The organism is Streptomyces sp. NPDC059895, assembly GCF_042731035.1.
Lineage (GTDB): Bacteria > Actinomycetota > Actinomycetes > Streptomycetales > Streptomycetaceae > Streptomyces.
Window position 1 is genome coordinate 1 of sequence record NZ_JBHWKO010000042.1, and the last position, 57,061, is coordinate 57,061.

The following is a 57,061-nucleotide window of genomic DNA, read 5'->3' on the forward strand; positions in this document are numbered from 1 at the left end:
GAGGAGTAGAGGAGGGTGCCGATGCCGTTGGGTTCGGTGGTGGGGTAGTTGTGGTTGCACCAGTGGAGGTAGTTGACGACTCCGCGGTGTTCGAGCTGGACGCCTTTGGGTTGTCCGGTGGAGCCGCTGGTGTAGATGACGTAGGCGAGGTTGTCGGGGGTGGCGAGGGGGGTGGGGTTGGTGTGGGGGTGGGTGTCGGGCCAGTGGGTGTCGGTGTGGAGTTGGGGGATGTGGTGGGGGAGGTGTTGGCCGATGTCGCGGGTGGTGATGACGAGGGGGGCGTTGGAGTCCTGGAGCATGTAGGTGAGGCGGTCGGTGGGGTAGTGGGGGTCGAGGGGGACGAAGGCGGCGCCGGCTTTGAGGATGGCGAGGATGGTGGTGATGAGGTCGGGGTGGTGGTCGAGGCAGACGGCGATGAGGGTGTCGGGGGTGATGCCTCGGTGGCGGAGGTGGTGGGCGAGTTGGTTGGCGCGTGTGTTGAGCTGGGTGTAGGTCCACTGCTGGGTGCCGTGGGTGAGGGCGATGGCGTGGGGGTGGGTGGCGGTGCGGTCCTCGATGAGTTGGTGGATGGTGGCGGTGTCGGGGTAGGGGCCGGTGCGGCCGTTCCAGTCGACGAGGATCTGCCGGCGCTCCCGCGGGGTGAGCATGTTCAGCTCGGAGAGACGGGCGTCGGGGGTGTCGGCGACGGAGGCGGCCAGGGTGCGGATGTGGCCCGCCATCCGCTCGATCGTCGACCGCTCGAAAAGATCCGTCCGATACTCCAGGACCGCCTTCAAGCCGTCGGCCGACTCCACGGCCGTCAGCGTCAGATCGAACTTGGCCAGCCCCCGCTCGACCTCCACCGGCTCGACGCCGTCCGTCCCCGCGAGCTCCCAGCCCTGGCCGTCCGCGCTGCCCGGGGCCTGGAGGACGAACATCGTCTGGAAGAGGGGATTGCGGGACAGGTCGCGGTCGGGGGCGAGTTCCTCGACGAGGCGTTCGAAGGGGAGGTCCTGGTGGTCGTAGGCGCCGAGGGCGGTGTCCTTGACGCGGGCGAGGAGTTCGGTGAAGGACGGGTCGCCGGACAGGTCGGTGCGCAGGACGAGAGTGTTGACGAAGAAGCCGATCAGGTCCTCGGTCTCGGCGCGGTTCCGGCCCGCGATCGGGGTCCCGACCGCGATGTCGTCCTGGCGGCAGTAGCGGGCCAGGACGATCTCGAAGAGGGACAGGAGCACCATGAACAGACTGGCCCCCTGCGTGCCGGCGGTCGCGCGCAGCCTCTCCGCCACCTCGGCCGGCACCGAGAAGGTGACCACGTCACCGTCGCCGCTCGGGGCGGCGGGGCGCTGGTGGTCGGTCGGCAGCTCCAGCGGCATGACGTGCGCGAGCCGGTCCCGCCAGTAGTCGAGCCGGCGGTCCAGCGCCGGCCCGGTCAGCTGCTCACGCTGCCAGACCGCGAAGTCCGCGTACTGCAACGGCAGTTCGGGCAGGACCGGGGGACGGCCGTCCAGGGCCGCCGCGTACAGTTCGCGTAGCTCACGGGCGAGAATCCCGGACGACCAGCCGTCGGAGACGATGTGGTGGAGCGTCACCAGCAGGAAGTGGTCGTCGTCCGCCATCCGCACCGCGTCGGCGCGCAGCAGCCGGCCCGTGCCCAGGTCGAACGGCCGTCGTGACTCGGTGCGCAGGATCTCCCGCGCCCGGGAGCCGGCGTTCTCCGTCCCCCGCAGGTCGTGCACCGTGACCTCGACCGGCCACGGGGAGCCGACGACCTGCCGCGGTGTGCCGTTCTCGTCCGCCCGGAACGCCGTCCGCAGGACCTCGTGCCGGGCCACCAGCGCCGAGAGGGCCGTGCCCAGCGCGGTGACGTCGAGGGCACCGCGCACGCGCAGGGCCGACGGCACCAGGTACTCGGGGCTGTCGGGGGTCAACTGGTCCAGGAACCACAGCCGCTGCTGTGCGAACGACAGCGGGAGGGGCACGGAGTCGTCCCTCGTGGCGCGTGCCATACGGCTCTCGTCCGCACGCTTTCGCATGCGGGACAGCAGCCGTGCCTCAACCGAATTCTCGCCCATGATGATTCTTCCTCTTCTCTGCACTTCGCGTGGGCACCGGGCCGCTGAATCAGGAAACCTGTTCTTCCCCGTCGAACAATTCGATGATCTGGCGCTTGATACCGACGACCGTCGGCGTCTGGAAGAGCTCGCGCAGACCGATACGGACTCCGGAAACCGTCTCGATCCGGTTCACGAGCTGAATGGCGAGGAGCGAATGCCCGCCGATGTCGAAGAAACCGTCGTGGATTCCGACCCGGTCGGCGCCGAGGACGTCCGCCATGATGCGGGCGATCTCCGCCTCGATCTCGTCGCGCGGAGCGACGCATTCCGTTCCGGCGTCCGCCTCGCCGTCGGGGGCCGGCAGTGCCGCGTGGTCGACCTTGCCGTTGCGGTTGAGGGGGAGCTCCGCCATGGCCACGAACGCGGAGGGCATCATCGCTCGCGGGAGCCGTTCGGCCGCCCACCCGCGCAGACCGGGCGCGTCCGCGGCCGTCCCGGGCGCGGGCACGAAGTACGCGACGAGCCGCTTGTCGCCGGGGGTGTCCTCGCGGACCACGACCGCGCACCCGCCGACCGTCCCGTGCCCCAGGAGCACCGACTCGACCTCCCCCAGCTCGACCCGGACGCCCCGCAGCTTGACCTGCCGGTCGACGCGGCCCAGCAGGTCGAGTTCGCCGTCCTGCGTGAACCGGCCGAGGTCACCCGTGCGGTACATGCGTCCACCGTTGAACGGGTCCGGCACGAACCGCTCCGCGGTCAGCTCGGGGCGGTGGTGGTAGCCGCGGCACACGCTGTCGCCGCCGAGGTACACCTCACCCAGGACTCCCGCCGGGACGGGACTCCGGTCCTGGTCGAGGACGTACACGGTCTGGTTCGCCAGGGGCCGGCCGGCGAGCACCGGACCGCCGGGGTCCGTGCGCGACGCGCGCCAGAACGTGGTGTCCACCGAGACCTCCGTCGCCCCGTACAGGTTGACCAGGTCGCCCGGGAAGCGGTCCAGGAAGCGGCTCACCAGCGTCGGCTGGAGGGGCTCACCGCTCGCGAAGGCGTACCGCAGGTGGGAGCAGTCCTCCGGCCGCACCCGGGACACGAACAGGTCCAGCAGGCTCGGTACGAAATGCAGCCCGACCACCCGGTGCGCGCGCATCAGACGTGACACCTCGGCCATGTCCAGCCGGTCGGACCCGGGCACCAGCACGACGGTCGCGCCCTGCCACAGCGGCCAGAAGATCTCGTACGCCGACACGTCGAACGACAGGGGCGTGGCCTGGAGGAATCCCTCGCCCGGCGCGAGCGGGAACGCGTACTGCATACCGGCGAGGTAGTTCACCACTCCGCGGTGCTCGGCACGCACCCCCTTGGGGCGGCCCGTCGACCCGCTGGTGTAGATGAGGTACGACAGGTCCTGTGGCCGGGCGACGGGCGCCGGGTCGGTGACCGGCAGCCGGTCCGGCAGGTCCGTGTCCCGGTCGACCGCCAGACAGGCCGGCCCCTCCGGGAGCAGTCCGGCGTGTGCCGTGTCGGTGACCACGAGCGGTGCGCCGGAGTCCGCCACCAGATAGGCCAGGCGGTCCGCCGGGTGCTCCGGGTCGAGCGGTACGTACGCGGCGCCCGCCTTGAGGATGCCCAGCAGCGTCCACACCATCGCGGGGGAGCGGTCCAGGCAGACGCCCACCGGTACGTCGGGTCCGATGCCGGGCATCTCGCGCAGCCGGTGGGCGAGCCGGTTGGCGCGCTCGTTGAGCCGGCGGTAGGTCAGGGCCTCCGGCCCGCAGACGACGGCGACCGCGTCCGGCGTGAGCGCGGCGCGCTCCTCGAACAGCCCGTGCAGCGTAGCCGTGTCGGGGACGGGCGCGGCGGTGTCGTTCCAGTCGGTGAGGATGCGGCGACGCTCCTCGTCGCCGAGCATCTCCAGCTCGGACAGGGCCGCCCCCGGGCGGTTCGTGGCCGCCGCCAGCAGGGTCTGGAAGTGCGTGACGAGACGACGGGCGGACGCCTCGGTGAACAGGTCGTCCGCGTACACGACCGCCCCGTCCAAGGTGCCGTCGTCGGCCTCCGCGAGGTACATCGACAGGTCGAACTTGGCGTCGCGGACGGGCGTCTCGACCGGCTCGGCGGTCAGCCCCGGAAGGTTCCAGGCGTCCGCGCCGGGGGTGTTCTGGAGCGCGAACAGGGTCTGGAAGAGGGGGTTGCGGGAGAGGTCGCGGTCGGGGGCGAGTTCCTCGACGAGGCGTTCGAAGGGGAGGTCCTGGTGGTCGTAGGCGCCGAGGGCGGTGTCCTTGACGCGGGCGAGGAGTTCGGTGAAGGACGGGTCGCCGGACAGGTCGGTGCGCAGGACCAGGGTGTTGACGAAGAAGCCGATCAGCTCCTCGGTCTCGGCACGGTTGCGGCCCGCGATGGGGGTGCCGACCGCGATGTCCCGCTGACCGCTGTGGCGGGCGAGGAGCAGCTGGAAGACGGCCAGCAACGTCATGAACAGGCTCGCGCCGCCGTCCGCCGAGACGGCCCTGGCGCGTTCCGCGACCTCGGCGGGCACCGAGAACCGCACGACCTCGCCCCTGCCGGCGCGCTGCGCGGGACGCGGGTGGTCGGTGGGCAGCTCCAACGGCTCCAGGCCCGCGAGCCGCTCGCGCCAGTGGGCCAGTTGGCGTTCCAGCGTCTCGCCGGACAGCCACTCCCGCTGCCACAGCGCGTAGTCGGCGTACTGCACCGGCAGCGGTGCGAGGGACGGCGCGAGAGCTGCTGGTGCGGGGGCCAGTGCGAGAGACGGCGCGAGAGCTGCTGGTGCGGGGGCCGGTGTGAGGGACGGCGTGAGAGCTGCTGGTGCGGGGGCCGGTGCGAGGGACGGCGTGAGCGCCGGTGCGGGGGCCGGTGCCGGTGCGAGAGCTGGTGCGAGGGCCGCTCCCCCCTCGGCGCCCGCGCCCAGCGCCGCCGTGTACAGCTGCGACAGCTCGCGGACCAGCACACCGACCGACCAGCCGTCGAAGGCGATGTGGTGCACGGTGACCGCCAGGACGGACTCGCCCTCGGCCGTCCGCACCAGCACGGCGCGCAGCGGCAGGTCCGCGGCGAGGTCCACCGGGCGCAGGGCGTCGTCACGCAGGACGTCGCCGAGGGCCTCCTCACGGTTCCGTCGGTCCGTGCGGCCGCGCAGGTCACGGACCAGCACCGTCACGGGCGCCGCGGCGTCGACCACCTGGAGCGGGCCGCCCTCCGCGTCCGTGGTGAAGCGGGTCCGCAGGATCTCGTGGCGCGCCACCAGAGCCGTGAACGCGGCGTTCAGGGCCGGCACATCCGGCTCGCCGCGCAGCCGCACGGCGAACGGCAGCAGGTATTCCGCCCGGCCGGGCTCCAACTGGTCCAGGAACCAGAGCCGTTGCTGCGCGAAACTCAGGGGCAGCGGGCGCCCGTCGCGCGGTACCGGCGTGATCCGGGAACCACCGGTGCCGTCCAGGTCCGCCACGGCGGCGGCGAGCAGCGCCGGGGTCGGCGCGCTGAACAGCGTCCGCACCGGGACGTCGACGCCGAGCCGTCGGCGCAGCCTCGACACGACCTGGGTGGCCAGCAGGGAGTGGCCCCCCAGCGCGAAGAAGTCGTCCTCCACACCGATCGTGTCGATGCCCAGCACCTCCGCCCAGACGTCGGCGACGATCCGCTCGGCGTCCGTGCGGGGCGCGACGAACGCCGTGCCCGGCTCGGGCCGGTCCGACGCGGGGGCGGGCAGCGCACGCCGGTCGGTCTTCCCGTTCGGCGTGAGCGGGATCCTCTCCAGCGCGACGAACGCGGCGGGCACCATGTAGTCCGGCAGGTCGCGCCGGAGATGGGCACGCAACGGCCCCGAGCCGACGGGCGTGTCCGCCACCACGTACGCCACCAGGCGCGGGAGGCCGGGGACGTCCTCGCGCAGGACGACGGTCGCGCCGGTCACCGACGGGTGGGTGAGCAGCGCGGTCTCGATCTCGCCCAGCTCGATGCGGTAGCCGCGCAGCTTGACCTGGTTGTCGGCGCGGCCCACGAATTCCAGCCGCCCGTCCGCGTGCCACTTGGCGAGGTCACCGGTGCGGTACACGCGCCGCGGTGTTCCGTCGACCGTGACGGTGGTGAACTTCTCGGCGGTCAGCTGCGCCCGGCCCAGATAGCCCCGGGCCAGTCCCGGGCAGCTGATCCACATCTCGCCCGGGACGCCCACCGGAACGGGGCGGCCGTCTTTGCCGACCACGAACACCCTGGCGTTGTCGACGGGACGGCCGATCGGCACGTAGTCCCCGGGGCCGGTGATCCGGGCGGTCGTGGCCTCCTGCGCGGCCTCCGACGGCCCGTAGCCGTTGACCAGCGGGACGGACGTGTGGCGGAACCACTCCCGCACCTGTTCCCGTTGCAGAGCCTCGCCGCCGAGCCGGACCAGCCGCAGTTCGGGACCGATGGTCTGCGGGCCGTCGAGCTCGGCGACGAGCGCGCCGAACGCCGACGGCGTCAGCCAGGCGACCGTCACCCCGCTGGTGCGCAGCGCCTGCGCCAGCCGGCCCGGGTCCCACGCCTCGTCCCGCAGCACCAGGGACGCACCCGAGGAGAGCGGCGCGAAGATCTGCCCCACGGAGGAGTCGAAGGCGATGGACGCGAACTGCAGGACCCGGTCCTCATGGGTGAACCCCAGCTGCCGCCGGGTCTCCCGCATGCGGGCGCGCAGCGCGCCGTGGGTGATCTGCACGCCCTTGGGACGGCCGGTCGAACCGCTGGTGTAGATCACGTAGGCCAGGTCGTCGGGACCGGGGCGCGGCGCCGGGCCCGTCGCCGGCGGCCCGGCGAGGGCTGCCGGCCAGTCGCCGTCCAGGAGCACCCGCGTGACGCCCGCGGGCAGCCGCCCGGAGTGCGCCCCCTGCGTGACGAGGAGCGGGGCGCCGCAGTCCTCGACCATGTAGGCGAGCCGGTCGGTGGGATACGCCGGGTCCAGCGGTACGTACGCGGCCCCCGACTTGAGGATGCCGAGCAGCGCGCACACCATGTCCGTGCCCCGGTCCAGGCAGACGGCGACCAGAGTTCCCGGCCCGGCGCCCAGGTCGCGCAGCCGGCCGGCTATCAGGCCGGCCCGCTCGTCCAGCTGCCCGTAGGTGAGGGTGTCCGGCCCGCACGTCACGGCGGGCGATCCGGGCCGCAGGGCGGCCTGCTCCTCGAACAGCCGGTGCACGGTGACGCCGTCCGGCGCGTCGGTGTCGGCGCCGTTCCACTCGGTGAGGATCCGCGCGCGCTCGCCGGGGGTCAGCATCTCCAGTGCCGACAGCCGGGCGCCGGGGGTTTCGGCCGCGGAGGCGAGCAGCGTCACGAAATGCCCGGCGAGCCGCACCATCGTGCTCTCGTCGAAGAGGTCGGTGGAGTACACGATCGTGCCGTCCAGGCCGCCGTCGGCCGCCTCGGTCGCGTAGAAGGTGAAATCGAACTTGGACTCCTGGGCCACCACGTCCAGTTGCCGCACGTCCAGGCCGGGCAGGTCCCAGGACCGGCTGTCCGGCGTGTTCTGGAGGACGAACATGGTCTGGAACAGCGGGTTGCGCGACAGGTCACGCTGCGGCGCCAGTTCCTCCACGATGCGCTCGAAGGGCAGATCCTGGTGGTCGTAGGCGCCCAGCGCGGTGTCCTTCACACGCGCCACCAGCTCGGTGAACGTCGGATCACCGGACAGGTCGGTGCGCAGGACGAGGGTGTTGACGAAGAAACCGACCATGTCCTCGATCTCGGCCCGGTTGCGGCCGGCGATCGGCGTGCCGACCGAGATGTCCTCCTGGCCGCTGTAGCGGGACAGCACGACCTGGAACACGGCCAGCAAGGTCATGAACAGGCTCGCGCCCGTCTCGTGCGCCGCCCTGCGGGCACCGTCGGCGACGTCGGCGGGGACCCCGAAGGTGATCATGCCGCCCTTCCCGCTGCGCCGCGCGGGACGCCTGCGGTCCGTGGGCAGCTCCAGGGGATCCGCCCCCGCCAGCCGCTCGCGCCAGTAGCCGAGCTGCTCGTCGAGGACGCCCCCGGTGAACCACTCGCGCTGCCATACCGCGAAGTCCGCGTACTGAAGGGCCGGTTGCGGCAGGTCCGCGTTCGCACCGGTGACGTGCGCCGTGTACAGCGCGGTCAGTTCGCGCGACAGGACCCCCGCCGACCAGCCGTCGAACGCGACATGATGCACCGTCAGCGACAGCAGGTACTCCTCGTCCGCCAGCCGGACCAGCAGCGCGCGCACCATCGGACCGGTGGCGAGGTCGACCGGGCGGAAGCCCTCGGTGTCCACGAGCGAGGTGGCCGCGGTCTCCCGCTCCGCCGCGTCCGTGACAGACCTGAGGTCGTGGACGGCGAGTGGAACCGGCCGCGCCTCGTCCACGACCTGCGAGGGGGCGCCGTCCTCGTCGGTGACGAACCGGGTGCGCAGCACCTCGTGACGGGCGACCAGTTCCGACAACGACGCCTCGAGGGCCGGCACGTCCAGCGGTCCGCGGATGCGCAGCCCCGTGGGGATCAGGTACTCGGCGCGCCCCGGCTCCAACTGGTCCAGGAACCACAGCCGGCGCTGCGCGAACGAGAGCGGCAGCGCGCGCCCGTCCCGGACGGCCGGCCGGATCCCCGTCTCCTCGTCCGGCTCGGCCGATACCGTCACCGGGCCGGTGAGCTCGCCGAGGTCCATGTCCGCCGACTCGAAGAGCCGACGGGCCCGCTGGAGCGCCTCCTCGGCGAGGAAGGACGCCACGGAGCGAACGGTCAGCGGCGCGGAAATCGCCCCGGCGTGGAATTCTGAACCGAATTCCTCCGCGACACGAAGCGCCATTTCCGTGGCCCGGGCCTGTGTGCCGCCCAGGTCGAAGAAGTCCTTCTCCGCCTCCGTCACCCGGGCGCCGAGCACCGATTCCCACAGCGCGGCGATACGGGCCTCCGCCGGCGACAGGCTCTCGTGCGCCGCTTTCCGGCCGGCGGCCGGGGCCACCATCGGATTCGTAGTCATGCGTCCACCAGTTCCTCGTCGTCTGCCCGTGTCGGAAAAGGCCTTCGGGTGCTCAGCCGATCTCGATGCTGGCAGGACGAACCGGACGAGAAAACTGGGTACTTCTGCCCGACGGGACGTGGACACTTGTGCCCGCCGGGACGTGGACACTTGTGCCCGACGGGAGGTGGATACGTGTGCCCTGACGGGACGTGGACACACGTGCCCGCCCGGACACGGACACGTGTGTCCTGACGGGACAATGGACACTCGTGCCCTGACGGGACAATGGACACTCGTGCCCTGACGGGACAATGGACACTCGTGCTCTGACGGGACATGGACACTTGTGCCGGCCGTGACGCGGGCACATCCGCTTCGGGCAGGCGCGAGGGCGGACCGCGGGGTGGGGCGGGGTAGGCCCGGGCGGCACCCCCGGGTGCACCGCCCCCCCCCGCCCCCCCCCTGGAGCGGGGTGGGGCGGGGAACCGCGGACCGCACCCCTCGCCCCCCCCCCCCACCCGGGCCCGCCCCGTCAGACGGCGGCCGGTACCGAGGGCTCGCCGGCCGAGCTCTGCGCGGGCACCTGCGGCGACTTCACCGCCGTACCGTCGGGGGACTCGCCCTCGGCCACCGTCCGCTTGCGCATGCCGGACCACTCGCGGCTCATGCCCGGCACCGCGATGGCGACGAGGTAGAGGCCGCCCACGATCCACAGCGCCGCGGACGTCCCGGTCGTCGTCACCAGGGCCGCACCCAGCAGCCCGCCGAACGGAATGCCCGCCCACGTGACGGCCTGCGCCAGCGTCTTGACCCGGCCCAGCAGCGGCGTCGGAATCAACTCGTACGTGACGGCGCCCACGATCGGGTTGACGAAGCCCGACCCGAGACCGCCCACGGCGAGCACCACGAGGACCACCCACAGCGGGGCACCCGACGCCATCACGGCGAAGCGCGGCACGCCGCCGAGGGTGAAGCCGATCAGGTAGACGGTGCGGCGCGGGAGCCGCTCGGCCACCCCCGCCGCCACGAGCGCGGCGACGATGGAGGTGGCCGCGAAGACGCTGACGGCCAGGCCGATGGCCTCCGGCCCGTTGCCCGTCTCCTTGGCCCACACCGGCAGCAGCACCGACATGAACGCCTGGTCGAGCAGGTTCGTCATCGCCAGCATCCCGACGATGGAACGCAGCAGCCGGGCGTCACGCAGGAACTCCGCGCCCTGCCGCAGGCGGGACAGATAGCCGTCGGCCTCCTCCACCGGTGTCTCGTGCGCCTCGGGCACCGGGTCGGTGAGGGTCGTGGACACCACCAGCGCGGACAGGGCGAACAGGGCGGCGGTGACCCACAGCGCGTACAGGCTGCCGAAGGCGGTGACGACCACGCCGGCCAGGGCGGGGCCGATGGTGGTCGCGGTGCGTTCCACCGCGGCCGACAGACCGGTGCCCCGTTCGATGGGGACGCGGGCCGCGCGGGTGGCCGCGGGGACGAACAGTCCCTTGGCGCCGTTGGCCGGACCGTCGGCGGCGCCTACGACCGCGAGCAGCGCCAGTAGCAGACCGAACGACAGGTTGCCGGTGAGGTAGAGCAGCGGCGCGATGACCATCGCCGCGGTGGAGGCCAGGTCTCCCGCCACGCTGATCCGCTTGGGGCCGAGCCGGTCGATGAGCGGACCCGCCAGCGCCTGGGCCACCACGTACGGCACGATCTGGCAGAAGGCCACCAGGCCGGTCTTGCCGACGCTGCCGGTGGTCGTCAGCACGAACCAGGGCAGGGCGATCGACAGCACCCGGTTCGCCGACAGGGCGGCGGCGTTGGCGGCGAGCATGCCGATCAGGCCGCGCAGGATCCGGGGCCCGGCGTCCGGGTCGCCGGGAGCGGGCGACTTGGCGTTGGTGTCCACGGCCGGGCCGGCGGTGGTCTGCTGGTGGGGGGAGGTCATCTTCTCACTCCGTGTCGGTGGGATGGGTGACGTGCCGGTCCTCGCTGGTGGGGAACATCTGGAACTGGAAGCTGACCCGGGCGGAGCCCTCGGGAATCGGCGAACCGCCGGGTACGGAGGCGGTGTTGCGCCGCCTGAGCAGTCCGTGGATCTCCGTCATGAGGTCCTTCGCCTCGGCGGGGGTGAGCGTGAGCGCGTAGTCGCCGAAGTCCTGCGCGTCGCGCCACTCGGCCGACAGCGCGGGCGTGGCGTCGATGGCCCCCGCCATGGCGTCGGCCCAGACCCGGCCCAGCGCCCGCAGGTACTCGACCCCGATCCCGTCGCCGCCCAGGGCGTCGTCGTCCGGAACGACGGTGTTGGCGTGAGCCGCCTGCCACCACCGCTCGCGGCGGCCTCCCCGTGACGGCGCCTCGACGATGAACCCGTACTCGGCGAGCTGGCGCAGGTGGTAGCTGGTGGCGCCGGTGTTCAGATCCAGCCGCCGGGCCAGGGTGGTCGCGGTGGCGGGGCCCTCCGTCCGCAGGGCCGTCAGGATCCGCACCCGCAGTGGATGGGCGATGCCGCGAAGGTTACGGGCCGTCAACTGCACCTGGGGGGACTGCGCTTCCGGTTGTTCCATGCCCTTCACGATAAGACAGCACAGACTTCTGTGCATAGAGATCTGTGCACAGAAGTCTGTGCAATCTGGCGGCAGTTGCTGACAGGCGCCTACGGTGCACATCCGCATCCGCATCCGCATCCGCGTGCCGGCCCGCGCCGCGACCGGATTGACCTCCCTCACGGAAGCGCTCGGACATCCCCTACGGCAGATCCTCGTCCACATCTAGCGCCGCATCGCGGATGCGCCACTCCGCCAGATAGCCACCTGTAGAATCTGAACGTGTTCAATGTCGTATGCGGGCGGGCCGGCGGAGCCTGGATACGGTCGGCCGCCTGGGCGTGTAAGGGAGGGGGGTGCGTGGGCAGAAAGGTCTGGCGGTCGGCTGCTTTCGCAGTGGTGGCGATGACGATGACGATGACCGTGTCCTGTGGGTGGGCGGCAGGGATCCATGCCGCAGAAGTCCCCGCGGATCAGGTGGAGGGGCGATGGGTCAACGAGGCGGGCACGTCCCTGACCTTCCGCGCGGATCACACCTTCACCAGCGTGCACTTCGACCACTATCCCGTCGCATCAGACTGCAGCGCCCCTTCGGCCCTGTCTTCCGGCCGCTGGGCCTTCTATGCCCCCGCGGAAACCGGCGGAAGCCGCACTCCTGACGAGACCGCCGCACGCGGCAGCACGCTGGCACTGACCTTCGCCACCGACGGCTGCACAGTGGACGCCTACCTCTTCGGGGACGAAGGCGACCCGGGAATGTGCCCGACCGATGACCCGGATGACGGCTGCCCTGCAACCGGATACCTGAACCGGACCAACCAGGCCAATAAGGCGCTCGGGGTCGGGTGATTCCTTCCAGGTCTTGGTGTGCTGGAAGGTGATGCCTGTCGCCGGAGAAGGCACCGTAAGGCTTCCCGGCCGATGCGGACGACGTGTCCGTGCACGCGGCTCAGGTGGGCGGCGAGTTCACGGATCGACCATCGGTGAAGGGCTGGCCGAGCTCGGTGGGATGGGTGGTGGCCGTCTGGACGGCGAAGTCCTCGTCGTCAGGGGTGAGCAGGCGGGGACGGCCTCCCGCCCACCGAGGGGCCAGGCAGGCCGGACCAACTGGTTGATCCGGTTCTGGTGTGTCACGCACGCATCGGCAGCCGGACGGCGGGCGGTAGGGGGACCGCGTCGGCGTCTGCCCGGAACGACTGGATGAACAGCGCCGCGAGTCGGCGTGTCGCCGCCGCTTGCGCCGTGGGTGAGCTCGCGCGGATGCCGTGACCCGCTTGCAGGGTGAGGACGATGTCCTCCAGGACGATGTCCGCCCGCAGCTCGCCGCTCTCCTTGGCACGTCGGATCAGCTCCAGCAGTCCGCGCACCGTCCGGTCGTGGTCGGCGGTGAACTCCGCGCTGCGGGCGAGCCGCGCGAGGATGGTCCGCACCCGCGGGTCGCCGCCGTGCGCTGTCACGAGTTTCTCGATCACCAGTGACAGCCCCTGCCACGGGTCCCTCGCCGCGAGACCTTCCTCGACGACCCTCGAGCACAGGGCCATGTCCTCGGCGAAGGCCGCCGTGAACAACGCCTCCTTGGTCGGGAAGCGCCGGTAGACGGTGGCGGCGCCGACCTGGGCGCGCCGGGCGATCTCCCGCACCGGCACGGAGAAGCCCTCGGCGGTGAAGGCCAGCCGGGCCGCCGCCAGGATGCGGTCACGGTTGTCGTCGGCGTCTGAACGCAACTGATTCACTCTGGTCGCCACCGCTCTCACTTTAGTGGGGTGGGAGAGGCGATCCGTTTACGTTCGAGCCATGAGAGCAGTTCAGTTTGCCGAGTACGGCCCGCCCAGCGTCCTGCGGATCGTCGAGGTACCGCAACCTCACGCGGGCCTGGGGGAGATCCGGATCGCCGTCCGCGCCTCGAGCGTGTCACCGGGAGAGGTGCGTATCCGGTCCGGGGCGATACGCGAGGTGTTGCCGACGGTCTTCCCGGCCCGGACCGGCTACGAAGCCGCAGGCGTGGTGGACGAGGTGGGTGAAGGCGTGTCCGGCGTCCACGTCGGGGACGAGGTGTTCGGCGCGGTCCCGAGCACCGACCGCGGTGCCAACGCCGACCATGTGGTCCTCACCGTGTGGGCGCGGAAGCCGGCCGCGTGGACGTGGGAGGAGGCGGCCGGCGCGACGGGCGCCGTGGAGACGTCCTTCCGCGTCCTGGACCGGCTTGCGGTGACCTCCGGGCACACCGTGCTGGTCCAGGGCGCGGCGGGCGGGACCGGCTCCGTCGCCGTCCAGCTCGCGGTCGTGCGCGGCGCCACTGTGATCGGCACCGCGAGCGAGCACAACCACGACTTCCTGCGTTCCCTCGGCGCGGAGCCGACGACCTACGGGCCGGGACTGGTGGAGCGGGTCCGCGCACTGGCCCCGTCCGGTGTGAACGCGGTGTTCGACTGCGCGGGCGGCGCGCTGCCCGACCTGGTCGCCATCGCCGGGGACCCAGCCCGCGTGGTGACGGTCGCCGACATCACCGCCGCCGCCCACGGCGTGCACATGTCGCACACATCGCCGAGTACGGCCCTGGGCCCTGCCGACCCGCCCGCGGTGCACGGCCTGGCGATCGCGGTCGAGCTGGCTGAACAGGGCCGGTTGCGGATCCCCGTTGCGGGGGCGTTTCCCCTCGCCGAGGTCGCAGCCGCCCACGCGCTGAGCGAAAGCCGCCACGCCCGCGGCAAGATCGTACTGCTGCACTGAACGTCCGTGCGGACCACCGCACCCATTGCGCGGTGCGGATCGGGGCGTCGATGCCGGCTTCGAGGAGGTGCGCGGTGAACGCGAAAGACGTGTATTGACCGGGTTCAACCAGTGGATGCAACACCGGCTTATGTGATCGATAGTAGATGGTCGTTGAGGGCTTCGGCGGGTGTCTTCCAACCGACCGTTTCGGTCTCGGGCGGCGGATCCCGCGCAGGGGTCCGCCGCCGTAGTGGGTGGGGCCGTAGTGGGTGGATAGAGGGACGTGGAGAAGGTGACGGACGCGCCCGCGCTGCGGCGGCCGGCCGACGAAGAGGTCTGTGGACGCAGGGTGCCGGACCCGTTTCGGTGGCTGGAGGACGACGGCGCGGCGGAGTGCGGGCAGTGGCTGCGTGAGCAGCAGCGCCTGTTGGACCGGACCGTCCCGGCCTGGCGGACCAGGCCGGCGTTTCGTGCGCTGCTCGACGAGCTGACGGGCACCGGAGGTGCCGCGGTGCCCGTGGTGTCGGCTCCCGTACTCCGCGGCCGGCGGCGGTTCTTCCTGCGCCGGCGTGCCGGGCAGGAGCTGCCCGTGCTGGTCACCGCGAGGGAGGGGGAAGACGTCGAGGCCGGGCAGGTGGTCCTCGATCCGATGCGCCTTGATCCGTCGGGACGTACGACCTTGTCGGCGTGGCGCCCGTCGTGGTCCGGTCGGCTGCTCGCCTTCCAAGTGGCCGTCGGCGGCGCGGAGGAGCCCGTCCTGCGGGTCATGGACGTGACGGAGGGCCGGATGGTCGACGGGCCGCTCGCACCGGGACGGCCCAGCGCCGTCGCCTGGCTCACCGACGACACCGGCTTCTACTACGTGACCGGGAAGGCCGGCGAGGCCCGCCGGGTGAGGCTGCACCGTATCGGAGATGACCCCGCACACGATCCGGTCGTGTTCGAGACGGCGATGCGGCACCTGTCCGTCCGGCTCGGTCCGGAGGGCCGCTGGCTGACGATCAGCGCCGCGCCCGGCGCCCAGACCGGCAACGTCCTGCACCTCGCCGACTTGGCCACCGGCCCGGCCGGCCGACGTGGACTCGCGGCCCCTCAGCCGGTGGTGGTCCACGACGGAACGGTCGACGGCAGCAGCGCCCTAATCAGAACAGGCCCCCGGGGTCTTCTCTACGGCATCACCAACGCCGGCGCCCCGCGCGGGCGGGTGTGCCTCATCGACCCGGCCGATCCGCGCTCAACGGCCTGGACCACCCTTGTCGAGCCAGGCCCCGACAATCTGCTGTCCGCCTGCACCGCCCTGACCGACCCCGGCACCTCCGCGGTGAGACTGCTGGTGAGCACCGTCACCAACGGCGTCCCGCGCCTTTCCCTGCACGACCCGACGGGACGGCTCCTCGCCGACATCCCCGCCCCGGGGCGCGGTCCGGGCACCGTCAGCGCACCGAGCACACCGCCGGGGGACACCGACCGCGTCTGGTTCACCTACACCGACTTCACCACCCCGCCCGCCGTCCACCGGCTCACCCTGCCGCACGGACAGCGCCGGCCCGAGACCGGACTCGCGCCCGCGCCGAGCGCCTCCTCGGCCCGGCCGCGCGCATCCGGGCACCAGGACCCTGACGTACGGCAGGTCACCTACCGCTCCGAGGACGGCACACCGGTCGGCCTGTACCTCATCGGCGCACCGGACGACCCCGACCAGCTCGCCACCCTGCTCAGCTACTCGCCCTACCACAACGTCCGCCCCGGCACCCCCTACCCTACCGTCCTCCTCACCAGCCCCCGCACCGATCCCCGAGTCGGCGCCGCCCACATGCGCAAATTCGCCGCCGCGCTCCAGCAGGCCACCACCTCCGGCAAACCCGTCCTCCTGCGCACCGAGGACGGTGTCGGCCACGGCCCCCGCGCCGCCTCCCGCTACGCCTGCCTCCACAGCGACGCCCTCGCCTTCTGCGCACACCACACCGGCCTCCTCCCACCCGGCGACGGACAGGCAACCTGGTGAACAGCCGGCCCTGCGGGCCTTCTCGGCTCGGAGAAGAGGCGCCGTCTGGCGATCGCGTGGTCTTTCGGCTGCTTCTACAGTGTCCCTGGGTGAAGGGGTCGGGCAGGGATCGGTAGAGATCAGAAGGGTTGGCTCAAGGACATGACGCAGTTCGAGCGGCTGGCGGACCTGAAGCCTGTCCACCAGCGTCTGGCTGCCGTCCTGGCCCTGTGGCGGTGGCGCGGGCCAGTACTCGCGTTCGAGCTCGATGCGCAGTGGGGCGTCGACCAGGCCGCGCTGGAGTCGCTGTTCTTTCTGGCAGCATCACCTGCTGGTGAACAGTCGGATCGCGCATACCGGCGAGCAATCGCCAAGCTGTGCATCGCCCCGCTCTTCACGTCTGAAGTCGACCCGGACACGATCCAGCTCTTCCAGTTGGAGACCATCAGCAGCCTGCTGACCTTCGGCGAGTTGCTGGACAAGCCTGGCCTGGACGAAGCAGAGCGAGTGGTCGAAGCCTCGGCCGGCCTGGCGAACCACCTCGACGACCTCGTCGAGGGCTCGTTCTACTCCCACCCCTCGGAGGAAGCCCACCGCCAGTACCTCGCCTACCAGGCGGAGCGGGCGAGCGAGGGCTATTTCGCGTCGCGCAACTTCGCAGTCGAGTCCGCCTGCCACAGCGCTCTCCGGGCACTCCCCGATGCCGCGGGGCTGCTCGACTCGTCCACCGGTCGCGAGTTGCTCGCGCTGTGCGAAGACTTCAGCGAAGAGCTTGTCACAACGATGCGGTGGCTCCGCACGACGGGTCACTTAGTAGGACTCCGTTAGGTTGCTCTGGCTCTTGGGTTCTGGCTGGTGGCGGAGGTTCTGGGCAGGGGGCGGTGGCAGGTGGTGCAGGTGCCGGTCCAGCAGCTCAGCAGGTCCTGGAGGGCGTCGAGGGTCTGGTAGAGGGTGAGTCCGCTGTATCGGCTTTCGTGGCCCCTCAGGCTTCAAAGGGCATGCGTTCTTCGAACCGGAGACCGGCCTGTTCACCGCCGTTGCCCTGACCAGCGGCCACGGTCCCGGCAACCACGAGGCCGCCGTTGCCTGCGATCTACTGGCCGACGAGGACGGCGAGTTGACGCGTGGACGGGACCGGGACCGGCACGCAAGACCGGGACAACAGGGCCTCCCTGCACTTCGAGTTGGCTTCGCAACCCTCGTGCTGCACCGGAGGCCCTGCTTTCATGCGCCCACCCGGCCAAGGTCACCCGACCAGGGATCCCGTTCGATCAGAACCGTCCTTGTAATCGGTAGGACAACGGCTTCTGACGCCACACCACTGAAAAACCCACGACACCCATCCGTGATTGCGCGGGCCCCGACCGGAACTTCATGGTTCCGCGCCTCACCACGTCCATGGCAGATACCTCAGGTGATCAGGCCGGCGCTGGTGAGCCAGATGTGTTCGCATGTCGCCGATGCCTCCTGCAGCTTCTCGCGGGATTCCTGTGAGGCGTGGTAGAAGGTCCGCTCGATCATCCAGCACAGGGCGCGTGCCATCGCTGAGGCCTGGTCCGGTGCGGCGCCGGCCTGGATGCCGGCGCGTTCCAGGACGGCGGTGATGGCCGCGATGAACAGGTCAGCCGTGTGATTCCACAGCTCGCCGATCTCCGGCACGGTCAACGACAGGTCGATCGCCGTGCGCATGACCAGGCCGTGCTCGTTCCACAGCTCGACCGTGCGCTGCATGGCCGCCGCGATGGCCTGGCGTGGCTCGTCCGTCTGCGCGGTGGCCCGGGACCGTTCCCACAGGTGCTCGACGGTCCGGGCGACGAGTGCCGTGACCACTTCTTGCTTGGAGCCGAAGTAGAAGTACAGGGCACCACGCGTGATCCCGGCCCCCTGGGCTACGTCGCCGACGGTCATGGCGTCGTAGCCCTTGTGCGCCAGCAGGGCCTCACAGGTGTCGAGAATGGCCCGCTCCCGGACATCCCCCTTGCGCTCGGTGGTGCGACGGCCGTGCGCGGAATGGTGGTCAGGTGTCACAGCTGAGCACCCTCGGTGAAGTCGGTCGTACGGGAAAGCGCCTCCCACGCACGGATGTTCTCGTCCACCGCCGTGCGCGCGGCCGTGACCAGCCGCAGCGCGTCCGAGCCCAGGACGAGGTGGGCCGGCGGCTGCTCGACCGACGCGATGTGCACGATCGCTTCCCCGGCCCTGGCCGGATTGCCCAGCTGGTTCCCGCTGGCCTTCTGCCGCGCTTCGCGGATGGGGGCGAACAGCTCGTCGTAGTCGTCGACGGTCCGCGCGGCGCGCGTCATGGACCGTCCGGCCCAGTCGGTGCGGAAGGAGCCGGGCTCGATCGCCGTCACATGGATCCCGAACTGCGCGACCTCCTTGCCCAGCGCCTCCAGGATGCCTTCCAGGGCGAACTTGCTGCCGCAGTAGGCGGACATGCCGGGCACGGCCATCAGCCCGCCCATGGAAGTGACGGCCATCAGGTGTCCGCGGCGGCGCCGGCGCATCTGGGGCAGCGCCGCCTGCAGGGTGGCCACCGCCCCGAACACGTTGACCTCGAACTGCCGCCGCACCTCGGCCAGCGGGGTCTCCTCGAAGGTCCCCTCCAGGCCGTAGCCGGCGTTGGCGACGACGACGTCCAGAGGACCGACGCTCCGCTCCACCTCCGCGACCGCGACGGAGACGGCCTCATCGTCCGTCACGTCCAGGATGCGGCCGTGAGCGTACCCGGGGTTTAGCCCTTCGAAGGCCCGCAGGTCCTCCTCGGAGCGGACCGTGCCGACCACGGTGTGCCCGGCGGCCAGGGCGGCTTGCGCGAACGCGCGCCCCAGGCCCGTGCTGACGCCGGTGATGAGCCAGTTCTGCTTTTGCACTGTTCCTCCAGCAAGGTCTTGCGAGGAGCCGGACCGCTCCCTCCAGTAGAAAGTCTACACAGTGTCGATTTTTATCGTTACCACGTCGATTCTGGTGGCGCTCACGGGGCAGACTCCTCAAGGTCGACCACCGGCGAGGTCCAGGCCCACCTGACTGAGGTCTATGGCGCCGAGGTCTCCCGGCAGACCACGGCGTCGCGGGCGGGACGAGCGCGAGTGATCTCCTCCAAACGCAAACCGCACCCAGCCGTCGAGGGCCCGGCGGCGGGTGCGGTGGGTGTCGTGGTGAAGTCCGGTCGGCCTGCGCGTGCCTCGCCACCGGGCAAGGCATGGGCAGAGCGACCGGAGCGTGAAAAAGGCCCGCACCCTGGCGGGGTTGGTGGGTCCGCACGGTGGTGGCGTTGGAGGAGTCGCGCGTCAGGGGCGGGTGTGAATGCCGATGCCGCCGGAGACGGTGAGGTTGTCGCCGGTGATGTAGCTGGCGGCGTCCGAGGCGAGGAAGGCCACGGCCTCGGCGATGTCGGCGGCAGCGCCGACGCGTCCGAGCGGGATGTCCTGGCCCCAGGAGTCGATCGTTTCCTGGGAGATGCCCATCTTGCTGTAGGCGGAGGTGTTGATCACTCCTGGGCTGATGGCGTTGACGCGGATGCGGCGGGGGGCGAGTTCGAGCGCGAGGGACCGCACGAGAGGCAGCAGGGCGCCCTTGGCGGCTGTCATGGCGGCCCCCATCCCTTCACCGGCGCCCACGGTGAACACGATGGAGGCGCCTTCGCTGAGGAGCGGGAGTGCCTTTTGCAGGGTGAAGAAGTTGCCCTTGACATTGATGTCGAACAGGGCGTCGAAGGTGTCTTCGTCAGTTGATTCGATCGGGCCGGGGCGGGAGATGCCCGCGTTGAGGAAGAGCAGGTCGAGGGAGCCGAACTGCCGGCGTGCCCGGTCTATTGCCTGGTCGATGTCCGGCAGGGACCGTGCGTCGGCCTGCACGACTGTGATGTCTTCGGGAAGCCCGGTGGCTGCGAGATTGTCGAGGCCGGTGACCATGACGCGGTAGCCGCGGGTGTGGAGCAGTTCAGCGGTCGCTTTGCCGATGCCGCTGGTTCCGCCGGTGATCAAAGCTGCAGGTGCGGACATGATGCGTTCCTTTGCGGGGTTCCTGGGAGGTAGAGGGGGAATCGCTGGGCGGTTAAGGCTGTGGGCGAAGGAGTGCGCGGCAACGACCACTTGGATGAGAAGGAAATCCGCTCGCGTAGTTGAGCGCAGATCGGTTCCTCCACGTCGGAGGGTGTGCGGTGTGGAGTGGCTCGGGGCCGGCTCGTGCGGTCGCACAGGCCCGCATCGCCCCCGGCCCGCCAGCGCCGAACCCACGTGTGGGCCGTAGCCCGGGAGATGCCCATCTCGTCAGCGACGTGGGCGACGCGACGTCTGGCCCGGACACGGTCGACCAGGAGTCGGCGGCCGTGAACGGTCAGCCGGGCGTAGGAATGTGAGACCAATGCCCTTGCGGTCATTCGACCGTGATGATGAGCTTGCCGCCCTTGGGCGTGCCGTTGCGTTCGAGCTCTGTGAGCGCCGCGATTGCTCCTGCGAGTGGCACCGTGCGGGCGATCGGCACCCGCAGTGTGCCGCGACCAGCGGCGCGCGCGACCTCCGCGAGGTCCTCCGTGACGGGTCTGGTGATCAAGACATGGTACGGGCCTGGCAGCGCGCTCTTCGCGATGTTCACGGGGGTGGGGTGGATGCTGACGATGCGTCCGTCTGGCTTCAGCATCTTCTTCGCTGCGTCGGTCGGGAGCGTGCCGGCAGTGTCGACGACGAGGTCGAATCGGCCGCTGAGCGCCGTCGGGTCGAAGTCGAATTCGACGATCGGGTCGAGACCGAGGTCGCGCGCGTCTTGCGTGGCGGTGGCGCGGCAGCTGCCTCCCACTGAGGTGCCGTGCGTCAGCGCGATCTGGGCGGCGGCTCGGCCGACTCCCCCGAGGCAGCCGTTGATGAAGACCGATTGCCCGGACCGCAGTTTTCCCTTCTTGAGCACGGCTTGGAGCGCGGTGAGGCCAACGGTCGGGATGGCGGCGGCTTCCTCGAAGGAGAGTTCCGCGGGTTTCTGCACAACCCCTCTCTCCGCGGCCAGGACCATTTCGGCGAAGGCTCCCGATGCTTTGATCGACGCCCCGCCGAGCACTTCGTCGCCGACGGCGAGCCGAGTGACGCCCTCGCCTACCGCTTCGACGACGCCCGCGAAGTCGTAGCCCAGAGCGCGCGGGAACTTCCGCCCGGTCACCATCCTCATGGCGCCGCTGCGGATACCCCAGTCCATCGGATTGGCCGCGGCGGCCCGCACGCGGACCAGAACCTCACCGGAACCGGGGCGAGTCGGCTCGAAATCCTCCAGACGCATAACTTCGGGTCCGCCGTACTGGTGGTACTGGATGCGCTTCATCGTGCCTCCACAAGTGATGTCATCGAATGACGTCACGCTATCACAGTGATGTCATCGAGTGACATCGTGGCGAGCGGAGCGGGGTGTCACGAGGTGACATCACCTACACTCCCGGTATGGGACGGTGGAAACCTGGGGCCGGTGACCGGCTGCGCGAGGCCGCGCTGTCGCTCTATCTCGAGCGCGGCTTCGAGCAGACGATGGTGGCGGACATAGCCGAGCGGGCGGGCGTCACCGCCCGCACGTTCTTCCGGCACTTCGCCGACAAACGCGAGGTCCTCTTCGCCGATTCCCATGCCCTGGAAGAGAAGGCGCTGGCTGCCCTCGATGGAATGCCGGCCACGACGTCGGCGCTGGATGCTGTCACGGCCGTACTCGAAACCGTGGCCCAAATGGTGGGTGGCGACCGTGAGCTCGCCCGGAAGCGACAGACCGTGATCATGGCCAACGCCGATCTCCGCGAACGCGAGTTGATCAAGCTCACATCCCTGTCGGCCGCCCTGGCCGACAGGTTGCGACAGCGAGGCATCGGCGACATCGAGGCCAGCCTGGCCGCCGAGACCAGCATCGCCGTGTTCCGCGTCGCCTTCTCGCGATGGGTCACCGCCACCGAGGACCAAGTCTTGCAAGACATCATTCGCGAGACGTTGGACCGACTGCGGGCCCTGGCCGCCAGCGGCTGAACCACATTCCGGCTTGCCCACGCCCGTCAACGTTGAACAGCCACTCCTCGCCCGCTCGCCATCCGTCGACAATGCTCGTGGTCAATACGGCTGGCACACCAGCCGTAGACCCTGCTGAGGTTCGGGGCAAGCCGGTCGGGTGGGCGTCGGGGCCGGCTACGGTCCGGCCGTGCCGGCGGAGTTCCTGACTGATGAGCAGGCCGAGGTGTACGGGACGTTCACCGAGGTGCCCAGGCGTCCGGAGTTGGAGCGGTTCTCCTTCCTCGAAGATGACGACCGTGATCTGATCGCGCTGCGCCGTACGGACGCGCACCGCGGAAGAAACGGGTGCTGCTGCCGGGCGTCTCGGTGCCGGCCCGGCAGGTGTCGGAGGCGCGTACGGCGGCCGCGCGGCGGCTGTACGAGGCGGTGACGCGGGCCGCACACCGGGCCGAACCCGCTCTCGCGCCGGTCCTGGCTCAGCTGCTGGTGGTGCCGCAGAACAAGCGGGTCCCGGAGCTGGAGCGGCTGCGTACGCCGCCGCGCTGTGGGTGCGGTGGAGGAGGCCGTGCCGCGTACGGCGGTGGCCTCGGCGGTCGCGTCGTGACTCAGGATGCGGAGAGCAGCTGTCCGCCTCAGCCATGTGAGCCGCCGAAGCATGCCGGCCTGGTCAAGACCGAGGCGCGAGGAGCAGTGGGGCCGGGCAGGTGGTGTCCTGCCCGGCCCCACCGTGTGCCCCATGACCGCCGCATCCCCGAGCCGCGGGGCAGATGCCGCCAAGGCTCAGGCGGATACCCGGGCACTGGCCGTTCCCGTGGTCAGCGCGCGCGGCGCCGGCCCGTGAAGCGCACCCGCCCCGGCAGGATCAGTAGCAGAAGGCTGTAGTACTGCAGCACCGGCACGGCGAGGGCGAGGGCGAACGCGACGACCACGGCGATGACGTTGCTGTAACTGTCGGTGTACAGGTGCGCGATCCTCCGGCGGGTCTCTTCGCCATTGCCCTCGACCATCCCCGGGTTGCTCTTCAGGACCTTCAACATGGCGAGCCGGCACACCATGCCGACCAGGAGCACCGCGTAGTAGAACGCCGCCACGAACCGGTCGCGGCCGAAGGCGCCGATCATCTCCGTCGGGAGTGGGAGCACGACGACCGACAGCAGCCACCCCATGTTCCACACCGTCAGGGAGCGGGTGGCCGTACTGACCGTCGAGAAGGTCCGGTGGTGCTCCTGCCAGATGTTCGCAATGACCGCGAAGCTGAGCAGGAAGCTCCAAATCTGGTCGAGGTGACCAGTGATCACCTCGCTGGCGCCCTCGTGGGCGGACGCGGCCTCGGGGACGAGGTCCACCAGCGGAAGGATCAGAAGAGTGATGGAGATCGCGGTCACCGCGTCGGTGAACAGCACCAGCCGCTCCCCCGAGACACCCCCCTCGCCCCTGTCCGGCGCGGGAACCGACGGCTCTCCCGGGCCGACCCGTCCCGTGCCGGTCTCGTCGATGACGCCCTTGCCACCCATGTGTTTGCACCTCTCTCTTGTCATGCCCGCCGCGCCTGCCGTCGCTGCCGGACCCTGCTGGTCATGGACACTCCGACGAACTGCGCGAACTCCACCCATGGCGACAGCGAGCAGCTGACAGAGTCCGCAGCCGCTGCCGCTACGCACAGGGTCATCCCGTCGAGGCACGGGTGATGGGGGCGTTCGGATCATCAATTGGTTCTTCAAGGTCAATCTTTGGTGAGTCCTCGAGGAGTCTGGCTCTCCGGCTGTCGCCGCCTGCGCCGACGCTACGAGCGCAAGCCCGAGCACTTCCTCACCTTCACCGCCATAGCCACCAGACTGATCAGCTACCGCCGCCCACTCACCAACTGAAACCACGTCTTAGCCGGGAAGACGGGTGAACTCATTGCGCAGGTCGGCGACGAGGCCGTTGCCGACGAGCTGCGCGTGCTCCACCCCAGCCACTGTCATGAGTTGGCGGCCCGCCATGCAGGACGCAGCTGCCCACTTGGCCCGCGGGGGGCGAACAGCGTCAGCCGTTCTTCGAACGCCGAGTCGTCGTGCACCGCCCGGTCCGACAGGCCGATGCACCGGTCGATCGTGGTGTCCGTCATTTCGCGGCGGCTCCCCCGGTGGTGGTCGCCGCCGTTTCCAGGAGCTCTGGATCGAACAGTGTGCCGGGGTGACGCAGCATGTAGGAGACGTTGTTGAAGGCCCGCGACACATCCGCATCGACGAGGGCGGCGCCGGCGATCTGCTCCGTGATCCGGCGCTGCTGCCGCACTTCCTCCGGCACCTCGGTACCGTGCTCGGCGTCGATGCGGGCGGCGTCACCTCCCGCGGACACGGCCCAGGCCGCGTCAACGACCACCTGCTGCAGACGGAAGAACTCCGTGGCCGCTTTGTCGAGGTCGGTACCGCTGTCGAGGTAGGAGGCCAAGCAGGAGGCGTGCAGAGCGGCGGAACTCATGCCCTGGCCGTAGACCGGGTTGAAGGAGGCCACAGCGTCCCCCATGCTGACCAGACGCGCCGGCAGGCGGCCTGCTTCGGTGAAGTGACGACGTCTGTCGTCCGCTTGGCGGTACGTCACCACGTCACGGGTGACGCCGCCACTGGTGATGTCGCTGAAGATCGCGGGCAGCGCGGCACAGTGCGCGCGGAACTCGTCGATCGTCCTGCCGGGCCGGTTGTCACCGTAGCCCATCAGCATGACGAGCCACTGCTGCTCTTCGATCGCGGTCGCCGCCGCGACGGACACTCCGCCCGACGGGTACTGCGGCGTGAACAGTTGCAGTACGGTCGCCACTTCCAGCTCCGGGAACTTCAACGGGCGCTCGAACAGTGCGGTCGCGTAGTTGACCGGGGATTCCAGCCGTTCGAGCCGGGGCTGATCGTAACCGTCCTGCCTGAGCCAGTTCGACAGCCTGCTGGAGCGTCCCATCGCGTCCACGACGAAGTCCGCCGCGAGGTCCCCCTCCGCCCGCTCTCCCTGATCTCCATTCCCAGGCCCGGCGAAGCGCACGCCGGCGACGGCGCCGTCGCCGTATCGCAACCCGGTCGCCTGCGCCCGCAGGACCGAGACGTTGGGCAGGGCGGTGACCCGGGCCCGGACGAGACTCTCCAGCAGAGGACGCCCGACCGCGAGGAACTGGTGGTCCACGCCGTCCGGCGCCTGCCGGATGTCGTCGTAGCCGACAAACTGCTTGTCGGGTCCGACGAGCGACGCGCCCCGGTCCTGCGCCTCCTGCGAAACGCCGGGAAGCCACCGCTCGATCCACAGCCGACCGGCCGGCAGCAGTGTATGCACCTGCTGGTCCTGGGGCACCCCGGAGCGCGACTCGGCCTCCGCCGATGTGTCGTCGGGCTCGACGATGACGACCTCGCGCGCGCGGTCGGAGAGCACCCGTGCCGCGAGGAGCCCCGCGATGCTCCCGCCCATCACGCACGCCGTGTCGAACAGAACGGGTACGTCGTGCGGTGGCTCAGCGCCAACCAGACTCTCGAAGAGAGTCACCACGGATTCGGACACCGAATACTCCAGTTGGTGAGTCAAACAGACCTGGACAGGCGGATCAGCGCCCAGGCAGTCGTTACCAGGGCCCCCAAGGTCCGGCAGAAACCTGCTCATCCGGGAGGGGAGAACCCGCTCGTGCCGGGAAGCGAGGAGGAGGCGCCCGATCATGATGACCAGGCCCGGACGCCGGCGCCTTGTACCAGTCGGCCTCGTGCGTTGTACTTCCTTGCCATGGCCGCACGGTGATCCTGGCCCGGGGCGGTGGCCAGGGGCAGGAGTACCTTGGTCCGGATGAGCACCGAAGTCAGCGTGTCTCCTTGGCGGATCGGGAACACTTCCACCCCCATGGTCGACGTCACCGTGCCGTACGCGAACGAGAATCGAAACCGCGTGCTGCTCAGGGAGTGGCGGCGTCAGGGGGGCGAGTCTGTGCCGGCTCCGCCTATGCGGCTGCCGCGGCACAGCGAAGGGGCATACCGCGCCCGCATCTGGAAGCAGAACCTGCTCGACCTCTTCTTGGAGGACCAGTACAGCGACGCGGTCGCAGGGGGCACCGGAGGTCCGGGTGGGCACCTTGAGGACCGGATCGTGACAAGTGTGACGCTCAGCGGTGAGTGGCGCTTCGCCACGAAGGGTCAGCGAGCCACGGCGGCGGCCGGAATGCTGTGCGTGCGAAGGAACGAGGATCTCTGGGACTTCGAGGTCGCCCCGGGCACCCGGGCGATCACCCTGGTCCTCCCCGCGAGCGAGATCCGTTTCCCGGAGAACACGCGGGCGGTCACCGCGGAACAGGCGTCACCCGCCGCGGCCCTTCTGCTCGCCCACCTCCGTCTCTGGGCGGAACTGGCGGACGGACTCGGTGCTGCCGCAGCCGGGGCCGCCCGCAACGCGACCCTGGAGCTCTTCAGAGGACTGATGAACGACCAGGTCATCGACGATGCGGAGTTCGCACCCGCGCTCCTCAGGGCGGCGATGGACCACATAGAGGCCCGGCTGCTCGCCGACCCCGACCTCGACCCCAAGGGGATCGCGGCGGCCCTGAACGTGTCCGTCCGCACCCTCTACCGCGCGTTCGGTCAAGGGGGCACGTCGTCGGTCATGGGCCATGTGCGCGAACGCCGACTCGAACGCGCCAGGGCAGAGCTACTCTCGACACGCCTCACCGTGTCCGAAATCGCCGCCCGCTGGCACTTCGCCGACAGCAGCCATTTCGTCAAGGCATATAAGAAGCGATTCGCCGAGACTCCCACCGCAGGCCGGCGGCCCGCAGAGGGTGTTTGATCAGGGCCCCGGCGTGTGCCCGGCTCGCCCGGGCTTGGAGTGGTTGATCGCGGCAGCGGGCCCCGGAAGCAGGTGAACACGGCACCTGGGGATCATGGAGTTCTCTACGCTTCAAGATCCACGAAGGTGCCGTGTTCGTCCCTCCATCATCTCCTGTAGCTGCTCCCGCGCCTCACGCCCCCTGCCTGGAGGCCCTCGGTGAGGCTGCCGCGCGGATGCAAGTCCGTTGCCTGGCCGCCGAGTTCGAGTCGGTCACCGACCCGCGAGGGGCCTGCGGGGTGCGTTACCGGCTCTCCTCGCTGCTGGCCCTGGTGGTCTGCGCGATGACTGTGGCGGGCCACGACTCGATCACCGCGGCGGCGGAGTGGTGCCGGCGTGCGACGCCGCAGGAGCTGGCCGCCTTCGGCCTGCCCTACCACCCGCTGCTGGGCCGCTACCGAGTCCCGAGCGAGAAGACGCTGCGCAGTGTCCTGGGGCGTCTGGATCCCGGTGAGATCAGCGTGGCCGGCTACGACCACCTGCGGCCCTTGCTGTCCGCGCAGCCCCGTCGGCCGGATCCGGTGATGCCCGACGGTGGAATCGAGCGCGAACAGCGCCGGGCCCATCGGGCGGCCACCCGCGCCGAGCCAGCGCGGTCCAGGCGCCGGGCGATCGCCGTGGACGGCAAGTGCCTGGGCGGCGCGAAGCGACCGGACGGCAGCCGGGTCTTCGTCCTGTCCGCGGTCCGCCACAGCGACGGCGTCACGCTCGCATCCCGCGAGATCGGCGCGAAGACCAACGAGATCCCCGAGTTCGCACTCCTGCTCGACCAGATCGACGACACGGATCTCACAGGGACCGTCGTCACCGCCGACGCCCTCCACGCCCAACGCGACCACGCCACCTATCTGCACGAACGTGGCGCCCACTACCTGCTGACCATCAAGAACAACCAGCGGGGCCAGGCCCGCCAACTCCATGCCCTGCCCTGGAAGGACATCCCCGTGATCCACCGCGACGACACGCGAGGGCACGGCCGTCACGAGCAACGGATCGTCCAGGTCGTCACCGTCGCGGGCCTGCTCTTTCCGTACGCGGCCCAGGTCCTGCGGATCCAGCGCCGTCGCCGTCTCTACGGCGCGCCTCAACGCGATCTGGACAGCTTCCTCGCGGAACTCCGGCGAGTATTTACTGGGTGGCGCCACTTCTTCCTCATTTCCTTGTTCAGGACAACCCTATTGGGTGCCTGTCCGGAAACTTCGTGGCCCCTCAGTCGTCGGAAACTCATCGACGCTGGTCAAGGGCGGTGAATCCTTGGACCGACCTTGAATCGACCTTGAGGCGTAGCCCGATGCCGTCATGTCGATTCCCCGTCCGGCAGTTCGCAGAAAGGGCTCGAGTCAGACGCCGTCGATGGTCGGTAATTACACGGATCCCTTCCAACGTTGCTTTCTCAGGGGGAGGACGGCTCTGGCAATGACGGTGATGCGGTGGGGGCTGATGCGGGATCCGTGGGAAGATCTGCCAGGACTTCAGTCGCGTCATGGCAGGCCGTGGGTCCGGGTGCTTGGCCGAGTAGGCGGCGCCGCTGTCGCCTACGCGGTCGCATTCGGCGAGGGCCCCGTCGATCAGGCCGAAGCCGGCCGCGGTCCTCGCGAGGCTGTCGTGGCGGCGCAGCTGACCCACGCGACCAGGGCGTGCGGGAGGTCGAGTGCGGCAGGACAGGGAAGCTGCGCCAGCTTCATGTGCCTGGTCAGAGGCCTGGCATGACATCGTTCCAGAGGGACCGCGCCGCCCACGGTGCGTCAGGGGTTCTCAGCCGTCCTGGATCTCGGTGGCGGGGACACCGTGGCGGGCGGCGAACGAGCGGACCGTCTCAGCGAGAGGTGCTGTGCCGGCACTCGGGAGCGTCCAGGCGGTGCGGATGTGAATGGCTCCGTCCCGACTCCTGCGCACCCACCGTGGCTTCAGGAAGGCCATGGGCAGCAGGTGGTCCCCGGACATCCGCACGGTCAGCACGGTGTCCCGTGCCCCCTGCCTGAGCTCGACGGAGGTGGCCTCGGACCAACGCAGCACCGCCAGGTTCGTGGGGGAGCCGACGCCTATACCGAGGTCGTTCAGTACGAGTCCGTCGCTCTGGCTCAGCAGACCGAAGAGCCTCAGCAGCATCAAGAACGCCGTGAATCCGGCCAGTGCTCTCAGCCCTTCGGCGACGTGGACCAGGCCGCCTCCCGCCGCGAATGCGACGAACACAAGGATGAACAGCGTGTTCCGCAGGATCAGGGACATCCGGCTGCGCCTACTGCGGAGATAGAGGGCGATAGGGTCGGCCCCGGTGGCCCCGGTGGCCCCGGTGGCCCCGGTGGCCCCGGTGGCCCCGGTGGCCCCGGTGGCCCCGGCGGAGCGAGGGTGGACCACGGCCGGCCCCGATGGCAGCGGCCGCGCGGCCGGCGGGGGTGGCTCCTTGCCGGCTGCCCGCTGGGGTGGGCGCATCGGCTCCGCGGCCGCCGTTTCCGTGAGGTCGATCCGGTCGACGCACATGCCGAGCACCTGCTCGGGCGTGGGCCGCAGTTCCGGCTCCTTACGCAGGCAGGCGACCGCGAGGGGGCTGAGTGCCGCGGGTAGGGCAGAGACGTCCGCCTCCTCGTGGACCGCCCGGTACAGCAGTCCGTAAGGCTGGCCATCCCCGAACGCGCTTCCGCCGGCCGCCGCGACCAGTACCGCCCCCAGCGCGAACACATCGCACGCGCCCGTGACTTCGAGTCCCTGGGCCTGCTCGGGTGCGATGAAGCCGGGCGTTCCGACGGCGGCTCGCTCGGCGGTCACCCGGGTGCCCTCCGCGGCGCGGGCGATCCCGAAGTCCAGTACGCGAGGCCCGTCGTCGGCGAGGATGATGTTGCCCGGCTTGAGGTCGCGGTGGACCAGGCCGCAGGCATGGACGGCCTGCAGTGCCTCCGCCAACGCGGCGGCCAGCGACCAGAGCCGCTTCTCGTCCAGCGGGCCGCGTCGGGCGACCTCCTCCGCGAGCGTCGGGCCCTCGACGTAGGCGCTGGCCATCCACGGCTGCGGGGCATCGGGGTCGGCGTCCACGACCGCCGCCGTATGGAAACCGCCCACCTTGCGGGCGGCCTCAACCTCACTGCGGAAGCGTCTCCTGAACTCCGGATCAGCTGCGTACTCCGTCTTGATCACCTTGATGGCGACCGCCCGGCCCGCACGGGAACGGCCCAGATAGACCGAGCCCATGCCTCCGCTTCCGAGCTCGCGCACGATCACGTACGTCCCGATGCGCCTCCCGATCACGGCACCCCCTCGGCGTCGATGACGGCCACGGATTTCCTACCCGTGCGCCGGACGCGAACTCGACAACAGGTCTACGGAACCGGAGTATGACCTGTGCGCGTCAGACGTGTCAGGGAGGGAGCAGACGTGGAACCTGACGATCTGAACGGGCCCGGCAACGCAGAGCGCGGAGAGCGCGCGCGAGCAGGCGGAGAACCGGGTCCGGCCGGCGGCGGTGGTCCGGGACAGGGGCGCCCCTGGGGGCCCGGATACCCTCCCAGTCCGTCCGGGGTCCCCATGCCCGAGCCGGTACGGCAGTTACGCGTGCTGATGATGATCCTCGGCGCTCTGCAGGCCGTGCTGGGACTTGCGCTGGTGACCAACAGCACGGCGATCGCCACGTCGATCTGGGGCGAAGGCGAACCGAACCCGTGGGGTCGGACGGCGGGCGAGGAGCACTCAGGGCAAATCGTCTTCGCCGGGATCCTCGTACTGGCCATCGCGGCTTGGGGGATCCTTACCGCCCTCAAGTTCCCCACTCGCCACCCCAACCTGCGGATCTCGGCCTTCGTCTACGGCTGGACCGCCTTGCCCTTCGCCGCGGTGGCGTTCTACCAGGTGCCCGTTCTGGGCATAGTGTGTCTGGTGCTCGCGATCCTCGCTCTCGTCCGGCCCAACCAGCCAGAAGCCCGGGAATGGTTCGGAGACGGGTATCAGCAGGCCCTCTGAGGCAGTGATCGTCCGGTCCCCCCTGGTGGGCTCTCGTGCTCGACTCTCACCGCTTGGCTGCGCCATCTTGAAGTGGCTGGTCGAGGAGCCGGCATGACGTCGTCTCGGGATGCTCGCGCTGGTCGTGGGCGGCGGCCGGGTGACCTGGGGCCCGGCCCGTCGGCCGCTGTCGTGTCGGGATCGGCGGCCAGGCGTCTACGGCTTCGGTGGATCAGGGCTTGGGCTGTGGCTCGCATCCCGCATCACCTGGGCCAGTGCCACGAAGGGCCGTCCGCCGCCGCGGGCAAGGGCGATGCGGGCCCGTTCGGGGGTGGTGTCGGCCATGAGGGTGACAAGGGCCGTCGCGGTCTCCCCGCCGCAGGCGTCCAGGCAGGACTCTGCTCGCTGCGGCGTGACCTGACAGGCCGTCACCAGGGTCCGTACGGCTCGGTCGCGCAGCTTCGCGTTGGCCGCTGAGGCGGTGACCATGAGGTTGGACCAGGTACGGCCGGTACGGACCATGAGGGCGGTGGAGAAGGCGTTGAGCGCGAGTTTCTGCGCTGTTCCCGCCTTCATACGGGTGGATCCGGTGACCACCTCGGGGCCTGTGGCGAGGACGATGTGGAGGTCGGCGTGGGCTGCGGCCGGCGCCTGTGGGTCGCCGGAGAGCAGTGCGGTGGCCGCGCCTTCGGCACGTGCGGCGCGCAGCGCCTCGATGACGTACGGGGTGCGGCCGCCGGCGGTGACGCCGATCACCAGGTCTTCGGCCACCGGGGCGTTCGGGGCCTCGACCGGGCCGGTGTCCTCGGCGTTCTCGATCGCCGCGGAACCCGCGGCCACGCCCCCGGCCAGGTGTGCGACGACGGTCTCGGGCCCCACCCCGTAGGTGGGGCCCAGCTCGAGGGCGTCGTTGAGCGCGATCCTCCCGCCCGCGCCCGCGCCGTAGTAGTGGATGCGTCCGCCGCCGGCGAGGGTCCGCTCGGCGAGGTCGACCAGGCGGGTGAGCTGTGGCAACGCGGCGCGGACGGCGGCTGGGGCGGTGGCGTCCTCGCGGTTGATGAGCTCGAGGAGCTCGCTGGTGCACAACTGGTCCAGGCCGAGACTGGCGGGGTTGCGGCGTTCGGTGGGCGGCAGTGCGGAGGTGTGGCCGGGCATGGGTCTCCGTGGTCCTCGTTGCAGGTCGGGGCAGGCGGGTTTCAGCCGCGTGGCCTGCGCAGGGTGTGCCGCCGCACCGCGTCGTGGGCGCGCTGGAGGTCCTCGACGGTGCGGGCGTGCTCGCGCTGGGCGAGAGCCACGTACAGACAGTCCACGACGGTCAGCTGGGCGGTGCGTGATGCGGTGCCGCCGCTGCGGACGGTGGTCTCGCGGGCCGCGGTGAGCAGCACGATGTCGGCGCGGGCGGCGGCCGGTGAGCGCGGGCTGGAGGTGACGGCGGCGGTGGTGGCTCCGCAGGCGCGTGCCTGGTCGAGGACTTCGGTCGTCTCGCGGGGGCGGCCCGAATGACTGACCGCGATGAGCACGTCGCCCGCGCGCAACAGCGCCGCGTCCATCAGCGCGGCGTGTACGTCGCTGCGCGCCACCGCGCCGTAGCCGAGGCGCAGGAGTTTGTCAGCCGCGTCCTCGGCGGCGAGCGCGCTGGACCCGACGCCGACGACGAGCGTGCGGCGGGCCGCCTGCACGGCGTCCGCGAGTGCGGCAAGGGCGTCGAGGTCCAGGTGGGCCGCTGTCTCCTCGGCGGCGCGGGCGTTGGCGTAGCCGGTCTTGCGTACCACTTGCTCGAGGGAGTCGTCGGGGCCGATGTCGGCGACCAGGTCGAGGCTGGCGCGGCTGTCGTCGCGGGCGTTGGCGCGCAGCCGTTCGGCCTCCGCCGCGAGGCCCAGGCGGAGCTGGGCGTAGCCGCGCAGGTCGAGGCTGCGGCAGAAGCGGTGCACCGTGGCGACGGAGGTGCCGGCGTCGCGGGCCAGATCGCTGATGGTCCGCTCGGCGGCGGCCGCCGGAGCGGTGAGGATGAGATCGGCGATGGACCGCTCGGCGCGGGGGAGCTGCTCGCGGCGAGAGCGGATGAGGGCCAGCAGGTCATCGGGCATGTGCGGCTCCGTGCGCGGTGCGGATGGCGGCGAAGTGGGCAGGGGTGAGGCCCTCTGCGGGGAAGAGGCAGTAGCGGCCGTCGCCCGCCGCGAGAGCGTGGCGCAACGCCTCGGCGAAGTCGTCGGTGCTCACCCGGGGGCCCCAATCGGCCTTGAGGCCGGTGACCGACAGGGCGTCGGCCGTGGTCTGCACCATGGGTATCACGGGTGCGGTGTGGTGCAGGGCACGCGTCACGGCACCGACCCACCCGGGCTCACGGTGAACGATCGCGTGGTACGTCATCGGGAGCAGTCCGTCGAAGAGCTCCCCGAGCGCCACCGCGTCCTGTCCCACCAGCCTTCTGCGGGTCTCGTCGTCGTCGGTGGGCACGAGGAACGCGCCGAGCCACAGTCCGGCGCGCGCCTCGCGTACGGCGTCCCGCAGTTGTCGTGCCACGTCGGTCACGATCCCGGTGCGGTACCGGGTCCACGCAACGGCATGCTCGCGTGCGACACGGCGTGCCGCGTCCGCGCCGGTGGTGCCGTGGAGCCCGATGCCGCTGTGGGCCGTGAACTGGGCGAGAGTCTGGGCGTCGTACGAGGCCGAGCGTGGTCGGGCGCCGGGCCGCAGCTCCAACTCCCAGTGCAACGGCCAGCGCAGGAAGTCCAGGACGAGCCCGTCGGCCTCGGTCCCGGCCGCGATCCGGGCGACATTCCGCACCAACCGCTCGTTCCACGCGGGGTCGTTGGGGCGGACACCTGTGTACCACTCCATCGACTGCCAGCGGTGGCCGTCGTCGCCGACCGCCTGTGGGCCCTCAGGACCGCGGAAGCAGGCGACGCTGCCGAGCAGCCGCAGGCCGAAGCGCCGGGCCTCACCGGCGAGGGCGACGGTGATCGCTTCGCTCTTGGTGACGAGTGTGTCGAGCCCGGCCGCCGCGGCGGCGGAGAGCAGGGCTCGCAGGCCTGGCGAGACCGGGTCGGCCACGGTGGAGGGGAAGACGTAGCAGGAGCGCACGGGAGGGGACTGTAGCCGAGTGTCCTGCGGCGACGCGGCACGATTCGGCACCCACGACGTGGACGAGGCCATCGTGCTCGCCGACCGCGTCCTGGTCCTGGACGAAGGCCGCTTCGCCGCCGATGTGGACCTCACCGACCGCCTCGGCACGTCCGAGCGACGCGCCCACCCGAAGTTCGCCGCCACCCGCGATGAGCTCCTGACCGTCCTGGGTGTCCCCGCCGCCTAGCGCGAGCCGGGCACCCTCGCCCGACCTCGCCATGACCTCGTAGACGAAAGAGAGAACCGTGCCTCCCACTGCCCCGCGCGCCCTCGCTCGCACTCTGCTCACGGCCGCCCTCGCGGCCGCCGCCCTGATGCTGCCCTCGCCCGCCGGGGCCGCCGCCGATCCGGACTTCACTCTCTACGACAACACCGAGTACGCCTCGGCCACGATCGGCGGAACCTCGGTGGTCTCCAGCTTCGTCCCCAACCGCGTCTGCACCCCCCTCGTCGAGAACGGCGCTCTGCCCGGCGAGGACGAGTGGAAGAGCATCGTCCAGTCCTACAACCGCAACACCGACGGCCCGCTCGCCCTCGACTGCGAATCCCTCTATCTCAACTCCACCAGCACCGCCGCCGACCACTACACCCGGCTGCTCCAGCTCCAGTCCTGGGCCCGCGAGGTCGCCCCCGACCAGGTCATCGGCTGGTACGGGCTGCTCAACAACACCATCAGCGCCAACTACGGCTACTACCGCAACCTGATCGCGGCGAACCCCGACACCGCCTTCTTCCCCTCCCTCTACACCTACTCGGCCAACGAGACGAGCTGGAACTCCACCCTCACCGCCGACATCGCCAAGGCCGCGGCCGTGGACGCGGACGTGCCGCTGCTGCCGTACATCTGGCCCCAGTACCACGGCGGTTCGTCGCCTGCCTCCCTGGACTACACCTTCATCCCCGCGGCCCAGTGGTCCGTCCAGCTCGCCACGATCGTAGAGCTGGGCCTGCCCGGCGCCGTCGTGTGGGGCGGCTGGCCCATCAGCCAGACCTGCGACGACGCATGCCAGGCCGAGGCTCCGACAGCCGGCTGGCTCGCCGCCACCCGCTCCTTCCTCGACGAACTCGCCCATCCGCGCACCGACCTGGCCCTCGGCGCGACGGCGACCGCGTCCAGCGTGAACGTCACCGGCCGCGAGGCGCCCAAGGCCGTCGACGGCGACCCGACCACACGCTGGGGCAGCACCTACGCCGACCCGCAGTGGATCACCGTCGACCTGGGAGCCGCGTACGACATCAGCGGGGTGCGCCTCATGTGGGAGACCGCGTACGGAAGTTCGTACGCCATCCAGGTCTCGGACGACGGCTCCACCTGGACCACGGCCCATTCCACCACCAGCGGCACGGGCGGCGTGGAACGCATCGACGACCTGGCCGCCACCGGCCGCTACGTCCGCCTCTACGGCACCACCCGAGGCACGTCATACGGCTACTCGCTGTGGAGCTTCGAGGTATACGGCACCGCGGCCTCCTGAAACCCGGTTGCCTCCGGCTCCACGAGGGCTGCGGCCACGTCGCGCCCGACGGAAGCCTCACCTGCAACTCCCGCCGGCTGTCCGGGCATCGAAGGCGTCCGTCATCCGGGCATCGGCCCGGGGTGCCCCGCCGGCGCGAGCGCTGGTCCCCAGAAATGCGTTGCCGTGCCGTTGCGTCGGTCGGCATGCTCACGGCCGTGATCACTCCACCCGAATCCACCGATGCCACCGTCGTCGTAGCCGTCAGCGTGCGCGATCTACTGCCCCGAGACCTGTCCGCATGCACGTGGTCGGGCTCGGCCTCCCACCTGCGCCAAGTGGAGCGAGAGCTGGTGCGCGCTGCGGCCGGCGAGGTGGATTACCTGGCTGTATGCACCCCTGTGGATCTGCCGGTGGCGATCGGCGGCATCGACTATCAGGTCTCGAAGGGAGCCGGAACCCTGTGGCAGCTCGCCGTGCTCCCGGCACTCCAGTCCCGCGGCCTGGGAACGCTGCTGATCCGAGCCGCCGAGCAGAGGATGACGAACCGCGGCCTGCGCAGGGCCGAACTCGCCGTCGAGGAGACCAACCCTCGAGCTCGCGCCCTGTACGAGCGCCTGGGCTACACCGCGTACGGCCGCGCACCTGATGCCTGGGACGTGGAAGGACCTGACGGGCTGAACCGTCGCCACGAGACGGTGTGCGTTCTCATGCGAAGGGACCTGTGAGCCCTGCTTGGTGGCAGACGACGCCGGTCTCCGCCGCCTCGGCCGCCATGGCCATCGAGGCCGCGGTCGGAGTGGCGCAGCGGAGGCCATTTCCCTCCTGCCACGCTCGGTCTCGGTCAGGATCCCGCGTTCGACGAGCCGCTCGAGTTTCAGGCGGGTGTTGTTGCTGTCGTTGGGCGCGACTGTAAGGTCCCTCGCCTCGCACACCTGCCGGGGTCGGCTCGGGAAGCTCCAGCAGCGTCTTGCGGGTGATGCGGATCCCCTCGGTGCGGTGGAACTCCGGCAGCTGCGCGGGTAGTTCCGCGATCCGCTCCTTTCTCCGAAGACGACGTCGCGGACCGGTCTGGCTGGACCACTTCTTCGCCCTGTACAGGCGGCATCTGCGCTGGATGCGCAGAACCTGGCCGGTGTGGGGGACAGGTGTGCGAACTCGGGGATCTCATTCGTCTTCGCACCGATCTCACGCCAGACCAGGGTGATGCCGTGGACCCGGCGCTGTTCCCGCTCCTGATGGGGCGCGGGCGAACCGGAGCAGCGATGGGGGATGGGTGGTGGAACGAACACGGCCACCTTCTTCGCGGATCTCGAAGGGCAGGGAACTCCATGATCCACAGGGCTCGTGTTCGCCTGCTTCCAGGGCCCACCACCGACGTCGACCGACAAGCTGGGACGAGCCGGGCAAACACCGGAGCCTTGACGCGCACCCTGACGCACGGCGGGTTCTGCTCAGGCAGACGGCGAAGTCCGCTTCGCCGGACACATCTCAGTCGCTCGTGCCGAGAGTCTGCGCAAGTGCGTCGAGGGTCACGTCGACGATGGCGCGCAGCTGCTCCGTGCTCGTTCCGGCTCTGCTCATGACGGCGAGGGACTGGTTCACGGCCGCAAGGTGGGTCGCGAAGGACTCGGCCGCCTCGTCGTGCAGTCGGCCGGCCTTCAGCGCGGCGCGTAGCCGGGTGTGCTGGAAGCCGATCGCCTCCCGTGCACGCGCCGCGACGCTCGCGCTCAGCACTGGGGTCGCCATGACGGTTTGGGCCACCAGGCATCCGTCGGGCAGACCGGGGTCCGCGATGCGTTCCAGGGTGATGTCGAAGAACGCCCGCGCGGCTGCCAGAGGCCGGTCGGCGGCGCAGGACAACGCGGCGTCGTACTTGTCTCCGTAGCGCGTGGTGTAGCGCTCCAGGCAGCGCGTGAAGAGCGTGTCCTTGTCGCCGAGGGAGGAGTAGATGGAGCTGCGGTTGAGCCCGGTCGCCCGGGACAGGTCGTCCACCGACGTGTCCGTGTAGCCGGCCCGCCAGAACTGGATCATCGCGGCATCGAGCGCCGTTGCGATGTCGAACTGCTTCTTGCCCGCCATGCCGGCACCTCCCTCCTGCTCCGCCTTCTTGGTGGAGACCATCATCGTGGAGACCATCATCCCATCTTGGACTAATCAGTTCAAGACGGGTTAGGGTGAAGGCATGGACATCGGGACGGCCCTCCTGGCCGCGGGGATGATCGTCATTGAGGCCGCGCTGTGGACCCACTCCGCGTCGCTTTTCATCGTCGGCACTGTCTTCGCCGGCGCGGCGGTCGGAACGCTGTTCCGACACGGTCTGAGCGTTACCGACGTGCTCGTGGGCCTGGCCCTAGGCCGACGCACCGAATCAACCAGCACACCTGACACCTTCAGCGGACCGTCAACACACCTCGCACCAGTGGAGGAGAACCATGAATGACCCCGCAAGCACCCCCCGCGACTCCGGCAACCCGGTCCGCGACCTGCCGCTGCCCGACCTGGCCGGTTTCACCCACCGTTGGGTCGACGCGGACGGCGTCCGGCTTCACGCGGTGGAAGGCGGTCAGCCGGACGGTCCAGCCATCGTGCTGCTCGCCGGGTTCCCTCAGACCTGGTGGGCATGGCGCAAGGTGATGCCGAACCTGGCCGACCGATTCCAAGTCATCGCGATCGACCTGCCGGGCCAGGGCCACTCCGAACGCCCGGACATCAGCTACGACACGCACACGGCCGCTGCGCACGTCCACGCCGCGGTCAAGGCGCTCGGAGTCTCGACATACTGGCTGGTCGCCCACGACATCGGCGCGTGGGTCGCCTTTTCCCTCGCCTTGAAGTACCAGAGCCGGCTGCGTGGCCTGGCGCTGCTCGACGCCGGCATCCCGGGCATCACACTCCCTGACGCCATCCCGACCGACCCCGAGCAGGCGTGGAAGACCTGGCACTTCGCCTTCCACCTCGTGCCCGACCTGCCCGAGACACTGCTCGCTGGCCGTGAACGGGAGTACGTCGGCTGGTTCCTGAAAGTCAAGACGCTCTCCTCCGACACCTTCGACGACGCCGAAATCGAGCAATACGCCGCGTCCGTGGCCGCCGGCGGCGGTCTCCGTGCGTCCCTGGCCTACTACCGGGACGCCGCCGAGTCGGCGCGGAAGAACCACGAAGCGCTGGAACAACAGCGCCTGACGGTCCCGATCCTTGGGATCTCCAGCAGCCACGGCTCCATCCCCGACATGGCAGCTTCCATCAGGCCGTGGGCCGACCACGCCACCGGGATCGTCGTGCCGGACGCAGGACACTTCATCCCCGATGAACAGCCCGATGCCGTCGCCGCCGCGCTGACCGACTTCATCACCGAAGACGATTGAGACCGGGCGAAAGCAAGTGTGAGGACCGGCACCCGCACCCCTGACCGACTCAGTTGTCCAGCATCGCAGTACTGCGACTTCGCCTGGTCCCGCTCTGCGGGTGATAAGCGTCGCCGAACTCGTCGCGCAAGGCCGCTCCAACCCGGTGTTTGCCCGACTCGTCCCAGCTTGTTGGTCGACGTCGGTGGTGAGCCCTGAAAGCAGGCGAACACGCCCCTGTGGATCATGGATTTTCTCTACCCTTCGAGATCCGCGAAGCTGGCCGTGTTCGTTCCGCCACCCAACCCCCATCGCTGCTCCGGTTCGCCCGCGCCCCATCAGGAGCGTGAACAGCACCGGGCCCACCGGGCTGCCGCCCGTGCCGATCTGTACCTTCGGTTGGGGTGGACAGGCTGGTCGCGGGCTCGCTGGGCGGCTATGGCCGCGGCTGGGTGAACAACCCCTTGTTCGGTCTCGACCAGAATCCCGCGCTCGACCAGCCGCTCGAGCTTCGACGGCACTTGCCGGACCAGGAGGTGACGTCGGTTGGTCAGGCTGCTGTCGGGCTCTGCAGGACCTACGCTTGCGTGAACCTGTGGCTCCGCTCCACTTTCGCCACATGCAGCGTGTAGCTCTGGTACCACTGGGCTTGCCCGCGCTTCTGCGCCGCGCGGTGCTCGGCATTGCACCGCCACTCCGTGAGCGCGTCGGCGTCGCGGAAGTACCCGACGGTGATTGAACCGCCCCGGCTCGAATGGAGACTCGATTTCATGAAAGGATCGAGTCATGGCACGACCTGGACGAGCTTGCCGAGTCGCCGGCCGAGCAGTTGGCCGAGCAGTTGGCCGAGGTGGACGCCGAGCGTGAGGAACTCGCGGTCGCGGAGCGGGTGCTGCGCCGGCAGTACGAACAGGAGGCCGAGGCCGCCGCGGGTCGCGGGCCGGTCGTCTCGCCTGGGCGGTGAAGCGGGTCACCGCGGAAACGATCAACTGCTGGCTGTCCGGGGTGTCGGCCGGGCGCCCCGAGGGATTGTCGTGCTCGCTGAGGCGTCAATATCCCGCCCGTTGGTTCACTCCCGAAGAGGGTGAGCGGGCAATGCGCGGCGGGATGCTTTCGGTCATGACAGGAGGGGCGGGTGAGGCCGAGGAGCGCGTGTGTGTCTGAGGAGGGTGCACTGGCGGTGAGACGGCGGTGGAGCGGTGGGGGGAAGGGTGCTCGAAACCCGCTGCGTCGGATTGGCCAGACCTGTCCGCTTCTCACTTTCAAGGTTCAGTCGGGTGCGCTGCGCTATGGGGCGTTCCTCGCTTGTCCGGGCGGCGCAACTGCGACCGGCCCGGCGGCGGATCGCACCACAGGAAGGACCTCCCATGCATCGCCTCCTGACCCGACTCCTTCTCGTCCTCGGCATGCTCGGTGCGCTGCTCGGTTCAGCCGCAACCGCCACCACCGCCCACGCGCAGCCCCTGGACACCCACATCGTCAACATCAAGACCGGCGGCAGTCTGCTGCCGCACAACTGGGGCGACGGTTTCCAGGACGGATGGGTGCACTACGTCTGGGACCGCGGCCAGACGCTCGGAGCCGACCAGTGGGAGTTCGAGCCCGTCGCCGGCTTCATCTACATCATCCGCAACACCAAGACCGGCATGTGCCTCAAGCCCGGCGCCACCTGGTTCAACAAGCCACGGGTCACCGAGGGAACCTGCGGAACCGGCCTGGAGTTCCAGTGGCAGCTCACCCAGCGGCCCCTCGACGGCGCGTACAAGATCTACAGCCGTTCCGCGCGCCAGATCATGACCCCGTACTACGGCAACAACCTCGGGGAAGTCGTCGTTCTCGAGCCGAACAGCAACGCCGAGAAGGTCTGGTGGTCCATCGACGGCCTGTAAGCCGACCGTCCCGCTCCCGAGTGGCTCCTTGACCGCCTCGCCACAGCCGGCAGCCCCGACTCGTCTTCGAGCGGGGCTGCTCGCTGAACTGCACTCAGGGCTGCCCACGACGGCCCGTCCGGCCTTGAGGAAGCCATACGGGGGCGGACTCTCTTCCCGACGCGACGGGGGCCCGCTCGGGGTGCCGGTCCGGGCGCGGGCGGCGCGTTCGTGAGGTCAGTGGGTCGAGCCGGCGGTGACAGCGATGTCCGTGTCGTGGGCCAGCGCGGTCGACAGAACGACACGCAGGCCCTTGGCCGTGTCCTCCACCGGGAGTGAGGGGACGAAGTGGTTGGCGGCAGCGGGCATCTCCGGGGTGTGCGGGATGTGCACGAAGCCGCCGCGCCGCCGCTTGCCCTCGGCGGCCAGCAGGTGCATCAGGCCGTAGAAGACGTGATTGCACACGAACGTCCCGGCGGTCTGGGAGACCACGGACCTCAGTCCGGTCTGCTTCTGCACCTCCGTGACACACCGCTTGATAGGAAGGGTGGAGAAGTAGGCGGCAGGGCCGTCGGGGACGATGGGCTCGTCGACCGGCTGGCGGCCGGCATTGTCGGGAATGGGGCAGTCGTTGATGTTGATGGCGACGCGCTCGACCGAGATGTTGTCGCGAGGGGAGAGGCCGAGCGACACGACGAGCGCCGGGTCCGAATCCAGCACGGCCTCTCGCAGCACTTTCAGCGACTCGCCGAAGACACAGGGGAGTTTCACGGCCGTCACCTCCGTGCCGTCCGGGGGATTGTCCTGGAGGAGCTGGGCCGCGGCCCAGGAGGGGTTGTAGGTGTCCTGGGCGAACGGCTCGAACCCTGTCACCAATACACGGGTCATGTGAACGTCCTTCGCTGGCGGAGTGGCGGGCTGTCGTCTGGGACTAGTCGATGTAGACGGAGGAGCCGTTCATGGTGGCCTGGCCGCCGGGCAGTACCCAGCCCTCGTAATGGCCGAAGCAGCCGCCGTTCGGGTAGACGTAGGCCGTCCGGTCCGTGCGGTTGACAAGGGACACGAAGAAGCCGTTCGACGGGTAGCAGCCGTGCGGGTCGGTGTGCGGGACGCCGTTGACGACCAGAGTGCCGGTGGCTGCGCCGGTGCCGGCGGCGGCCGCGGCAGGCAGACAGCCGGGGCCGAGGACAGCGGTGGTGAGGGTGACGCCGACGACGGCGAGGAATCTGCGCACGGTACGGTCCTCTCGGTTCGCGCTTCAGTGCGATTGATCCCCGTTTGCCTGCTTCGCTTTGCCTGCTCTACCGCCTGTTCGCCCGAGTGGATGTCCCGACGGGGTAGACCGCAGGGACGGCGGGCACTCGTTGCGGGGGCGGCGTGCTTGTACCGAAGTCCGAAGTCATGGGGGAATGGAGATCGGCTGTGGCGCTGGCGGAAGCGAACTTCTCCCAGGAGCTGGAAGCGGCAGCGCAGGCGGGTGATCCGCCTGCCGACGGGCTTGAGGTCGTCCTCGCCAACAGCGACGAGAACGGCGAGACGGACGGAGAAGGCCGCGGTACAGATGTTCATCGAGCGGAGCGTGGCGGCCTGGTTCAAGGATGCCGGGCACACCCGCATCGCGGTGATCACCTCGGCATCTCCCGAACCCTGCCTCGTCGAAGCCTGCTCACCGAAGCCTGCCTCACCTGCCGCCGTGGCATACCCGCCCGATGCGATCGCGAGCCTGGCCGAGCCCTACGAGGGTGCTCCCGTCCGCAGGCCGGCCATGACGAGGTCCAGGAGCCGGGTGACCCGCGGCTGCCACTCGCCGCCCGGATCGATCATCCAGAGGCCGGCGATGAGCAGGAGGAAGTCGTCGCCGGTCACTCCCGGGCGGATGGTGCCGGCTTCCTCGCCGGCCCGCAACAGGGCCTCGGCCGCGTCGGCCACTGGGGTGGGGGCCGGTTTCTCCGGGCTCCCCGGGGCGCTGGTGACCTGGCGGATGGCGTCCGCGAGGCCGGCCTTGGCCATGGCGAACCGGGCGAGGTGGTCCATCCACTCCCGCAGGGCGCGGTCCGGCTCCCGGTTCTGGAGCAGTTGGGCCGCGGAGTCGGCGACCTGCTGCATCTCGTGGCGGTAGACCTCCAGGACCAGGGCCTCGCGGTTGGGGAAGTTGCGGTAGAACGTGCCCTGTCCGACGCCCGCCGTCTTGGCGATCAGGCTCAACGGGGCGTCCGCGCAACGCGTCAGTTCGGCCAGGGCCACTTCCAGGATGCGCTCGCGGTTGCGCTGCGCATCCGAGCGCAGAGGCGCGTCCTTCTTCTGCCGCACTCGTCCTCCTCGTCAGCCCGGTTCCGGAACCCGGCCTTGCTGAGCGGACAGCTGTCCGCTACGGTCTCCCGGTAGCGGACAGCTGTCCGCTTAGTTGGGTCTAGTAGGGGTAGACGTGATCCGGGCCGGTGACGACCGCCCCGGGGTTCCTACCCCGTGTCCGCATGATGACAAGCCGGCACCGCCCCGTACAGCGCCACCCCGCCCAGGTTCACGCCCGCCGGACCGTCCCGCCGACGCGCTCCGGACATGCGAAAGAAGGCTGATCATGGCCCCGCCCACCACATCGACGTACAGCGCCGTCACCCTGAACATCAACGGCGAGAAGCACGCGCTCTCCGTCGACCACCGCACCACCCTGCTCGACGCGCTGCGCGAGCACCTCGACCTGACCGGCACCAAGAAAGGCTGCGACCAGGGACAGTGCGGTGCCTGCACCGTACTGATCGACGGCCGCCGGGCCGTCTCCTGTTTACAGCTCGCGGTGGCGGCCGAGGGCCGAGAGATCACCACCATCGAAGGGGTCGCCGACGGCGACCGGCTGCACCCCGTGCAGCAGACGTTCCTCGACCTGGACGGCTACCAGTGCGGCTACTGCACGCCGGGCCAGATCTGTTCGGCCATCGCCGTGATCGAGGAGCACGCCGCGGGCTGGCCGAGCGCCGCCACCGACGACGTCCGCCCCGAGGCCGGGCCGCCACCGCTGACCGACGAGGAGATCCGCGAGCGGATGAGCGGCAACCTGTGCCGCTGCGGCGCGTATGTGTCGATCGTCCGGGCGGTCGCCCGGGCGGCCGCGGCCGACGAGCGCGTCGCTGCCGGTGAGGAGAGCGCGGTATGAGGGAGTTCGGCTACCAGCGCGCGCACGACGTCGCCGGCGCGGTGGCGCTGCTCGACGCCGATCCGGACGCGCGGTTCGTCGGCGGCGGCACCAACCTCGTCGACCTGATGAAGACCGGCGTGGAGCGGCCCGGCCGCCTCGTCGACATCCGCGAACTGCCGCTGGACGACATCGAGCCGGCGCGGGACGGCGGGCTGCGCGTCGGCGCGACCGTCACCAACAGCGACCTCGCCGCCCACCCCGAGGTCCGGCGCCGCTACCCGGCGCTGGCGCAGGCCGTGCTCGCCGGTGCCTCCGGGCAGCTGCGCAACATGGCCACGGTCGGCGGGAACCTTCTCCAGCGCACCCGCTGCGGCTACTTCACCGACACCACCAAGCCGTGCAACAAGCGAGTCCCCGGCAGCGGCTGCCCCGCCGTCAGGGGTGAGCACCACAACCACGCCGTCCTGGGCGCCTCCGAGCACTGCGTGGCCGTGCACCCCTCGGACCTCGGCGTGGCACTGACCGCCTTCGACGCCGTCGTCTCCTACGAGACCGCCGACGGGCCCGGCGAGACCCCGATCGGCGCGTTCTACCTGCCCGTGGGCGACACCCCGCACCGGGAGACCGCCCTGCCGCCGGGGGCGCTGATCACCAGCGTGACGCTGCCGCCCGCCCCCGTGGCCGCGCACTCGCGCTACCGCAAGGTGCGCGAGCGCGCCAGTTACGCGTTCGCCATCGGCTCGGTCGCCGCCGCGCTCGACGTCCGCGACGGCGTCGTACGGGAGGCGCGCCTGGCCCTCGGGGCGGTCGCGTCCCGGCCCTGGCGCGCCACGGCCGCCGAGCGCGTGCTCACCGGCGCACCGGCCGACACCGCGACCTTCGCCGCCGCCGCGGACGCCGAACTGGCCGCCGCCCGGCCACTGCCCCACAACGCGTACAAGGTGACACTGATGCGCAACCTCGTGGTCGCCGTGCTCAGCGAACTCACCGAGGAGGCCGCCCGATGACCACCACCACCGCGGCCACGACCGCGCACGCCGCCGTCGGTACCGCGCACACCCGGGTGGAGGGCCGGGACAAGGTCACCGGAGCCGCCCGTTACGCGGGCGAGATCTCCTTCGCCGGGCTCGCCCACGGCTGGCTGGTGCTCTCCACCGTCGCCCGCGGCCGGATCCGCTCCGTGGAGGACGGCCCCGTCCTGCGCATGCCCGGGGTGCTCACCGTCCTGCACCACGGCAACGCCCCGCGCGTGGAGACCGACTACGTCGGCATGCTCGGCCGCCCCGACCTGACCGCCGCCCTCTTCCAGCACGACCGCGTGCCGCACGCGGGCTGGCCGGTGGCCCTGGTCGTCGCGGAGACGCCCGAACAGGCCAGAGAGGCGGCGGAGACGCTGGTCGTGCACTACGAACAGGAGCCGCACGACGTCGCCTTCACCGGGGACCACCCGGACGCCTACCCAGTGGACGGTCACATGCCGGCGGTGACGGAGAAGGGGGACCTGGAGGCACAGCTCGCCGCGTCCGCCGTCGTCCTGGACGCCGAGTACACCACGCCGGAGGAACACCACAACCCGATGGAGCCGCACGGGGCGACCGCCCGGTGGGACGACGGCCGGCTCGAGGTCGTCGACTCCAACCAGGGCACCACCTGGGTCCAGAACGAGCTGGCCCAGATGTTCTCGCTCGACCCCTCCTCGGTGCGGGTGCGCTCCGAGCACGTCGGCGGCGGCTTCGGCAGCAAGGGCGTGCGCGCGCACCAGGTGGGCGCGGTGATGGCCGCGACCGTCCTGCGGCGCCCGGTCCGGCTCGTCATGACGCGCCGCCAGATGTTCTCACTGGCCGGCCACCGCAGCCCCACCGTGCAGCGGGTCAGGCTGGGCGTCGACGCGGACGGACGGCTGCGCGCCCTGGAGCACACCTCGCTCAGCGTCACCTCCACGGTGCACGAGTTCGTCGAGCCGAGCGCCGGGGTGGCCCGGGTGATGTACGACGCCGACGCCCACCACACCGCCAACCGGGTCGTACGCCTCGACGTGCCGACCCCCACATGGATGCGCGCGCCGGGCGAGGCGTCGGGCTCGTACGCGCTGGAGGCCGCCCTCGACGAACTCGCCGAGAAGTGCGGCGTCGACCCGATCGAACTGCGCGTGCGCAACGAGCCCGACAAGGGACCCGTCTCCGGACTGCCGTTCGGCAGCCGCAACCTGGTCGCCTGCTTCCGGGAGGGCGCCCGCCGCTTCGGCTGGGCAGACCGGGACCCGCGCCCCGGCCTGCGCCGGGACGGACGCTGGCTGCTCGGCACCGGTACCGCGGCGGCCTCCTTCGGCGCAGGGGCCGCACCCTCCACGGCGGCCGTGACTGCCGAGGCCGACGGCACCTTCACCGTGCGGATCGCCGCCGCGGACATCGGCACCGGCGCGCGCACCGCGCTCACCCTGATCGCAGCCGATGCCCTGGCCACCACGCAGGACCGCGTCCGGGTGCGGATCGGCGACAGCGACTTCGGCCCGGCGATGATCGCGGGCGGCTCCATGGGCACCCGCTCCTGGGCGTGGGCGGTCGAGGTCGCCGCACGCGAGCTGCGGGAGCGGCTCGCCCTGGGCGACACCGTACCGCCGGAGGGCATCACGGCGCGCTCGGACACCTCCGCCGCCGTCGACGCGCTGCCGCCCGGGGAACGGCACTCCTACGGGGCGCAGTTCGCCGAGGTCGCCGTGGACGTCACGACCGGCGAGGTGCGCGTGCGGCGCATGCTCGGCATCTTCGCGGCCGGACGCATCGTCAACCCGCTCACGGCACGCAACCAGCTCGTCGGCGGCATGATCTGGGGCATCTCCATGGCCCTGCACGAAGAAGCCGTCCGCGACGGCAACCTGGGTGCCCACGTCGGCGCCGACCTCGCCGGCTACCACTTCGCCGCGCACGCCGACGTGGCCCACGTCGAGGCCGACTGGGTGGACGACGTCGACCCGGACGACCCGGTCGGCATCAAGGGCGTCGGCGAGATCGGCATCGTGGGCGCCGCGGCCGCCGTCGCCAACGCCGTCTGGCACGCGACCGGCGTACGCCACCGGGACCTGCCCATCCGGCCCGACCGCGTCCTGCGGGCCGCCGGCGGAGCGCCGGATGCTTGACCTCGCAAAGGAACTGGAACGCTGGGTCGCTCAGGGCAGGGACTTCGCGGTGGCCACCGTCGTCACCATCGACGGCAGCGCGCCGCGCGGCCCCGGCGCCGCCCTCGCCGTCGACAGCGACGGCACAGTGATCGGCTCGGTCTCCGGCGGCTGCGTGGAGGGAGCGGTGTACGACCTCTGCCTCCGGGCGCTGGAGGACGGCCGTACGGTGACCGAACGGTTCGGCTACAGCGACGAGGACGCCTTCGCGGTCGGACTGACCTGCGGCGGGACCGTCGAGGTGATGGTCACCCCGGTTGCCGCGCAGGCACCCGTCAGGGCGGTGTTCGCCGCGGCGCTGGCGTCCGCCGCCCGGGGCGGGCCGGCGGCTCTGGCCCGGGTGGTCCGGGGCCCGGCCGGCCTCCTGGGCCGCGCCCTGCTCGTGCGCCCCGACGGCTCGTACGAGGGCGCGCTGGGCGGTCACCCGCACCTGGACCGCACCGCGGCGGCCGAGGCGCACGCCCTGCTGGAGGCGGGCCGCACCGGCACGGTCGGCCTCTCGGAGGACGGATCGCACTGCCCCGGCGGTCTCACCCTGTTCGTCGAGTCGAGCGTGCCGCCGCCGCGCATGATCGTGTTCGGCGCGGTGGACTTCGCCGCGGCGCTCGTCCGCGCGGGGAAGTTCCTGGGATACAGGGTGACCGTGTGCGACGCCCGGCCGGTCTTCGCCACCCCGGCCCGCTTCCCCGAGGCGGACGACGTCGTGGTCGACTGGCCGCACCGCTATCTGCGGAGCACGCCGACCGACGCGCGCACCGTGCTGTGCGTGCTCACCCACGACGCCAAGTTCGACGTGCCCCTGCTGGAGACGGCCCTGCGGCTGCCGGTGGCGTTCGTCGGCGCGATGGGTTCGCGCCGCACGCACGAGGACCGCGACCGGCGACTGCGCGAAGTGGGCCTGACCGAGACGGAGCTGGCCCGGCTGCACTCGCCGATCGGGCTCGACCTCGGCGCCCGCACGCCGGAGGAGACCGCCCTGTCCATCGCGGCGGAGATCGTCGCGGTCCGGCGGGGCGGCACGGGGCTGCCGCTGACCGGATCGGGCACGCCGATCCACCGGGACGGGGCGGAGCGGACGGCCGTGGCGGCGGCCTGAGCCCCCGTACCCCGTGGCGGCGGCCTGAGCCCCCGTACCCCGTGGTGGCGGCCTGAGGTCCTGTACCCCGTGGTGGCCCTGCCCGGAAACTATGTCCGGACGGGGCCACCGCCTCACGCGTACGGCACGTGGGCCGTCAGCCGCCGGGCCCGAGCCACGGCCGCGGGTCGGTGTACCGCCCGTCGACGATCACCCTTCTCGAACGATCAGTGCGCCTGGGCCGCCACAGCCTCGCCGCCTACCCGTCGTGTGACTGGCTGGGGCCCTCGCGCGCCCCGCCCCGGCGACCGTGCACCTCGACGAGGACGACGGGGCCGTGCGCCGCGCCGCGCCCATCACCCTGTGGGAGGAGGGCTGAGGCGGGCGCAGGCGGGGGCGTACCGGGATGTGTCAGAGCGCGGTCATGACGTGCTTGATCCGGGTGTAGTCCTCGAAGCCGTAGGCGGAGAGGTCCTTGCCGTAGCCGGACTTCTTGTAGCCCCCGTGCGGCATCTCCGAGACCAGCGTCATGTGGGTGTTGATCCACACGCACCCGAAGTCCAGGGCCCGGGACATCCGCATCGCGCGGGCGTGGTCGCGGGTCCAGACGGAGGAGGCCAGCGCGAACTCCACGCCGTTGGCGCAGGCGAGGGCCTCCTCCTCGTCGGTGAAGGACTGCACGGTGACGACGGGGCCGAACACCTCGTTCTGGACGATCTCGTCGTCCTGGCGCACCCCGGTCACCACGGTCGGGGCGTAGAAGTAGCCGCGCCCGCCCACCTGGTGGCCGCCGGTCGCGACGGTGGCGTGCTCGGGCAGCCGCTCGACGAACCCGGCCACCCGGGCCAGCTGGTCCGCGTTGTTCAGCGGACCGAAGAACATGTCCTCGTCGTCCGTGCCGCCCCCGGTGCGCAGGGCCTCGGCGGCCTTGGTCAGCTCGGTGACGAACGCGTCGTGCACCGAGGCGTGCACCAGCACCCGGGTCGCGGCGGTGCAGTCCTGGCCGGCGTTGAAGTAGCCTCCCGCGGCGATGCCCTCGGCGGCGGCGGTGAGGTCGGCGTCCGCGAAGACCAGCGCCGGCGCCTTGCCGCCCAGCTCCAGGTGGACCCGCTTGACGTCCCGGGCCGCCGAGGCGGCGACCTCCATGCCGGCCCGCACCGAGCCGGTGATCGCGGCCATGGCGGGCACCGGGTGCTCCACCATCAGACGGCCGGTGTCCCGGTCGCCGCAGACCACGTTGAACACCCCGGCCGGCAGGTCCAGCTCGCGCAGCACCTCGCCGACGATCCCGGCCAGCAGCACGGTGGAGGCGGGGGTGGTGTCGGACGGCTTCAGCACCACGGTGTTGCCGGCCGCGACGGCCGGCGCGAACTTCCACACCGCCATCATCAGCGGGTAGTTCCACGGCGCCACCTGCGCGCACACCCCGACCGGCTCCCGCCGGACGATCGAGGTCATGCCCTCGGTGTACTCGCCGGCCGAGCGGCCCTCCAGCATCCGGGCCGCGCCCGCGAAGAACCGGATGGTGTCGACGACCGGGGCGATCTCCTCGGTGAGGGTCAGCGCGCGCGGCTTGCCGGTGTCGCGGCACTCGGCGTCGGCGAGGTCGCCGGCCCGGGCCTCCACCGCGTCGGCGATCCGCAGCAGCAGCCGCTGCCGGGTCGCGGGGGTGGCGTCCCGCCAGACAGGGAAGGCGCGTGCCGCCGCGGCCATCGCCGCGTCCACGTCCGCCGCGCCGGACAGCGACGCCTGGGCGTACACCTCGCCGGTGACCGGGTCGACCACGTCGAGACGGCGGCCGTCGGCCGCGTCCACGTACGCGCCGTCGATGTGGTTGCGCAGCGCAAGAAGCTCGCTCATGACCTGTTTCCTCTTTCGTCCGCCCCCGGCGGGTGACACGGCCGGTGCGGGGTGTTCCGTCGCCCCGGGCCCTGGTGGTGCGGGGGCCGGGGTGGTGGGGGTGTTCCTTGCTCGCGGTGCGCCGGGGCCTTCGGCGCCGGATGGCGTCAGGCCGCCGCGGCGGGCGACAGATGCTCGTGGGCGGGCGACAGATGTTCGTGGGCGGGCGACAGATGCTCGTGGACGGCCAGCCAGCGGCCCTGCCCGGCGCGGCGGAAGACGATCGTCTCGCGCTCGGAGAGGGACTCGGTGCCGGCCGTGGTGCTCACCGTGGTCGCCACATCGTGGCTGAAGACGGCGGTGTCGCCGAAGCACTGGACGACCTGGCCGGAGGAGACGCAGTCCACGATCCGGAAGCCGTCCTCGGCGACCCACCGCTCCCACAGGGCGCGGTAGTCGGCCGTGGAGGCGATCCGCTCCGGGGTGGTGTGGAAGACGAAGGTGGCGTCCGGGTCGAAGGCGGCGAAGTAGTCGTCCAGCCGGCCCTCGGCGAAGGCGGCCACCAGTTCGTCGGCGGCGCGCAGGACTTCTTCGGTCATGGGGGGCTCCTTTGCCCGGTGTCGTACATGCGTGGGGACCCCGGCGGCGGGGCGGCGGGCGCTCCCGCCGCCGGGGAAGCGGGTCAGACCAGTTCCCGCGCGGTGACCGGGCCCGACGGGTCGCCGCCGGTGATCGGCGGGACCGGGGTGTCGGAGCTGCGCACCAGACGCGGCCCGTCCGGCCCGTAGACGGCCCGGGGCTCCGGGAACAGCAGCAGCAGCGCCAGGTAGAGCACGGCGGCCAGAACCAGGCCGACCGGCAGGGAGACGTCGACGCCGCCTGCCATGTCGCCGAGCGGGCCGACGAACTGGCCCGGCAGGTTGACGAAGAGCAGGGCGAGGGTCGCCGAGGCGAACCAGGTGCCCATGCCGCGCCAGTTCCAGCCGTGGGTGAACCAGTAGCGGCCGCCGCGCTGGCGCCGGTTGAACACCTGGAGGGAGTCGGCGTCGTACCAGCCGCGACGGGTCAGCCAGCCCAGCATCATGATCACCATCCAGGGCGCGGTGCAGGTGATGATCAGCGTGGCGAAGGTGGAGATCGACTGCGTCAGGTTCATCGCGAACCGGCCGAGGAAGATGAACGCGATCGACAGCACGCCGATGAACACGGTCGCCTGCACCCGGCTGAACCGGGTGAACACACTGGAGAAGTCCAGACCGGTGCCGTACAGGGCGGTGGTGCCGGTGGCCATGCCGCCGATCAGCGCCAGCAGGCAGACCGGCAGGAAGTACCAGGTGGGGGCGACGGCGAGCAGGCCGCCGACGTAGTTGGGCGCCGCCGGGTCCATGTAGGCGGCCGCCTTGGTGGCGATGATCGACGCGGTGACCAGGCCGAACAGGAACGGCAGCAGGGTCGCGATCTGCGAGGCGAACGCCGCGCCGACCACCCGCCCCCGCGGTGTCTCGGCCGGGATGTAGCGCGCCCAGTCGCCCAGGAAGGCGCCGAAGGACACCGGGTTGGACAGCACGATCAGCGCCGAGCCGATGAACGAGGGCCAGAAGCCCGGCGTCGACACCGACGGGAAAGCGCCCTGGTAACCGAAGTCGAAGTCGCCGGCGAAGGCGATGAAACCCAGCACGAACAGCGCCGAGGCCGCGATCACCGCGATCTTGTTGACGAACAGCATGAACCGGAAGCCGTACACGCACACGACCAGCACCAGCATCGCGAAGACGCCGTAGGCCAGGGCGAAGGTGCCGTCGTTCTGCGGCAGGTGGACCAGCCGGTGGGCGCCGCCCACCAGCGCGTCGCCCGAGGACCACACCGAGATCGAGAAGAACGCGACCGCGGTCAGCAGCGACAGGAACGAGCCGACGATACGGCCGTGCACGCCGAGGTGAGCGGAGGAGGACACCGCGTTGTTGACGCCGTTGCGCGGGCCGAACACGGCCAGCGGCGCCAGGATCAGCGAGCCGACCACCAGGCCCAGCACGGTCGCCACCAGGGCCTGTTGGAACGACAGCCCGAACAGGATCGGGAAGGCGCCCAGGACGCAGGTGGCGAAGGTGTTGGCGCCGCCGAACGCCAGCCGGAACAGGTCCAGGGGCCTGGCCGTGCGGTCGGCGTCGGGGATGCGCTCGATGCCGAACTGCTCGACCTCGTTCAGCGCGGGGGCCTTGCCGCTCATCCGGAGGCCTCCAGCGCCAGCAGGCTGACCAGGTCGTAGGCCACGTGCGAGGCGGCCACCGCGGTGATCTCGGCGTGGTCGTAGGCCGGGGCGACCTCCACCACGTCGGCGCCGACCAGGTTGCAGCCGGCCAGGCCCCGCAGGATCTCCAGCAACTCGCGGGAGGTCATGCCGCCCGCCTCGGGGGTGCCGGTGCCGGGCGCGTGCGCCGGGTCCAGGCAGTCGATGTCGATGGAGACGTACAGCGGGCGGTCGCCTATGCGCTGGCGGAGCTGGTCGGCGACCTCGTCGGCGCCGCGCCGGTAGACGTCGGCGGAGGTGACGATGCCGAAGCCCAGCTTCTCGTCGTCGGACAGGTCCTGCTTGCCGTACAGCGGGCCGCGGGTGCCGACGTGGGAGAGCGCGGAGGTGTCGAGGATGCCCTCCTCGACCGCCCGGCGGAACGGGGTGCCGTGCGTGTACTCGGCCCCGAAGTAGGTGTCCCAGGTGTCCAGGTGCGCGTCGAAGTGGAGCACCGCGACCGGGCCGTGCCGCTCGGCGACGGCGCGCAGCAGCGGCAGCGCGACGGTGTGGTCGCCGCCGAGGGTGACCAGCCGGGTGCCGTCGGCCTGGAGGGAGGAGGCCGCCTCCTGGATGGTCTCGATCGCCTCGTCGATGTCGAACGGGTTGCAGGCGATGTCGCCGGCGTCCGCGACCTGCTGGGTGGCGAACGGCGACACGTCCAGCGCCGGGTTGTAAGGGCGCAGCAGACGGCTGGCCTCACGGACGGCGGTGGCGCCGAAGCGGGCGCCCGGCCGGTAGGAGACTCCGGCGTCGAAGGGGATCCCGACGACGGCCACGTCGGCCCGCTCGACCTCGTCCAGGCGCGGCAGCCGGGCGAAGGTCGCCGGTCCCGCGAAACGCGGCACCCGGGAGGAGTCGACGGGTCCGCGGGGAGTTAGGGGCCCACGTGGGTCGGTCATGGCCTGCTGCCTTCCTGCTCACTGCGCTCGACGGCGCCGGGAACCTGCTCCGGCAAAAGCGCGCCGGGGTACCGGCACGGCCGAGTCTGGGCGCGGCGCCCTCCGGGAGACAATCGTGACAGGCACAAAGAGCTGAGGTGAATTTGTGGAAGGCGACAAACGACGTCCGGAAGGCGACAAGAAGCGCGGGGTGAGCGTCCGGGAAGTGCTGTCCTACCCGGCGCTCCAGCTGCGGCTGCTGGCCGGCCGCGCGGGCCTGGACCGGTCCGTGTCCTGGGCCCACGCGAGCGAGCTGGAGGACCCCACCCCCTGGCTGCTCGGCGCCGAAATGATCATGACTACGGGCCTGGCCCTGCCCCGGTCGGCCGCCGCGCAGCGCGCCTATCTGGAGCGGCTGGACGACGCCGGGGTGTCGGCGCTCGCGGTCTCCGTGCAGCTGCACATGCCGCCGCTGCGGCGCGCCTTCTTCGACACCGCCGAGGAGCGCGGCATGCCGGTCCTGGAGGTGCCGCTCGCCGTGCCGTTCATCGTGGTCGCGCAGGAGGTCGCGGCGGCGGTGCAGGAGGACGCCCGGCACCGGCTGGGCGCCCAGCTCCAGGTGTTCGGCGCGCTGCGCTGGCTCGCCTCCGAGCAACTGGACACCGCGACGCTCTTCCGCCGCCTGGAGAACCTCTCCGGGTACGACATCCGGTTGTGCAGCCCGCAGGGCCGGCCCCTGCTGCCGGGCGTGCCGGTGCCCGCCCCGGCGCTGGTCCCCGCCTCGGCGGACGCCCCGCCCACCATCCCGGGCGGTTTCGTGCTGCCGGTGCCCTCGCCGGTCGGCACGGCCGGCTTCCTGATCGCCCTGGAGCGCGACGGCGCCCGCCCGGCCGGCCTCGCCGTGGTCCAGCACATCGCCACGGTGGCCGCGCTCCAGCTCGCGGTGATCCGCACCGAACGCGAGACCCTGCGCCGCGAGGGCACCGAGATCCTCGCCGAGATGCTCCAGGGCACCCTGGACCAGGAGGCCGCCGCCCGCCGGCTGGTCCGTCACTCCCTGACGGGCACCGTCGAGCTGACCGTGGTCCGGGGCGTCACCGAACACGATGTGCTGCGCGCTCTGGAGGACGAGCCCTTCCTGCTGCTCAACCGGGGCGAGGAGCGCTATCTGCTCGGCGCGCCCGGTGTGGCCGAGACGGTCGCCGGCCTGCCCGGCGTGGCCGCCGGCACCAGCCGGCCGATGCCCTGCGGGGCATCACTGCGGATCGCGCGGCGCGAGGCCCTCTGGGCGGCCTCCCACGCCGCCGCCTCGGGCAGGCCCCTGGTCCGCTACGGCAGCGACCCGGTCGGCCGCTGGCTCCCCGACGACCCGGCCGCGCTGGACGCCCTGGTCGAGCAGACCATCGGCGCGGCCCTGCGCTACGACGCCGAGCACGACGCCCGCCTGGTGCAGTCGGTGCGCACCTGGATGGAGCGCGACCGGCGCACCGACGAGGCGGCGGCCGCCCTGCACATCCACCCCAACACCCTCACCTACCGGCTGCGCCGCTTCAGCGCCCTGACCGGCCGAGACCTGCTCTCGACCGGGGCGTTCACCGAGGTGTGGATGGCACTGCGCTCGGCCTGGGAGCTGGGGCTGCTGGACTGAACGCCACCCGCTCGGCCCGCTGGACCGGACGCCTGTCGTTCGGCCCGCTGGACCGGACGCCTCAGCCCCCCGGCTCCCGGCCGTGCAACGGCCGCTCGGCCGCGGGCGTACCCGTCCGTCCTGGCGGCCGCACGCCGCCGGAGGGTGCCGCGAGAGGTGCCGGCCGGCGCGCCCGCCCCGGTCGGCGGGCCACCGCTGTCACCCGGGCGGCGCCCACCGGGAACCGCCCCGTCGCCCGTCGCGACGGCCCCGCCGTCCATCTCGGCGCCCGTCCGGCCCGTCGCTGCCATCCCCACCATCCCCACCATCCCCGCCATCCCCGCCGTCGCCGCCGTCGCCCTCAGGCGGCCCCGCGGTCCGTCAGGCCGAGCAGCGCGGGGAGCCGGTCCGGCTTCAGCCGGTGCACGTCGACACCCTCCAGCTCGGTCAGTGCCGCCGGGGCCACCCGGGACACCGACTCGGACACCAGCGCCACCCGGTAGTCCCGTGAGGACGCCTCCATGGTGGAGGCGCGCGGGCAACCGGGCAGATTGCAGCCGGTGAAGACGAGGGTGTCGGCCACGGTCTGATGCGCCCTTTCTCTCCGATCCCGGCGTCCCGTCCGGGCGGCGATGTCCGGTTCTCGCCCGTCCGAGTTAAATGCCTGGACTGGTGACCGCTGGTGAAGGGAAGCTTGCGAGTCTCGACCTCCGGGAGTGTGATGGGGCAGAAAGACGTACTGGGGACGACGCCGGGCAGGGGCGCGGTCGTACTCGCCCTGCGCCGCTACGGCCGGGAACTGTTACGACTGCGACGGCTTGCCCTGCCCGCGCTGCTGCTGCCGGCCGTGGGCAACATAGGCATCCGTTATGTCGCGCCTCTGCTGGTCGCCAAACTGGCGGGGCAGGCCGCCGGCGGGGGCGGGCTCACCCTTGCCTCGGCGCTGCCGTACGTGCTGGGCTTCGGCGTGGTGCTGCTGGTCGCCGAGACCGTGTGGCGGATCGGGCAGCACTGCCTGAACCGTGTGGACGCCCTCGGTATGGAGCACCTGTACGTCATCGGCATGGACGAACTCTTCGCCCGGGACGCGGCGTTCTTTCACGACAACTTCGCCGGCTCCCTGACCAAACGGGTGCTGAGCTTCGGCAGGCGCTTCGAGGATTTCGTCGACACGGTGACGTACCGGATCGTGGGCAGCCTCGTGCCCCTGGTGTTCGGTGCCGTGGTGCTGTGGCGCTACGAACCGCTGCTCGTCGCCGGCCTGCTCCTGATGATCACGCTGACCGTGGTGGCCACGACACCCCTGATCCGGCGCCGTCAGGCGCTCGTCAACGACCGTGAGGCGGCGATCGCCCGGGTCTCCGGCCACGTCGCCGACAGCCTCACGAACATGGAGACCATCCGGGCGTTCGCGGCCGAGCCGCGAGAGGCCGACGAGCACCGCCGCCGCGTCGCGGACTCCCGACGCCTGACGCTGAGGTCGTGGGACTACGGCAACCTGCGCGTCGACACCCTGGTCGCCCCCATGTCCGTGCTGACCAACGTGCTGGGCCTGCTGATCGCCGTCGCCTTCGGCGGCCCGGGCCTGGGGGTGGAGGGAATCGTGGTCGCCTTCACCTACTACTCCAACGCCACCCAGATCATGTTCGAGTTCAACCAGATCTACCGGCGCCTGGAAAGCTCGATGACCGAGGCCGCGCAGTTCACCGAGCTGCTGCTGGAGCCGGCCACCGTGCTCGACGCGGCCCGACCCGAACCGCTCGCGCCGCGGGACACCGGTGTCCGCTTCGAGGCGGTCACCTTCGCCCACGCCGGTGCGAAGCCGATCTTCCAGGGCCTCGACCTGGACGTGCCCGGCGGCGCACGGATCGGCCTGATCGGAAGGTCGGGCGGCGGTAAGACCACGCTCACCCGGCTTCTGCTGCGGATGGCGGACATCGACGGCGGACGCATCCTGATCGGCGGCCAGGACATCAGCGGGCTGCGCCAGGCCGACCTGCGCTCACTGATCGCCTACGTCCCACAGGAGCCCGCCATGTTCCACCGCAGCCTGCGGGACAACATCGCCTTCGCCCGGCCCGGCGCCACCGACGAGGAGATCCACGCCGCGGCTGAGGCCGCGCATGTCACCGAGTTCGCCGACCAACTCCCGGACGGCTTCGCCACTCTGGTGGGGGAGCGGGGAGTGAAACTGTCGGGCGGCCAGCGCCAACGGGTCGCCCTCGCCCGAGCGCTGCTGCGTGACGCCCCGATCCTGCTGCTGGACGAGGCGACCAGCGCGCTG

The 57,061-nt window shown here is 71.0% G+C and carries 46 protein-coding genes and 7 pseudogenes (1 of these 53 cut by a window edge); 24 read left to right on the top strand and 29 right to left on the bottom strand.

Features of this window, described 5'->3' with window-relative positions:
* The 4 genes from ACFV9M_RS33030 to ACFV9M_RS33045 form a co-directional block, all read right to left on the bottom strand.
* The coding region (locus ACFV9M_RS33030) for a condensation domain-containing protein (protein WP_385102608.1) at positions 1–2,054 on the bottom strand (2,054 nt) is incomplete at its 3' end.
* Positions 2,055–2,103: 49 nt separating this feature from the next.
* Entirely contained in the window at positions 2,104–9,018 is a 6,915-nt protein-coding gene (locus tag ACFV9M_RS33035) for an amino acid adenylation domain-containing protein (RefSeq protein ID WP_385079351.1), read from the bottom strand.
* Positions 9,019–9,532: 514 nt separating this feature from the next.
* Positions 9,533–10,936 carry an MFS transporter gene (locus ACFV9M_RS33040; protein ID WP_385071914.1) on the bottom strand — a complete coding sequence of 468 codons (1,404 nt, stop codon included), beginning with the start codon at positions 10,934–10,936 and terminating at the stop codon, positions 9,533–9,535.
* Between the two features lie 4 nt (positions 10,937–10,940).
* Positions 10,941–11,555, bottom strand: a complete 615-nt coding sequence (locus tag ACFV9M_RS33045) for an ArsR/SmtB family transcription factor (RefSeq protein ID WP_385071911.1) — start codon at positions 11,553–11,555, stop codon at positions 10,941–10,943.
* Between the two features lie 339 nt (positions 11,556–11,894).
* Between ACFV9M_RS33045 and ACFV9M_RS33050 the strand changes: the two genes are divergently transcribed.
* Entirely contained in the window at positions 11,895–12,383 is a 489-nt protein-coding gene (locus ACFV9M_RS33050) for a hypothetical protein (RefSeq protein ID WP_385071926.1), read from the top strand.
* On the opposite strand, the pseudogene ACFV9M_RS33055 reads toward ACFV9M_RS33050, so the two are convergent.
* Positions 12,369–12,672: pseudogene (locus ACFV9M_RS33055) on the bottom strand (transposase); the annotation flags it as partial. The gene ACFV9M_RS33050 and the pseudogene ACFV9M_RS33055 sit on opposite strands and share 15 nt — an antisense overlap.
* Positions 12,665–13,279 carry a TetR/AcrR family transcriptional regulator gene (locus ACFV9M_RS33060; protein ID WP_385071908.1) on the bottom strand — a complete coding sequence of 205 codons (615 nt, stop codon included), beginning with the start codon at positions 13,277–13,279 and terminating at the stop codon, positions 12,665–12,667. The gene ACFV9M_RS33060 and the pseudogene ACFV9M_RS33055, both read right to left, overlap by 8 nt.
* Before the next feature lie 49 nt (positions 13,280–13,328).
* On the opposite strand from ACFV9M_RS33060, the gene ACFV9M_RS33065 reads away from it, so the two are divergent.
* From ACFV9M_RS33065 to ACFV9M_RS33075, 3 genes are all read left to right on the top strand, one after another.
* A complete protein-coding gene (locus ACFV9M_RS33065) occupies positions 13,329–14,264 on the top strand; it encodes an NADP-dependent oxidoreductase (protein ID WP_385071906.1) in 936 nt (311 codons plus the stop codon).
* A 265-nt stretch (positions 14,265–14,529) separates the two neighbouring features.
* Positions 14,530–16,251, top strand: a complete 1,722-nt coding sequence (locus ACFV9M_RS33070; protein ID WP_385071903.1) for a prolyl oligopeptidase family serine peptidase — start codon at positions 14,530–14,532, stop codon at positions 16,249–16,251.
* 141 nt (positions 16,252–16,392) lie between these two features.
* Positions 16,393–17,058, top strand: coding sequence for a hypothetical protein (locus ACFV9M_RS33075; protein ID WP_385071900.1), 666 nt, complete (start codon positions 16,393–16,395; stop codon positions 17,056–17,058).
* Between the two features lie 582 nt (positions 17,059–17,640).
* Here ACFV9M_RS33075 and ACFV9M_RS33080 read toward each other — a convergent pair.
* The 5 genes and pseudogenes from ACFV9M_RS33080 to ACFV9M_RS33100 all read right to left on the bottom strand — a co-directional run bounded on the left by ACFV9M_RS33080 (position 17,641) and on the right by ACFV9M_RS33100 (position 21,540).
* On the bottom strand, positions 17,641–18,258 hold the full coding sequence (locus ACFV9M_RS33080; protein WP_385071898.1) for a TetR/AcrR family transcriptional regulator: 618 nt from the start codon (positions 18,256–18,258) through the stop codon (positions 17,641–17,643).
* On the bottom strand, positions 18,255–19,103 hold the full coding sequence (locus ACFV9M_RS33085; RefSeq protein WP_385071896.1) for an oxidoreductase: 849 nt from the start codon (positions 19,101–19,103) through the stop codon (positions 18,255–18,257). The genes ACFV9M_RS33080 and ACFV9M_RS33085 overlap by 4 nt, the downstream gene beginning before the upstream one ends.
* Positions 19,104–19,520: 417 nt before the next feature.
* Entirely contained in the window at positions 19,521–20,234 is a 714-nt protein-coding gene (locus tag ACFV9M_RS33090) for an SDR family NAD(P)-dependent oxidoreductase (protein WP_385071893.1), read from the bottom strand.
* Positions 20,235–20,341: 107 nt separating this feature from the next.
* Positions 20,342–20,611, bottom strand: a pseudogene (locus tag ACFV9M_RS33095) (leucine zipper domain-containing protein); the annotation flags it as partial.
* Entirely contained in the window at positions 20,608–21,540 is a 933-nt protein-coding gene (locus ACFV9M_RS33100; RefSeq protein WP_385071890.1) for an NADP-dependent oxidoreductase, read from the bottom strand. The gene ACFV9M_RS33100 and the pseudogene ACFV9M_RS33095, both read right to left, overlap by 4 nt.
* A 116-nt stretch (positions 21,541–21,656) precedes the next feature.
* Here ACFV9M_RS33100 and ACFV9M_RS33105 point away from each other — a divergent pair, with 116 nt between their 5' ends.
* Both ACFV9M_RS33105 and ACFV9M_RS33110 read left to right on the top strand, forming a co-directional pair.
* Positions 21,657–22,223 carry a TetR family transcriptional regulator gene (locus ACFV9M_RS33105; RefSeq protein WP_385071887.1) on the top strand — a complete coding sequence of 189 codons (567 nt, stop codon included), beginning with the start codon at positions 21,657–21,659 and terminating at the stop codon, positions 22,221–22,223.
* 169 nt (positions 22,224–22,392) lie between these two features.
* Positions 22,393–22,745, top strand: a pseudogene (locus tag ACFV9M_RS33110) (hypothetical protein); the annotation flags it as partial.
* A 275-nt stretch (positions 22,746–23,020) separates the two neighbouring features.
* Here the strand turns inward: ACFV9M_RS33110 and ACFV9M_RS33115 are convergent.
* Entirely contained in the window at positions 23,021–23,719 is a 699-nt protein-coding gene (locus tag ACFV9M_RS33115; RefSeq protein ID WP_385071885.1) for a TMEM175 family protein, read from the bottom strand.
* Between the two features lie 237 nt (positions 23,720–23,956).
* Here ACFV9M_RS33115 and ACFV9M_RS33120 point away from each other — a divergent pair.
* Positions 23,957–24,073: pseudogene (locus ACFV9M_RS33120) on the top strand (IS5/IS1182 family transposase); the annotation flags it as partial.
* 95 nt (positions 24,074–24,168) lie between these two features.
* Here ACFV9M_RS33120 and ACFV9M_RS33125 read toward each other — a convergent pair.
* Positions 24,169–24,315 (bottom strand): hypothetical protein, encoded by a 147-nt coding sequence (locus ACFV9M_RS33125; protein WP_385071883.1) that lies wholly within the window; start codon positions 24,313–24,315, stop codon positions 24,169–24,171.
* Entirely contained in the window at positions 24,312–25,829 is a 1,518-nt protein-coding gene (locus tag ACFV9M_RS33130) for an FAD-dependent oxidoreductase (protein WP_385071881.1), read from the bottom strand. The genes ACFV9M_RS33125 and ACFV9M_RS33130 overlap by 4 nt, the downstream gene beginning before the upstream one ends.
* A 177-nt stretch (positions 25,830–26,006) precedes the next feature.
* Here ACFV9M_RS33130 and ACFV9M_RS33135 point away from each other — a divergent pair, with 177 nt between their 5' ends.
* Together ACFV9M_RS33135 and ACFV9M_RS33140 are read left to right on the top strand one after the other, a co-directional pair.
* On the top strand, positions 26,007–26,996 hold the full coding sequence (locus tag ACFV9M_RS33135) for a helix-turn-helix domain-containing protein (protein WP_385071879.1): 990 nt from the start codon (positions 26,007–26,009) through the stop codon (positions 26,994–26,996).
* Positions 26,997–27,127: 131 nt separating this feature from the next.
* Positions 27,128–28,117: pseudogene (locus ACFV9M_RS33140) on the top strand (ISAs1 family transposase); the annotation flags it as partial.
* A 421-nt stretch (positions 28,118–28,538) separates the two neighbouring features.
* On the opposite strand, the pseudogene ACFV9M_RS33145 reads toward ACFV9M_RS33140, so the two are convergent.
* Positions 28,539–28,720 (bottom strand): annotated as a pseudogene (locus ACFV9M_RS33145) (hypothetical protein); the annotation flags it as partial.
* Between the two features lie 70 nt (positions 28,721–28,790).
* Positions 28,791–30,278: a serine/threonine-protein kinase gene (locus ACFV9M_RS33150; RefSeq protein WP_385071877.1), complete on the bottom strand. Its 1,488-nt coding sequence runs from the start codon at positions 30,276–30,278 to the stop codon at positions 28,791–28,793.
* 276 nt (positions 30,279–30,554) lie between these two features.
* Here ACFV9M_RS33150 and ACFV9M_RS33155 point away from each other — a divergent pair, with 276 nt between their 5' ends.
* The gene (locus ACFV9M_RS33155; protein WP_385071874.1) at positions 30,555–30,986 is read left to right on the top strand and encodes a hypothetical protein; all 432 of its coding nucleotides are present in this window, start codon (positions 30,555–30,557) and stop codon (positions 30,984–30,986) included.
* Between the two features lie 195 nt (positions 30,987–31,181).
* Here ACFV9M_RS33155 and ACFV9M_RS33160 read toward each other — a convergent pair whose 3' ends face one another.
* From ACFV9M_RS33160 to ACFV9M_RS33170, 3 genes are read right to left on the bottom strand one after another with little or no spacing between them, the layout of a single operon-like run.
* Complete coding sequence (locus ACFV9M_RS33160; RefSeq protein ID WP_385071872.1) at positions 31,182–32,120, bottom strand: N-acetylmuramic acid 6-phosphate etherase; 939 nt, start codon at positions 32,118–32,120, stop codon at positions 31,182–31,184.
* Between the two features lie 41 nt (positions 32,121–32,161).
* Complete coding sequence (locus ACFV9M_RS33165; protein ID WP_385071869.1) at positions 32,162–33,052, bottom strand: MurR/RpiR family transcriptional regulator; 891 nt, start codon at positions 33,050–33,052, stop codon at positions 32,162–32,164.
* A complete protein-coding gene (locus ACFV9M_RS33170) occupies positions 33,042–34,049 on the bottom strand; it encodes a hypothetical protein (RefSeq protein WP_385071867.1) in 1,008 nt (335 codons plus the stop codon). Before ACFV9M_RS33170 ends, ACFV9M_RS33165 begins: the two co-directional genes overlap by 11 nt.
* A gap of 19 nt (positions 34,050–34,068) precedes the next feature.
* On the opposite strand from ACFV9M_RS33170, the gene ACFV9M_RS33175 reads away from it, so the two are divergent.
* From ACFV9M_RS33175 to ACFV9M_RS33185, 3 genes are all read left to right on the top strand, one after another.
* On the top strand, positions 34,069–34,278 hold the full coding sequence (locus ACFV9M_RS33175; protein ID WP_385071864.1) for a hypothetical protein: 210 nt from the start codon (positions 34,069–34,071) through the stop codon (positions 34,276–34,278).
* Positions 34,279–34,336: 58 nt separating this feature from the next.
* The gene (locus ACFV9M_RS33180) at positions 34,337–35,566 is read left to right on the top strand and encodes a discoidin domain-containing protein (protein ID WP_385071862.1); all 1,230 of its coding nucleotides are present in this window, start codon (positions 34,337–34,339) and stop codon (positions 35,564–35,566) included.
* A 185-nt stretch (positions 35,567–35,751) separates the two neighbouring features.
* Positions 35,752–36,273, top strand: a complete 522-nt coding sequence (locus tag ACFV9M_RS33185; protein WP_385071859.1) for a GNAT family N-acetyltransferase — start codon at positions 35,752–35,754, stop codon at positions 36,271–36,273.
* Between the two features lie 763 nt (positions 36,274–37,036).
* Here ACFV9M_RS33185 and ACFV9M_RS33190 read toward each other — a convergent pair.
* Positions 37,037–37,627, bottom strand: a complete 591-nt coding sequence (locus tag ACFV9M_RS33190) for a TetR/AcrR family transcriptional regulator (protein ID WP_385071917.1) — start codon at positions 37,625–37,627, stop codon at positions 37,037–37,039.
* A 103-nt stretch (positions 37,628–37,730) separates the two neighbouring features.
* Between ACFV9M_RS33190 and ACFV9M_RS33195 the strand changes: the two genes are divergently transcribed.
* The 3 genes from ACFV9M_RS33195 to ACFV9M_RS33205 all read left to right on the top strand — a co-directional run bounded on the left by ACFV9M_RS33195 (position 37,731) and on the right by ACFV9M_RS33205 (position 39,524).
* On the top strand, positions 37,731–37,988 hold the full coding sequence (locus tag ACFV9M_RS33195; protein WP_385071857.1) for a hypothetical protein: 258 nt from the start codon (positions 37,731–37,733) through the stop codon (positions 37,986–37,988).
* Complete coding sequence (locus tag ACFV9M_RS33200) at positions 37,981–38,913, top strand: alpha/beta fold hydrolase (RefSeq protein ID WP_385071854.1); 933 nt, start codon at positions 37,981–37,983, stop codon at positions 38,911–38,913. Before ACFV9M_RS33195 ends, ACFV9M_RS33200 begins: the two co-directional genes overlap by 8 nt.
* Before the next feature lie 383 nt (positions 38,914–39,296).
* Positions 39,297–39,524: a hypothetical protein gene (locus ACFV9M_RS33205; protein WP_385071923.1), complete on the top strand. Its 228-nt coding sequence runs from the start codon at positions 39,297–39,299 to the stop codon at positions 39,522–39,524.
* Here the strand turns inward: ACFV9M_RS33205 and ACFV9M_RS33210 are convergent.
* A pseudogene (locus tag ACFV9M_RS33210) lies at positions 39,470–39,637 on the bottom strand (antibiotic biosynthesis monooxygenase); the annotation flags it as partial. The gene ACFV9M_RS33205 and the pseudogene ACFV9M_RS33210 overlap by 55 nt on opposite strands.
* 9 nt (positions 39,638–39,646) lie before the next feature.
* Here ACFV9M_RS33210 and ACFV9M_RS33215 point away from each other — a divergent pair.
* Positions 39,647–39,856: a hypothetical protein gene (locus ACFV9M_RS33215; RefSeq protein WP_385071851.1), complete on the top strand. Its 210-nt coding sequence runs from the start codon at positions 39,647–39,649 to the stop codon at positions 39,854–39,856.
* A gap of 403 nt (positions 39,857–40,259) precedes the next feature.
* Complete coding sequence (locus ACFV9M_RS33220; protein ID WP_385071848.1) at positions 40,260–40,781, top strand: RICIN domain-containing protein; 522 nt, start codon at positions 40,260–40,262, stop codon at positions 40,779–40,781.
* A gap of 216 nt (positions 40,782–40,997) precedes the next feature.
* Here ACFV9M_RS33220 and pcp read toward each other — a convergent pair whose 3' ends face one another.
* From pcp to ACFV9M_RS33235, 3 genes are all read right to left on the bottom strand, one after another.
* Complete coding sequence (gene pcp, locus ACFV9M_RS33225; RefSeq protein ID WP_385071845.1) at positions 40,998–41,648, bottom strand: pyroglutamyl-peptidase I; 651 nt, start codon at positions 41,646–41,648, stop codon at positions 40,998–41,000.
* A gap of 43 nt (positions 41,649–41,691) precedes the next feature.
* Positions 41,692–41,994 (bottom strand): hypothetical protein, encoded by a 303-nt coding sequence (locus tag ACFV9M_RS33230; protein WP_385071843.1) that lies wholly within the window; start codon positions 41,992–41,994, stop codon positions 41,692–41,694.
* A gap of 500 nt (positions 41,995–42,494) precedes the next feature.
* Positions 42,495–43,070 carry a TetR/AcrR family transcriptional regulator gene (locus ACFV9M_RS33235; RefSeq protein WP_385071841.1) on the bottom strand — a complete coding sequence of 192 codons (576 nt, stop codon included), beginning with the start codon at positions 43,068–43,070 and terminating at the stop codon, positions 42,495–42,497.
* A 268-nt stretch (positions 43,071–43,338) separates the two neighbouring features.
* Here ACFV9M_RS33235 and ACFV9M_RS33240 point away from each other — a divergent pair, with 268 nt between their 5' ends.
* The 4 genes from ACFV9M_RS33240 to ACFV9M_RS33255 are packed head-to-tail and all read left to right on the top strand — an operon-like array spanning position 43,339 to position 48,164.
* Positions 43,339–43,911, top strand: coding sequence for a 2Fe-2S iron-sulfur cluster-binding protein (locus tag ACFV9M_RS33240; protein WP_385071838.1), 573 nt, complete (start codon positions 43,339–43,341; stop codon positions 43,909–43,911).
* On the top strand, positions 43,908–44,900 hold the full coding sequence (locus ACFV9M_RS33245) for an FAD binding domain-containing protein (RefSeq protein WP_385071835.1): 993 nt from the start codon (positions 43,908–43,910) through the stop codon (positions 44,898–44,900). The genes ACFV9M_RS33240 and ACFV9M_RS33245 overlap by 4 nt, the downstream gene beginning before the upstream one ends.
* A complete protein-coding gene (locus ACFV9M_RS33250) occupies positions 44,897–47,029 on the top strand; it encodes a xanthine dehydrogenase family protein molybdopterin-binding subunit (RefSeq protein ID WP_385071832.1) in 2,133 nt (710 codons plus the stop codon). Before ACFV9M_RS33245 ends, ACFV9M_RS33250 begins: the two co-directional genes overlap by 4 nt.
* The gene (locus ACFV9M_RS33255) at positions 47,022–48,164 is read left to right on the top strand and encodes an XdhC family protein (protein WP_385071829.1); all 1,143 of its coding nucleotides are present in this window, start codon (positions 47,022–47,024) and stop codon (positions 48,162–48,164) included. Before ACFV9M_RS33250 ends, ACFV9M_RS33255 begins: the two co-directional genes overlap by 8 nt.
* A 390-nt stretch (positions 48,165–48,554) precedes the next feature.
* Here the strand turns inward: ACFV9M_RS33255 and ACFV9M_RS33260 are convergent, their stop codons facing one another.
* The 4 genes from ACFV9M_RS33260 to speB all read right to left on the bottom strand — a co-directional run bounded on the left by ACFV9M_RS33260 (position 48,555) and on the right by speB (position 53,171).
* Positions 48,555–50,003: a gamma-aminobutyraldehyde dehydrogenase gene (locus tag ACFV9M_RS33260; RefSeq protein WP_385071826.1), complete on the bottom strand. Its 1,449-nt coding sequence runs from the start codon at positions 50,001–50,003 to the stop codon at positions 48,555–48,557.
* Positions 50,004–50,149: 146 nt separating this feature from the next.
* Positions 50,150–50,581, bottom strand: coding sequence for a YybH family protein (locus ACFV9M_RS33265; protein ID WP_385071824.1), 432 nt, complete (start codon positions 50,579–50,581; stop codon positions 50,150–50,152).
* An 83-nt stretch (positions 50,582–50,664) separates the two neighbouring features.
* A complete protein-coding gene (locus ACFV9M_RS33270; RefSeq protein WP_385071821.1) occupies positions 50,665–52,209 on the bottom strand; it encodes a purine-cytosine permease family protein in 1,545 nt (514 codons plus the stop codon).
* Positions 52,206–53,171, bottom strand: coding sequence for an agmatinase (gene speB, locus ACFV9M_RS33275; protein WP_385071818.1), 966 nt, complete (start codon positions 53,169–53,171; stop codon positions 52,206–52,208). Before speB ends, ACFV9M_RS33270 begins: the two co-directional genes overlap by 4 nt.
* A 190-nt stretch (positions 53,172–53,361) precedes the next feature.
* Between speB and ACFV9M_RS33280 the strand changes: the two genes are divergently transcribed.
* Entirely contained in the window at positions 53,362–54,798 is a 1,437-nt protein-coding gene (locus ACFV9M_RS33280) for a PucR family transcriptional regulator (RefSeq protein WP_385071815.1), read from the top strand.
* A gap of 340 nt (positions 54,799–55,138) precedes the next feature.
* Here ACFV9M_RS33280 and ACFV9M_RS33285 read toward each other — a convergent pair whose 3' ends face one another.
* A complete protein-coding gene (locus tag ACFV9M_RS33285; RefSeq protein WP_385071812.1) occupies positions 55,139–55,360 on the bottom strand; it encodes a hypothetical protein in 222 nt (73 codons plus the stop codon).
* A 138-nt stretch (positions 55,361–55,498) separates the two neighbouring features.
* Between ACFV9M_RS33285 and ACFV9M_RS33290 the strand changes: the two genes are divergently transcribed.
* Positions 55,499–57,061, top strand: partial view of an ABC transporter ATP-binding protein gene (locus ACFV9M_RS33290; RefSeq protein ID WP_385071809.1) — the 5' portion only. It continues 426 nt past the right edge of the window; the window shows 1,563 of its 1,989 coding nt (coding positions 1–1,563); it begins with the start codon at positions 55,499–55,501; the stop codon falls past the right edge of the window.

Bases quoted from the DNA above. Each gene is read 5' to 3' on its own strand.
- pcp (WP_385071845.1), bottom strand. From the start codon at position 41,648: ATGACCCGTGTATTGGTGACAGGGTTCGAGCCGTTCGCCCAGGACACC.
- ACFV9M_RS33250 (WP_385071832.1), top strand. From the start codon at position 44,897: ATGACCACCACCACCGCGGCCACGACCGCGCACGCCGCCGTCGGTACC.
- ACFV9M_RS33160 (WP_385071872.1), bottom strand. From the start codon at position 32,120: ATGCCCGGCCACACCTCCGCACTGCCGCCCACCGAACGCCGCAACCCC.
- ACFV9M_RS33190 (WP_385071917.1), bottom strand. From the start codon at position 37,627: ATGGCGGGCAAGAAGCAGTTCGACATCGCAACGGCGCTCGATGCCGCG.
- ACFV9M_RS33245 (WP_385071835.1), top strand. From the start codon at position 43,908: ATGAGGGAGTTCGGCTACCAGCGCGCGCACGACGTCGCCGGCGCGGTG.
- ACFV9M_RS33215 (WP_385071851.1), top strand. From the start codon at position 39,647: ATGGAGACTCGATTTCATGAAAGGATCGAGTCATGGCACGACCTGGAC.
- ACFV9M_RS33200 (WP_385071854.1), top strand. From the start codon at position 37,981: ATGAATGACCCCGCAAGCACCCCCCGCGACTCCGGCAACCCGGTCCGC.
- ACFV9M_RS33185 (WP_385071859.1), top strand. From the start codon at position 35,752: ATGCTCACGGCCGTGATCACTCCACCCGAATCCACCGATGCCACCGTC.
- ACFV9M_RS33100 (WP_385071890.1), bottom strand. From the start codon at position 21,540: ATGAAGCGCATCCAGTACCACCAGTACGGCGGACCCGAAGTTATGCGT.
- ACFV9M_RS33065 (WP_385071906.1), top strand. From the start codon at position 13,329: ATGAGAGCAGTTCAGTTTGCCGAGTACGGCCCGCCCAGCGTCCTGCGG.
- ACFV9M_RS33255 (WP_385071829.1), top strand. From the start codon at position 47,022: ATGCTTGACCTCGCAAAGGAACTGGAACGCTGGGTCGCTCAGGGCAGG.
- ACFV9M_RS33035 (WP_385079351.1), bottom strand. From the start codon at position 9,018: ATGACTACGAATCCGATGGTGGCCCCGGCCGCCGGCCGGAAAGCGGCG.
- ACFV9M_RS33075 (WP_385071900.1), top strand. From the start codon at position 16,393: ATGACGCAGTTCGAGCGGCTGGCGGACCTGAAGCCTGTCCACCAGCGT.
- ACFV9M_RS33260 (WP_385071826.1), bottom strand. From the start codon at position 50,003: ATGAGCGAGCTTCTTGCGCTGCGCAACCACATCGACGGCGCGTACGTG.
- ACFV9M_RS33195 (WP_385071857.1), top strand. From the start codon at position 37,731: ATGGACATCGGGACGGCCCTCCTGGCCGCGGGGATGATCGTCATTGAG.
- ACFV9M_RS33240 (WP_385071838.1), top strand. From the start codon at position 43,339: ATGGCCCCGCCCACCACATCGACGTACAGCGCCGTCACCCTGAACATC.
- ACFV9M_RS33045 (WP_385071911.1), bottom strand. From the start codon at position 11,555: ATGGAACAACCGGAAGCGCAGTCCCCCCAGGTGCAGTTGACGGCCCGT.
- ACFV9M_RS33265 (WP_385071824.1), bottom strand. From the start codon at position 50,581: ATGACCGAAGAAGTCCTGCGCGCCGCCGACGAACTGGTGGCCGCCTTC.
- speB (WP_385071818.1), bottom strand. From the start codon at position 53,171: ATGACCGACCCACGTGGGCCCCTAACTCCCCGCGGACCCGTCGACTCC.
- ACFV9M_RS33040 (WP_385071914.1), bottom strand. From the start codon at position 10,936: ATGACCTCCCCCCACCAGCAGACCACCGCCGGCCCGGCCGTGGACACC.
- ACFV9M_RS33165 (WP_385071869.1), bottom strand. From the start codon at position 33,052: ATGCCCGATGACCTGCTGGCCCTCATCCGCTCTCGCCGCGAGCAGCTC.
- ACFV9M_RS33125 (WP_385071883.1), bottom strand. From the start codon at position 24,315: ATGACGGACACCACGATCGACCGGTGCATCGGCCTGTCGGACCGGGCG.
- ACFV9M_RS33270 (WP_385071821.1), bottom strand. From the start codon at position 52,209: ATGAGCGGCAAGGCCCCCGCGCTGAACGAGGTCGAGCAGTTCGGCATC.
- ACFV9M_RS33220 (WP_385071848.1), top strand. From the start codon at position 40,260: ATGCATCGCCTCCTGACCCGACTCCTTCTCGTCCTCGGCATGCTCGGT.
- ACFV9M_RS33130 (WP_385071881.1), bottom strand. From the start codon at position 25,829: ATGAGCAGGTTTCTGCCGGACCTTGGGGGCCCTGGTAACGACTGCCTG.
- ACFV9M_RS33135 (WP_385071879.1), top strand. From the start codon at position 26,007: ATGAGCACCGAAGTCAGCGTGTCTCCTTGGCGGATCGGGAACACTTCC.
- ACFV9M_RS33105 (WP_385071887.1), top strand. From the start codon at position 21,657: ATGGGACGGTGGAAACCTGGGGCCGGTGACCGGCTGCGCGAGGCCGCG.
- ACFV9M_RS33115 (WP_385071885.1), bottom strand. From the start codon at position 23,719: ATGGGTGGCAAGGGCGTCATCGACGAGACCGGCACGGGACGGGTCGGC.
- ACFV9M_RS33155 (WP_385071874.1), top strand. From the start codon at position 30,555: ATGCCCGAGCCGGTACGGCAGTTACGCGTGCTGATGATGATCCTCGGC.
- ACFV9M_RS33090 (WP_385071893.1), bottom strand. From the start codon at position 20,234: ATGTCCGCACCTGCAGCTTTGATCACCGGCGGAACCAGCGGCATCGGC.